The 56969-nt window shown below is 60.6% G+C and carries 52 protein-coding genes and 1 pseudogene (2 of these 53 cut by a window edge); 24 read left to right on the top strand and 29 right to left on the bottom strand.

Annotated features, from left to right (window positions below; translation table 11 throughout):
- Positions 1–620, bottom strand: the 5' end (the start) of a protein-coding gene (gene dadA / locus KGA97_RS02110) for a D-amino acid dehydrogenase (protein ID WP_008030556.1). The gene continues 685 nt to the left of window position 1, outside the view; 620 of the gene's 1305 nt are visible here — the first part of the coding sequence; it begins with the start codon at positions 618–620; its stop codon lies off the left edge, out of view.
- A gap of 156 nt (positions 621–776) precedes the next feature.
- Here dadA and KGA97_RS02105 point away from each other — a divergent pair, with 156 nt between their 5' ends.
- Positions 777–1265 carry an Lrp/AsnC ligand binding domain-containing protein gene (locus tag KGA97_RS02105; RefSeq protein WP_003177284.1) on the top strand — a complete coding sequence of 163 codons (489 nt, stop codon included), beginning with the start codon at positions 777–779 and terminating at the stop codon, positions 1263–1265.
- Between the two features lie 140 nt (positions 1266–1405).
- Here KGA97_RS02105 and KGA97_RS02100 read toward each other — a convergent pair whose 3' ends face one another.
- The gene (locus KGA97_RS02100) at positions 1406–1759 is read right to left on the bottom strand and encodes a YkgJ family cysteine cluster protein (protein ID WP_007947437.1); all 354 of its coding nucleotides are present in this window, start codon (positions 1757–1759) and stop codon (positions 1406–1408) included.
- Positions 1760–1906: 147 nt separating this feature from the next.
- On the opposite strand from KGA97_RS02100, the gene KGA97_RS02095 reads away from it, so the two are divergent.
- Complete coding sequence (locus KGA97_RS02095) at positions 1907–3199, top strand: NAD(P)/FAD-dependent oxidoreductase (protein WP_223480137.1); 1293 nt, start codon at positions 1907–1909, stop codon at positions 3197–3199.
- Between the two features lie 116 nt (positions 3200–3315).
- Here KGA97_RS02095 and KGA97_RS02090 read toward each other — a convergent pair whose 3' ends face one another.
- On the bottom strand, positions 3316–3561 hold the full coding sequence (locus KGA97_RS02090) for a DUF1127 domain-containing protein (RefSeq protein ID WP_223480136.1): 246 nt from the start codon (positions 3559–3561) through the stop codon (positions 3316–3318).
- A gap of 179 nt (positions 3562–3740) precedes the next feature.
- Between KGA97_RS02090 and KGA97_RS02085 the strand changes: the two genes are divergently transcribed.
- Both KGA97_RS02085 and KGA97_RS02080 read left to right on the top strand, forming a co-directional pair.
- Positions 3741–5174, top strand: a complete 1434-nt coding sequence (locus tag KGA97_RS02085; RefSeq protein WP_192228205.1) for a PLP-dependent aminotransferase family protein — start codon at positions 3741–3743, stop codon at positions 5172–5174.
- A gap of 60 nt (positions 5175–5234) precedes the next feature.
- On the top strand, positions 5235–6803 hold the full coding sequence (locus tag KGA97_RS02080; RefSeq protein WP_223480135.1) for a phospholipase D family protein: 1569 nt from the start codon (positions 5235–5237) through the stop codon (positions 6801–6803).
- A 108-nt stretch (positions 6804–6911) separates the two neighbouring features.
- Here KGA97_RS02080 and KGA97_RS02075 read toward each other — a convergent pair whose 3' ends face one another.
- Both KGA97_RS02075 and KGA97_RS02070 read right to left on the bottom strand, forming a co-directional pair.
- Positions 6912–8057: an MFS transporter gene (locus tag KGA97_RS02075; protein WP_223480134.1), complete on the bottom strand. Its 1146-nt coding sequence runs from the start codon at positions 8055–8057 to the stop codon at positions 6912–6914.
- Between the two features lie 191 nt (positions 8058–8248).
- Positions 8249–9742 (bottom strand): aldehyde dehydrogenase, encoded by a 1494-nt coding sequence (locus tag KGA97_RS02070; protein WP_008038003.1) that lies wholly within the window; start codon positions 9740–9742, stop codon positions 8249–8251.
- A 249-nt stretch (positions 9743–9991) separates the two neighbouring features.
- Between KGA97_RS02070 and KGA97_RS02065 the strand changes: the two genes are divergently transcribed.
- Positions 9992–10354 (top strand): cupin domain-containing protein, encoded by a 363-nt coding sequence (locus KGA97_RS02065; protein ID WP_008030568.1) that lies wholly within the window; start codon positions 9992–9994, stop codon positions 10352–10354.
- A gap of 196 nt (positions 10355–10550) precedes the next feature.
- Here the strand turns inward: KGA97_RS02065 and rpmG are convergent, their stop codons facing one another.
- Both rpmG and rpmB read right to left on the bottom strand, forming a co-directional pair.
- The gene (gene rpmG / locus KGA97_RS02060) at positions 10551–10706 is read right to left on the bottom strand and encodes a 50S ribosomal protein L33 (protein ID WP_007894709.1); all 156 of its coding nucleotides are present in this window, start codon (positions 10704–10706) and stop codon (positions 10551–10553) included.
- Positions 10707–10717: 11 nt separating this feature from the next.
- The gene (gene rpmB, locus KGA97_RS02055) at positions 10718–10951 is read right to left on the bottom strand and encodes a 50S ribosomal protein L28 (protein ID WP_003176907.1); all 234 of its coding nucleotides are present in this window, start codon (positions 10949–10951) and stop codon (positions 10718–10720) included.
- Between the two features lie 446 nt (positions 10952–11397).
- Here rpmB and KGA97_RS02050 point away from each other — a divergent pair, with 446 nt between their 5' ends.
- A complete protein-coding gene (locus KGA97_RS02050) occupies positions 11398–12984 on the top strand; it encodes an ABC transporter substrate-binding protein (RefSeq protein ID WP_223480133.1) in 1587 nt (528 codons plus the stop codon).
- 122 nt (positions 12985–13106) lie between these two features.
- Here the strand turns inward: KGA97_RS02050 and radC are convergent, their stop codons facing one another.
- On the bottom strand, positions 13107–13781 hold the full coding sequence (gene radC / locus KGA97_RS02045; protein ID WP_008030574.1) for a RadC family protein: 675 nt from the start codon (positions 13779–13781) through the stop codon (positions 13107–13109).
- 136 nt (positions 13782–13917) lie between these two features.
- Here radC and coaBC point away from each other — a divergent pair, with 136 nt between their 5' ends.
- The 4 genes and pseudogenes from coaBC (at position 13918) to argB (ending at position 18170) form a co-directional block, all read left to right on the top strand.
- Positions 13918–15126, top strand: coding sequence for a bifunctional phosphopantothenoylcysteine decarboxylase/phosphopantothenate--cysteine ligase CoaBC (coaBC, locus tag KGA97_RS02040; RefSeq protein ID WP_150631431.1), 1209 nt, complete (start codon positions 13918–13920; stop codon positions 15124–15126).
- Between the two features lie 5 nt (positions 15127–15131).
- Positions 15132–15587 (top strand): dUTP diphosphatase, encoded by a 456-nt coding sequence (dut, locus tag KGA97_RS02035; RefSeq protein ID WP_008030580.1) that lies wholly within the window; start codon positions 15132–15134, stop codon positions 15585–15587.
- A 283-nt stretch (positions 15588–15870) separates the two neighbouring features.
- Positions 15871–17247, top strand: a pseudogene (locus tag KGA97_RS02030) (phosphomannomutase/phosphoglucomutase); the annotation flags it as partial.
- Between the two features lie 17 nt (positions 17248–17264).
- Positions 17265–18170, top strand: coding sequence for an acetylglutamate kinase (gene argB, locus KGA97_RS02025; protein WP_008030582.1), 906 nt, complete (start codon positions 17265–17267; stop codon positions 18168–18170).
- 212 nt (positions 18171–18382) lie between these two features.
- Here the strand turns inward: argB and pyrE are convergent, their stop codons facing one another.
- A complete protein-coding gene (gene pyrE, locus KGA97_RS02020) occupies positions 18383–19027 on the bottom strand; it encodes an orotate phosphoribosyltransferase (RefSeq protein ID WP_008038033.1) in 645 nt (214 codons plus the stop codon).
- An 82-nt stretch (positions 19028–19109) separates the two neighbouring features.
- Between pyrE and KGA97_RS02015 the strand changes: the two genes are divergently transcribed.
- Positions 19110–19889, top strand: a complete 780-nt coding sequence (locus KGA97_RS02015; RefSeq protein ID WP_008030595.1) for an exodeoxyribonuclease III — start codon at positions 19110–19112, stop codon at positions 19887–19889.
- 173 nt (positions 19890–20062) lie between these two features.
- Here the strand turns inward: KGA97_RS02015 and KGA97_RS02010 are convergent, their stop codons facing one another.
- The gene (locus tag KGA97_RS02010) at positions 20063–20431 is read right to left on the bottom strand and encodes a DUF4870 domain-containing protein (protein ID WP_008038052.1); all 369 of its coding nucleotides are present in this window, start codon (positions 20429–20431) and stop codon (positions 20063–20065) included.
- A gap of 29 nt (positions 20432–20460) precedes the next feature.
- Complete coding sequence (gene rph, locus KGA97_RS02005; protein WP_008030600.1) at positions 20461–21183, bottom strand: ribonuclease PH; 723 nt, start codon at positions 21181–21183, stop codon at positions 20461–20463.
- A gap of 281 nt (positions 21184–21464) precedes the next feature.
- Here rph and KGA97_RS02000 point away from each other — a divergent pair, with 281 nt between their 5' ends.
- The 6 genes from KGA97_RS02000 to KGA97_RS01975 all read left to right on the top strand — a co-directional run bounded on the left by KGA97_RS02000 (position 21465) and on the right by KGA97_RS01975 (position 26772).
- Complete coding sequence (locus KGA97_RS02000) at positions 21465–22328, top strand: YicC/YloC family endoribonuclease (protein WP_008030602.1); 864 nt, start codon at positions 21465–21467, stop codon at positions 22326–22328.
- Positions 22329–22340: 12 nt separating this feature from the next.
- On the top strand, positions 22341–22961 hold the full coding sequence (gmk, locus tag KGA97_RS01995) for a guanylate kinase (protein ID WP_223480132.1): 621 nt from the start codon (positions 22341–22343) through the stop codon (positions 22959–22961).
- Between the two features lie 167 nt (positions 22962–23128).
- Complete coding sequence (gene rpoZ, locus KGA97_RS01990) at positions 23129–23392, top strand: DNA-directed RNA polymerase subunit omega (RefSeq protein WP_008030604.1); 264 nt, start codon at positions 23129–23131, stop codon at positions 23390–23392.
- Positions 23393–23449: 57 nt separating this feature from the next.
- Positions 23450–25555 (top strand): bifunctional GTP diphosphokinase/guanosine-3',5'-bis pyrophosphate 3'-pyrophosphohydrolase, encoded by a 2106-nt coding sequence (spoT, locus tag KGA97_RS01985; protein WP_008038056.1) that lies wholly within the window; start codon positions 23450–23452, stop codon positions 25553–25555.
- Positions 25556–25580: 25 nt separating this feature from the next.
- On the top strand, positions 25581–25961 hold the full coding sequence (locus KGA97_RS01980) for a RidA family protein (protein WP_003229509.1): 381 nt from the start codon (positions 25581–25583) through the stop codon (positions 25959–25961).
- Between the two features lie 70 nt (positions 25962–26031).
- Entirely contained in the window at positions 26032–26772 is a 741-nt protein-coding gene (locus tag KGA97_RS01975; RefSeq protein ID WP_192420540.1) for a hypothetical protein, read from the top strand.
- Positions 26773–26913: 141 nt separating this feature from the next.
- Here KGA97_RS01975 and KGA97_RS01970 read toward each other — a convergent pair whose 3' ends face one another.
- The gene (locus KGA97_RS01970) at positions 26914–27771 is read right to left on the bottom strand and encodes an SDR family oxidoreductase (RefSeq protein ID WP_223480131.1); all 858 of its coding nucleotides are present in this window, start codon (positions 27769–27771) and stop codon (positions 26914–26916) included.
- A 188-nt stretch (positions 27772–27959) separates the two neighbouring features.
- Here KGA97_RS01970 and exbB point away from each other — a divergent pair, with 188 nt between their 5' ends.
- From exbB to KGA97_RS01940, 6 genes are all read left to right on the top strand, one after another.
- Positions 27960–28928 carry a tonB-system energizer ExbB gene (gene exbB / locus KGA97_RS01965; protein ID WP_192420536.1) on the top strand — a complete coding sequence of 323 codons (969 nt, stop codon included), beginning with the start codon at positions 27960–27962 and terminating at the stop codon, positions 28926–28928.
- A gap of 6 nt (positions 28929–28934) precedes the next feature.
- On the top strand, positions 28935–29363 hold the full coding sequence (exbD, locus tag KGA97_RS01960) for a TonB system transport protein ExbD (protein WP_008030611.1): 429 nt from the start codon (positions 28935–28937) through the stop codon (positions 29361–29363).
- Entirely contained in the window at positions 29360–30106 is a 747-nt protein-coding gene (locus tag KGA97_RS01955) for an energy transducer TonB (protein WP_223480130.1), read from the top strand. Before exbD ends, KGA97_RS01955 begins: the two co-directional genes overlap by 4 nt.
- A 269-nt stretch (positions 30107–30375) precedes the next feature.
- The gene (locus KGA97_RS01950) at positions 30376–31305 is read left to right on the top strand and encodes a hydrogen peroxide-inducible genes activator (RefSeq protein ID WP_008030615.1); all 930 of its coding nucleotides are present in this window, start codon (positions 30376–30378) and stop codon (positions 31303–31305) included.
- Between the two features lie 9 nt (positions 31306–31314).
- Positions 31315–33390 (top strand): ATP-dependent DNA helicase RecG, encoded by a 2076-nt coding sequence (gene recG / locus KGA97_RS01945; RefSeq protein WP_008030616.1) that lies wholly within the window; start codon positions 31315–31317, stop codon positions 33388–33390.
- Between the two features lie 78 nt (positions 33391–33468).
- Positions 33469–34869, top strand: a complete 1401-nt coding sequence (locus KGA97_RS01940) for an aminoacyl-tRNA deacylase and HDOD domain-containing protein (protein ID WP_008030618.1) — start codon at positions 33469–33471, stop codon at positions 34867–34869.
- 108 nt (positions 34870–34977) lie between these two features.
- On the opposite strand, the gene KGA97_RS01935 is transcribed toward KGA97_RS01940, so the two are convergent.
- Positions 34978–35367, bottom strand: a complete 390-nt coding sequence (locus tag KGA97_RS01935; protein WP_008038063.1) for a hypothetical protein — start codon at positions 35365–35367, stop codon at positions 34978–34980.
- Between the two features lie 334 nt (positions 35368–35701).
- On the opposite strand from KGA97_RS01935, the gene KGA97_RS01930 reads away from it, so the two are divergent.
- Complete coding sequence (locus KGA97_RS01930; protein ID WP_223480129.1) at positions 35702–36085, top strand: DUF6124 family protein; 384 nt, start codon at positions 35702–35704, stop codon at positions 36083–36085.
- 191 nt (positions 36086–36276) lie between these two features.
- Here KGA97_RS01930 and KGA97_RS01925 read toward each other — a convergent pair whose 3' ends face one another.
- The 16 genes from KGA97_RS01925 to tssG form a co-directional block, all read right to left on the bottom strand.
- On the bottom strand, positions 36277–38892 hold the full coding sequence (locus KGA97_RS01925; protein WP_223480128.1) for a T6SS phospholipase effector Tle1-like catalytic domain-containing protein: 2616 nt from the start codon (positions 38890–38892) through the stop codon (positions 36277–36279).
- Entirely contained in the window at positions 38877–39470 is a 594-nt protein-coding gene (locus tag KGA97_RS01920; protein WP_411738415.1) for a DUF3304 domain-containing protein, read from the bottom strand. Before KGA97_RS01920 ends, KGA97_RS01925 begins: the two co-directional genes overlap by 16 nt.
- Positions 39471–39594: 124 nt before the next feature.
- Positions 39595–40047 (bottom strand): DUF3304 domain-containing protein, encoded by a 453-nt coding sequence (locus tag KGA97_RS01915; RefSeq protein WP_317848234.1) that lies wholly within the window; start codon positions 40045–40047, stop codon positions 39595–39597.
- A 110-nt stretch (positions 40048–40157) separates the two neighbouring features.
- Complete coding sequence (locus tag KGA97_RS01910) at positions 40158–40964, bottom strand: DUF4123 domain-containing protein (protein ID WP_223480126.1); 807 nt, start codon at positions 40962–40964, stop codon at positions 40158–40160.
- Between the two features lie 11 nt (positions 40965–40975).
- Entirely contained in the window at positions 40976–43042 is a 2067-nt protein-coding gene (gene tssI, locus KGA97_RS01905) for a type VI secretion system tip protein TssI/VgrG (protein ID WP_223480125.1), read from the bottom strand.
- 28 nt (positions 43043–43070) lie between these two features.
- A complete protein-coding gene (locus tag KGA97_RS01900) occupies positions 43071–44072 on the bottom strand; it encodes a serine/threonine-protein kinase (RefSeq protein ID WP_223434097.1) in 1002 nt (333 codons plus the stop codon).
- Entirely contained in the window at positions 44069–44797 is a 729-nt protein-coding gene (locus tag KGA97_RS01895) for a PP2C family protein-serine/threonine phosphatase (protein WP_008030650.1), read from the bottom strand. Before KGA97_RS01895 ends, KGA97_RS01900 begins: the two co-directional genes overlap by 4 nt.
- A complete protein-coding gene (gene tssM / locus KGA97_RS01890) occupies positions 44797–48336 on the bottom strand; it encodes a type VI secretion system membrane subunit TssM (RefSeq protein ID WP_008038087.1) in 3540 nt (1179 codons plus the stop codon). The genes KGA97_RS01895 and tssM overlap by 1 nt, the downstream gene beginning before the upstream one ends.
- Before the next feature lie 13 nt (positions 48337–48349).
- On the bottom strand, positions 48350–49225 hold the full coding sequence (gene icmH / locus KGA97_RS01885) for a type IVB secretion system protein IcmH/DotU (RefSeq protein WP_223480124.1): 876 nt from the start codon (positions 49223–49225) through the stop codon (positions 48350–48352).
- Between the two features lie 5 nt (positions 49226–49230).
- Positions 49231–50562: a type VI secretion system baseplate subunit TssK gene (tssK, locus tag KGA97_RS01880; protein ID WP_008030656.1), complete on the bottom strand. Its 1332-nt coding sequence runs from the start codon at positions 50560–50562 to the stop codon at positions 49231–49233.
- Between the two features lie 2 nt (positions 50563–50564).
- A complete protein-coding gene (tssJ, locus tag KGA97_RS01875; RefSeq protein ID WP_008030657.1) occupies positions 50565–51065 on the bottom strand; it encodes a type VI secretion system lipoprotein TssJ in 501 nt (166 codons plus the stop codon).
- A 5-nt stretch (positions 51066–51070) separates the two neighbouring features.
- The gene (gene tagH / locus KGA97_RS01870) at positions 51071–52267 is read right to left on the bottom strand and encodes a type VI secretion system-associated FHA domain protein TagH (RefSeq protein WP_008030658.1); all 1197 of its coding nucleotides are present in this window, start codon (positions 52265–52267) and stop codon (positions 51071–51073) included.
- Between the two features lie 17 nt (positions 52268–52284).
- Positions 52285–52425 carry a hypothetical protein gene (locus KGA97_RS01865; protein WP_008030659.1) on the bottom strand — a complete coding sequence of 47 codons (141 nt, stop codon included), beginning with the start codon at positions 52423–52425 and terminating at the stop codon, positions 52285–52287.
- A 93-nt stretch (positions 52426–52518) separates the two neighbouring features.
- Positions 52519–54036, bottom strand: coding sequence for a sigma-54 interaction domain-containing protein (locus KGA97_RS01860; RefSeq protein ID WP_192420516.1), 1518 nt, complete (start codon positions 54034–54036; stop codon positions 52519–52521).
- A 10-nt stretch (positions 54037–54046) separates the two neighbouring features.
- A complete protein-coding gene (gene tssH / locus KGA97_RS01855) occupies positions 54047–56689 on the bottom strand; it encodes a type VI secretion system ATPase TssH (RefSeq protein WP_223480123.1) in 2643 nt (880 codons plus the stop codon).
- Between the two features lie 13 nt (positions 56690–56702).
- A protein-coding gene (tssG, locus tag KGA97_RS01850; protein WP_223434099.1) for a type VI secretion system baseplate subunit TssG crosses the window boundary here: on the bottom strand, positions 56703–56969 show its final stretch. It continues 741 nt past the right edge of the window; only the last 267 of its 1008 coding nucleotides appear in the window; its start codon lies beyond the right edge, outside the window; it ends in the stop codon at positions 56703–56705.

The following is a 56969-nucleotide window of genomic DNA, read 5'->3' as shown; positions in this document are numbered from 1 at the left end:
AGGCGGCTGGTGAACATCTGGCAATCGCCGGTCTGGTCGTTCGGCAGGCGCAGGGCACCGGCAAGGATATCGGTCACGCTGGCCAGCGCCGGTTCAACGCGAGCAATGCCGGCACGGTCGAGCAGTTCGAACGGCACGCCGGACTCTTTCAGTACGGCGATGTCTTTCGCGGCGCCGTCGAGTTGAGCCTGGGTGCGGAACAATTGAGTAGTACCGAGGCTGCGGCCTTCGTAGGCAATGCCGGTTTCGGCGCGCAGTTCGTCGAGGCAGTCACGGCTGTACTCGGACAGACGGACCATGCGCTCCTTGTTCACCGCATAACGGCTGGCGGTACAGTTGCGCAGCATCTGCGCCATCCACAGGTATTGGTCGATGTCGGCAGTGGCCTTGATCGCCAGCGGTGCGTGGCGCTGCAACAGCCACTTGATGGCCTTGAGCGGCACACCCGGCGCGGCCCACGGCGAGGCATAACCCGGCGAAACCTGCCCGGCGTTGGCGAAACTGGTCTCCATGGCCGCAGCCGGCTGACGGTCCACCACCACCACTTCGAACCCGGCACGCGCCAGATAATAAGCACTGGTGGTACCGATGACGCCGCTACCCAAGACCATAACGCGCATTTTCATATCCCTCATCGCGGCGTGCCGCTGACGTTTGTAGAACAGACCGTAGATGTGGGCAGTTTAAAAAAGATTAGCCAGTGCATTTCACTATATAAGCACCTATATTTGGCGACAATTCTCGGCAAAAACGCTTTTCACGGAGGCGCATCCCCTATGCGTACCAACACTCAGACCAAACGTGAGCTGGACAAGATCGACCGCAACATCCTGCGGATCCTGCAAGCGGACGGGCGTATCTCCTTCACGGAGCTTGGGGAAAAGGTCGGGCTCTCGACCACGCCCTGCACCGAGCGGGTCCGGCGCCTGGAGCGCGAAGGGATCATCATGGGCTACAACGCCCGGCTGAACCCGCAGCACCTCAAGGGTAGTCTGCTGGTGTTCGTCGAGATCAGCCTCGACTACAAATCCGGCGATACTTTCGAAGAGTTCCGACGCGCGGTGCTGAAACTGCCCCACGTGCTGGAATGCCATTTGGTGTCAGGGGATTTCGACTACCTGGTGAAGGCGCGGATCTCGGAGATGGCTTCTTATCGCAAGCTGCTGGGCGACATCCTGCTCAAGCTGCCGCATGTGCGCGAATCCAAGAGTTATATCGTGATGGAAGAGGTGAAGGAGAGTTTGAGTCTGCCGATTCCGGATTGAGACTTTGTGGTGCCTGTTCAGCCCCCATCGCTAGCAGGCTAGCTCCCACAGTTGATCTTCAGCGGACACACATTCCGTGCATGACACAGATCCAGTGTGGGAGCTAGCCTGCTGGCGATTACAGGCGACTCGGTCTTCCCTCAGACGAGCACCTGCCGGGTGGAAGCCATGTACTCATGAATCTGCTTCTCCACCCGCGGATGAATCAGCTCCACCGGCCCCCGCCCATTCGGGCACGGCAATGTCTTGGTGGTGCCGAACAATCGGCAAATCAGCGGCCGCTCGTCGTACACCGTGCAGCCGTTGGGCCCCAAGTGCACGCAGTTGAGCTCATCCATCGCCGCATCCTGCTCGGCGCGGGTCTTGCGCGGCAGGCGGGACATTTCTTCCGGCGAGGTGGTCACCGGTCCGCAGCAGTCATGGCAGCCGGGCACGCACTCGAACGAGGGGATCTGCTGTCGTAACGTGCGGATTTTCTGACTGTTGCAGCTCATCGAAACGGTGGCCCAAAGCGGACTGAAGCGCGATTCTGACGCAAACGCGCCGATCCAGACAGCCACAACCGACCAGTGTTGCCCGCGCCGGAAGGTCCGGCTTATGCTCCGTCAAATTTTCTAAACACAAAAATCAGGATGATGCGCATGAATGCCCGTGCTCAGCACACCGCCTCTTATTACGCCGCCAGCAGCCTGCCGCAGCCCGATCATCCGGCGTTGAAAGGTGAGCTGGTAGCCGATGTGTGCGTGGTCGGCGGCGGGTTTTCCGGGCTGAACACCGCGCTTGAGCTGGCGGAGCGCGGCCTCAGCGTGGTGCTGCTCGAAGCGCACAAGATTGGCTGGGGCGCCAGCGGCCGTAATGGTGGGCAACTGATTCGTGGCGTCGGTCATGGGCTCGATCAGTTCGCCAACGTGATCGGCACGGACGGCGTGCGTCAGATGAAACTCATGGGCCTGGAAGCCGTGGAAATCGTCCGACAACGCGTCGAGCGTTTTCAGATCCCTTGCGACCTGACCTGGGGTTACTGCGATCTCGCCAACAAACCCCGCGACCTGGAAGGTTTCGCCGAAGACGCCGAAGAACTGCGCGACCTCGGCTACCGCTATGAAACCCGATTGCTGCAAGCGCATGAGATGCACAGCGTGGTGGGTTCCAATCGCTACGTCGGCGGCCTGATCGACATGGGTTCGGGCCATTTGCACCCACTGAATCTGGCATTGGGCGAAGCCGCCGCTGCGCAGCAACTGGGCGCCAGACTGTTTGAGCAATCGGCAGTGACCCGCATTGATTACGGCCCGGAGGTGAAGGTCCATACGGCTCAAGGATCGGTTCGCGCAAAAACCCTGGTGCTGGGCTGCAACGCCTACCTCAACCAACTCAACCCCGAACTCAGCGGCAAGGTGTTGCCCGCCGGCAGCTACATCATCGCCACCGAACCCTTGAGCGAAGAACAGGCGCATGAACTGCTGCCGCAGAACATGGCGGTGTGTGATCAAAGGGTGGCGCTGGATTACTACCGGCTCTCGGCGGATCGTCGCTTGCTGTTCGGTGGCGCCTGCCATTATTCAGGTCGCGACCCGAAGGACATCGCCGCGTACATGCGGCCGAAGATGCTTGAGGTGTTCCCGCAACTGGCCGGCGCGAGGATTGATTATCAGTGGGGCGGGATGATCGGCATTGGCGCTAATCGATTGCCGCAGATCGGTCGACTCAAGGACCAGCCGAACGTGTATTACGCCCAGGCTTATTCAGGTCACGGCGTGAATGCCACGCACCTGGCGGGCAAGCTGCTGGCCGAGGCGATCAGCGGACAGCAGGGTGGCGGGTTCGATCTGTTTGCCAAGGTGCCGCACATTACTTTCCCCGGCGGGAAGCATTTGCGTTCGCCGTTGTTGGCGTTGGGGATGTTGTGGCATCGGCTTAAAGAGTTGGTCTGAGGGATTTGTGGCGTCCGTGATGACGCCTTCGCGGGCAAGCCTCGCTCCTACAGTTGAACGCACATCCTGTAGGAGCGAGGCTTGCCCGCGAATGGATCGAATGAACACCACAAACCTCAGATCCGCCAGAAAGGCTTAAGCCCCTCCTCCCGCGCCTGTTCCCGGTTCAACCCGACATCCCGCAATTGCTCCGGCGTCAGTTCCAGCAACGCCTTGCGCGTGTGCAGACGATGCCAGAACAGACCCCAGCGACTCAGGCCCGACGGTGCGTTGCGCATCAACGCCTCGCGCGTACCGTTGATTTGCCCTGCCGCCAGTTCCTGACTGCGTAACGTCAGCCGCACATCGCTCAAGCCGTTCATTTTGATTGCTCCTGTTTACTTGGGTAGCCAGAGCTTTCATGATGCGCGGACGGCGAAAAGCATTACAGATTCAACCAGCCTGTATTAACTCCATACAGATTTGGCGTTTTAACCTCTGAATTACAATTTTTTGCCTGATCTGTACTGGTCAACCGAATCACTCACAGCGAGACTGCGCCATGACCCTTTACGTCAACCTCGCCGAATTGCTCGGCACGCGGATCGAACAGGGCTTCTATCGCCCCGGCGACCGGCTGCCGTCGGTGCGGGCATTGAGCGTCGAACACGGGGTCAGCCTGAGCACGGTGCAACAGGCCTATCGAGTGCTGGAAGACAGCGGACTGGCGATGCCGAAACCCAAGTCCGGCTACTTCGTCCCGGCTAGCCGCGACCTGCCGGAACTGCCGGCGATTGGCCGTCCGGCGCAACGTCCTGTGGATATTTCGCAGTGGGACCAGGTGCTGGAACTGATCCGCGCGGTGCCGCGCAAAGACGTGGTGCAACTGGGTCGCGGCATGCCGGACATCACCACGCCAACCATGAAACCGTTGCTGCGCAACCTCGCGCGCATCAGTCGGCGACAGGACATGCCCGGCCTGTATTACGACAACATCCACGGCACCCTCGAACTGCGTGAGCAAATCGCCCGCCTGATGCTCGACTCCGGCTGCCAACTGACGGCCAACGACCTGGTGATCACCACCGGCTGCCACGAAGCGCTGTCCACCAGCATTCGCTCCATCTGTGAGCCGGGCGACATCGTCGCGGTGGATTCGCCGAGCTTTCACGGCGCCATGCAGACGCTCAAGGGCTTGAACATGAAAGCCCTGGAAATCCCCACCGACCCGCTGACCGGAATCAGCCTCGATGCACTGGAACTGGCCCTGGAGCAATGGCCGATCAAGGCCATACAGTTGACCCCCAACTGCAACAACCCGCTGGGCTACATCATGCCGGAATCGCGCAAACGCGCGTTGTTGACGCTTGCACAGCGTTTCGACGTGGCGATTATCGAAGACGATGTGTATGGCGAACTGGCCTACAACTACCCGCGACCGCGCACGATCAAATCCTTCGACGAAGACGGCCGCGTCCTACTCTGCAGTTCCTTCTCCAAAACGCTGGCACCCGGCCTGCGCATCGGCTGGGTTGCACCGGGCCGCTATCTGGAGCGAGTGCTGCACATGAAATACATCAGCACCGGCAGCACAGCGCCGCAACCGCAGATTGCCATCGCCGAATTCCTCAAGGCCGGTCACTTCGAACCTCATTTGCGGCGGGTGCGCACACAATACCAGCGCAATCGCGACATCATGATCGATTGGGTCAGCCGCTATTTTCCCGCTGGCACCCGCGCCAGTCGGCCGCAAGGCAGTTTCATGCTCTGGGTCGAACTGCCCGATGGCTTCGACACCCTGAAACTGAACCGCGCCCTGCATGACCAAGGCGTACAGATTGCCGTCGGCAGCATCTTTTCGCCCTCGGGCAAATACCGCAATTGCCTGCGGATGAACTACGCTGCCAAGCCAACACCACAGATCGAAGACGCGGTGCGCAAGGTCGGCGCGGCGGCAATCAAACTGCTGGCGGAAAATGAGAACTTCACTGACTGACCTTTAGCCGAGATCCAGCGTCCATATGTCGACACCTGCCGCCAATCGGACCGATCCCACGTGAGAGTCAGACAGCCCCTACTCGCTCTGCTGCTACTCGCCTCGCTCCTGGGCGGTTGCGCCAGTCTCGATGTTCAACGCGAACCGAGCCAGGCGCTGCCCGCCAGCGACTCGGCATTCGGTCGATCAATCCAGGCCCAGGCCGCGCCCCACGAGGGCAAGTCCGGCTTTCGTCTGCTGTCCAATAGCGGCGAAGCGTTCATGGCCCGTGCCGAACTTATCCGCAACGCCCAAAGCAGCCTCGACTTGCAGTACTACATCGTCCATGACGGCATCAGCACACGGATGCTGGTGGACGAACTGCTCAAGGCTGCCGACCGTGGCGTACGCGTGAGAATCCTGCTCGACGACACCACCAGCGATGGCCTCGACTGGATCATCGCCACGCTGGCGGCGCACCCGCAGATCCAGATCCGCCTGTTCAACCCGCTGCACCTGGGCCGCAGCACCGGCGTGACGCGGACCATGGGGCGGCTGTTCAATCTGTCGCTGCAACACCGGCGCATGCACAACAAGCTGTGGCTGGCGGACAACAGCGCCGCCATCGTTGGCGGCCGTAACCTGGGGGACGAGTATTTCGATGCCGAGCCCAACCTGAATTTCACCGACATCGACATGCTCGGCGTCGGCCCGGTCGCCGAGCAGCTGGGCCACAGCTTCGACCAGTATTGGAACAGTGCGCTGAGCAAGCCGATCGATGAATTCCTGTCGAGCCGACCGACGCAAAAGGACCTGCAAAACACCCGCACGCGCCTGGAAGAATCACTGGAAGAGACGCGCAAACAGAATCACGCGCTGTATCAACAATTGATGACTTACACCACAAACCCGCGCATGGACATCTGGCGCCGGGAGTTGATCTGGGCCTGGAACCAGGCGTTGTGGGACGCACCGAGCAAGGTTTTGGCAGACGGCGAGCCCGATCCGCAATTGCTGCTGACCACGCAGTTGGCGCCTGAGCTGAACGGGGTCAGCAAAGAGCTGATCATGATCTCGGCTTACTTCGTACCGGGCCAGCCAGGGCTGGTTTACCTGACTGGCCGCGCCGATGCCGGGGTCTCTGTCAGCCTGCTGACCAACTCACTGGAAGCCACCGATGTACCGGCGGTGCACGGCGGTTATGCGCCCTATCGCCGGGCATTGCTGGAACATGGCGTGAAGTTGTACGAATTGCGTCGCCAGCCCGGCGAAGGCGGCGGCAGCGGACCGCATATTTTCTACAGCAAGTCGCACCAGGATTCCGATTCCAGCCTGCACAGCAAGGCGATGATCTTCGACCAGCAGAAATCCTTCATCGGCTCGTTCAACTTCGACCCGCGCTCGCTGCTGTGGAACACCGAGGTCGGGGTGCTGGTAGACAGCCCCGAACTCGCTGTCTATGTGCGCAAGGCGGCGCTGGAAGGTATGGCGCCGCCTCTGAGTTATGAGGTGAAACTGGAAAACAATCGGATCGTCTGGGTGACCGAAGACGACGGAAAAATGCACACATTGACCGATGAACCGGGAAGCTGGTGGCGCCATTTCAATGCATGGATGAGCACCGCCGTGGGCCTGGAGAAGATGCTCTAACCCACAATAAACACCCCCTGTAGGAGCGAGCCTGCTCGCGATGGTGTGTCAGCCACACAGGTTTGACTGACACACCATCGCGAGCAGGCTCGCTCCTACATTTCGGTTTCAGGCAGGTTCAGCCACCGTGCCGAACGCACCTTGGCGCGACAGCAAAATCACCAGCCCAAACGCACCCGCCGCCATCAACAGCGGCAACGCATGACCGCTGATCCACTGACTACCGGCGCCAGCCGCCAATGGTCCGACCAGGCAACCAATGCCCCACAACTGCGCAATATGCGCATTGGCCCGCACCAGCGCATCGTCGCGATAACGCTCGCCGATCAGGATCAGCGACAAGGTGAACAAGCCCCCGGCACTGGCGCCGAACAGCACCCACAATGGCCAGATCAGCAACGTGTCGATCAGCAACGGGATCGCCAGGCTCGAGAGCATCAGCACCACAGCGCAACCGGTGAACAACGTGCGTCGCGACAAGCGATCCGCCAGTGCGCCAATCGGCAATTGCAGCAAGGCATCGCCCACCACCACGGTGCTGACCATCGCCAACGCGATTTCCGTGGTAAAGCCCTGGCGCAGGCAATAGACCGGCAACAAGGTCAGGATCATCGCCTCGAACGCTGCGAACAGCGCCACGCCCCAGGCAATCGCCGGCAGGCCTCGGCAAAAGCCCCACAAGTCGCTGAAAGTCACGCTGCAGGCTTCGCTGGTCGGCGCACCGCTGCGGCCGAGCAACAGGAACGGTGCCGCCGTCAGCAAACCGACCCCGACCCAGAACCCGTAATCGTTCTCGGTGCCCAGAACACCCAACAACAAAGGCCCGGCCAGCTGACTCAGCGCATAGCTGCTGCCATACAGCGCCACCAGCCGACCGCGCCATTGCTCGACCACCAACTGGTTGATCCAGCTTTCACCCAATATGAAGACGAGGGTCAGGATCACCCCGATCATCAGCCGCAGCACCAGCCACACCGGATAACTCGGCAACAGCGCCAGCAAACCGATGGACGCCGCCCCGGCCCACAGGCACAAGCGCATCAGATTGGCCGTGCCGAGCCGCGCCGCCAGATGGCTGGAGATCTTCGCCCCCAGCAATACGCCAATCGCCGGCATCGCGGCCATTACGCCGATGGCAAACGAACCGTAACCCCAGCCTTCCAGGCGAAACGATACCAGCGGCATGCTGACACCCAGGGCCAGGCCGACACTCAAGACAGACGCCAACACGGCGAAATAAGTCGCCCAACGCATGTTCCACGCTCCTGTGGATATTATTTTTCGCAGACAACACAAAACAAATGTGGGAGCGAGCCTGCTCGCGATGACGGAGCAACATTCAACATTTTCGTCGACTGTTACACCGCTATCGCGAGCAGGCTCGCTCCCACAAGGGATCTGCGTCGATCGGGAGGCCTGCTCTGCAGCAGCCTCCCTTTAACGGCTTACAACTTGATCCAGGTCGCCTTCAGCTCGGTGTACTTGTCGAACGCATGCAACGACTTGTCACGGCCGTTGCCCGACTGCTTGAAGCCACCAAACGGTGCGGTCATGTCGCCACCATCGTACTGGTTGACCCACACGCTACCGGCACGCAATGCACGGGCGGTCAGATGCGCCTTCGAGATGTCCTTGGTCCACACGGCTGCGGCCAGGCCGTAAGGCGTGTCGTTGGCAATCGCGACGGCTTCTTCGGCGGTATCGAAAGCGATGACCGACAGCACCGGGCCAAAGATTTCTTCCTGGGCGATTTTCATCGCGTTGCTGACGCCGTCGAAAATCGTCGGCTCAACGTAGGTGCCGCCGGTTTCCTGCAGCGTGCGCTTGCCGCCAGCAACCAGTTTGGCGCCGTCGGTGTGGCCGGATTCGATGTAGGACAGCACGGTGTTCATCTGCTGAGTGTCCACCAGCGCGCCGACGTTGGTCGCCGGGTCCAGCGGGTTGCCCGGCTTCCAGGCTTTCAAGGCCTCGATTACCAGCGGCAGGAACTGGTCCTTGATCGAACGCTCGACCAGCAGACGCGAACCGGCGGTGCAGACTTCGCCCTGGTTGAAGGCGATGGCGCCCGCAGCCGCTTCCGCAGCTTCCTGCAGGTTCGGGGCATCGGCGAACACGATGTTCGGGCTCTTGCCGCCAGCTTCGAGCCAGACGCGCTTCATGTTCGATTCGCCCGAGTAGATCAGCAGTTGCTTGGCGATCTTGGTCGAACCGGTGAACACCAGCGTGTCGACATCGTTGTGCAGGGCCAAGGCCTTGCCGACAGTGTGACCGTAGCCCGGCAGCACGTTCAGTACGCCTTTCGGGATGCCGGCTTCAACGGCCAGCGCAGCAATGCGGATGGCGGTCAGCGGTGATTTTTCGGATGGTTTGAGGATCACCGAGTTACCGGTGGACAGCGCCGGGCCGAGTTTCCAGCAGGCCATCATCAGCGGGAAGTTCCACGGCACGATGGCGCCGACAACGCCGACCGGCTCGCGAGTGACAAGACCCAACTGATCGTGCGGGGTTGCGGCGACCTCGTCGTAGATCTTGTCGATAGCCTCACCGCTCCAGCTCAGGGCTTGCGCCGCACCGGGAACGTCGATGTACAGCGAATCGCTGATTGGCTTGCCCATGTCCAGGGTTTCAAGCAGGGCCAGCTCTTCGGCGTGCTGTTTCAGCAGGCCGGCGAAACGGATCATGGTGGCTTTGCGTTTGGTCGGGGCCAAACGCGACCAGGCGCCGGAATTGAACGTGGCGCGAGCGTTTTCAACAGCGCGCTGGGCGTCGGCGGCGTCACAGCTGGCAATCTTGCCCAGCAGACGGCCATCGACCGGGCTGATGCACTCGAAGGTCTCGCTGGAGACGGCATCGGTGTATTCGCCATTGATGTAGGCACGGCCTTCGATCTTCAGATCGCGAGCCCGTTGTTCCCAATCGGCACGAGTCAGGGTGGTCATTCGAGTGTCCTCCTCTTATTGAATACGAGCGCCCCGCGTTCTTCGCGGACGTCCCCAGGAATTCTGCCCAGCCAGCCTGCAATTCGGCCGAAGGCAACCGTCACCCTAAACCAGTGGCCGGGGTTGTTTCAATATATTTGACATAAGGTCGGTAAACGGCCTTGCGGTGTTCATTTTAATAAACATAGACTTTGGGCTTTCCGACCATCTTTCCAGCCACTCGCGCCGCAATCACGGGGGATAACAATAATGAGCATCCAGAATATCGTCGATTTTAGCCAAGCCACTACCGAGCCCGAGCGTTACAGGCCGGACCCGGCGAAAATCTTGAAGGGCGACCCCGAGCAAGTGGTTTACAACCACTACAACAGCCCGTGCGGCCAGTTGAATGCCGGTGTGTGGGAAGGCGCTGTCGGTCAATGGACGGTGAACTTCACCGAGCACGAATACTGCGAAATCGTTCAGGGTGTTTCAGTGCTGCGTGACCTCGACGGCAATGCCAAGACACTGCGCGTGGGTGATCGCTTCGTGATCCCGGCGGGCTTTCGTGGCACCTGGGAAGTGCTGGAGCCGTGCCGCAAGATTTATGTGGCGTTTGAACAGAAGGCCTGAGGACTTGCGTTGTTCGGGCCGGCCTCTTCGCGGGCAAGCCTCGCTCCTACAGTGGATTGCGTCCGCCCTGTAGGAGCGAGCGGTGCGACGATTCGACTTGCCCGCGAAGGCGCCCTGGCAGACAACACAAACCTCAGGCAACAAAAAAGGCCCGTATCTCGCGATACGGGCCTTTTTCGTAAGAGGGAAAAATCAATTACTTGATTTTGCCTTCTTTGTAGATCACGTGCTTGCGAACAACCGGATCAAATTTCTTGATCTCGATTTTGTCCGGAGTAGTGCGCTTGTTCTTGTCGGTAGTGTAGAAGTGACCAGTACCGGCGCTCGAAATCAAACGAATCAATTCACGCATGATTAGCTCCCTTAGATCTTGCCAGCGGCGCGGATTTCGGCCAGCACGACAGTGATGCCACGCTTGTCGATGATACGCATGCCTTTGGCAGATACGCGCAGACGCACGAAACGTTTCTCTTCTTCAACCCAGAAGCGGTGATGCTGCAGGTTCGGCAGGAAACGACGACGGGTTTTGTTGTTTGCGTGGGAAATGTTATTCCCAGTCACCGGACCCTTACCGGTAACTTGACATACTCTCGACATGCCTCAGCCCTCTAAAACCACATGCCCAACCCGGCATGGGTTGGCCGCTTAATCTCTCAGTCATTTGGCGCCAGGCGCCGCGTTTCTTTAGAGGTCTTACCGGCTACACCTACAGTGAAGGAACCGGGCCCCTAGAAAAGAGCGCTGCTTTATACCAGAAAGACTGAGGTGCAACAACATTCCGTGCGCACAGACTTGATAAAAACCCCATTTTTCAGGCTGCGAGCGCCTTGGGTAAAGGCTATCGTCGATAAAGACCGCTCGTCGCAGAAAATCGGCCAACCGGCCAATCCAGGGGTTTTCTCGGCCGGCATTCACCGAAAACGATCGCACATAGTCCCCTTAAAATGAAAAAGGGGATAGTCATTTACAAAAGAGCCCTCTAGGGTAAGCCTTTTCCAGACTGCACTTGCAGATGGGCCTTCGATCTGTAAAGGAATCCGACCATGCGCCTCGCTGCCCTACCGCTGTTGCTCGCCCCGCTTCTACTGAGCCCGCTGGCCCACGCCGCCGCCCTGAGCGTCTGCACCGAGGCCAGCCCGGAAGGGTTCGACGTGGTGCAATACAACTCGCTGACCACCACCAACGCTTCGGCCGACGTGCTGATGAACCGTTTGGTGGACTTCGATACCGCCAGCGGCAAAGTGGTCGCAGGCCTTGCGGACAGCTGGGAAGTCAGCCCGGATGGCCTGACCTACGTGTTCAAGTTGCACCCGCAGGTGAAATTCCACCGCACCGAATACTTCAGTCCGACCCGCGAACTGACCGCCGAAGACGTGAAATTCAGCTTCGAGCGCATGCTCGACCCGGCAAATCCGTGGCACAAAGTGGCGCAGAGCGGCTTCCCGCACGCGCAATCGATGCAATTGCCGGCACTGATCAAGAAGATCGACGCGCTGGACCCACTGACCGTGCGCTTCACCCTCGATCATCCGGAATCGACGTTCCTGCCGACCCTGAGCATGGGCTTCGCCTCGATCTACTCCGCCGAATACGCCGACCAGCTGCTGAAAGCCGGCACCCCGGAGAAGCTCAACAGCCAACCGATCGGCAGCGGCCCGTTCGTGTTCACACGTTTTCAGAAGGACGCCACGATTCGCTACAAGGCCAACCCGGACTACTTCCGTGGCAAGCCTTCGGTGGACCCGCTGATCTTCGCCATCACCCCGGACGCCAACGTGCGGTTGCAGAAACTGCGTCGAAACGAGTGCCAGATCGCCCTTTCGCCGAAACCGCTGGACGTACAAGCCGCGCTGAAAGAGCCGACACTGAAAGTCGAAAAGACTGACGCGTTCATGACCGCGTTCGTTGCCATCAACAGCCAGCATCCGCCGCTGGACAAGCCTGAAGTGCGCCAGGCGATCAACCTCGCGTTCGACAAGGCCAACTACGTCAAAGCCGTGTTCGAAGACACCGCCGAAGCCGCCAACGGCCCGTATCCGCCGAATACCTGGAGCTACGCCAAAGGCTTGCCGGGCTACGCGCATGACGTTGAAAAAGCCAAGGCATTGATGGCCAAGGCCGGCCTGAAAGACGGTTTCCAGACGACGATCTGGACCCGCCCGTCCGGAAGCCTGCTAAACCCCAACCCAAGCCTCGGCGCGCAACTGCTCCAGTCGGACCTGGCGGAAATCGGCATTCAGGCCGAGATTCGCGTGATTGAATGGGGCGAAGTGATCCGCCGCGCCAAGGCCGGCGAACACGACCTGCTGTTCATGGGCTGGGCTGGCGACAACGGCGACCCGGACAACTTCCTGACGCCGCAATTTTCCTGCGCGGCGGTCAAGTCCGGCACCAACTTCGCCCGTTACTGCAACCAGGACCTGGACAAGCTGATCAGTGCCGGCAAGACCACCTCCGAGCAAGGTGTACGCACCAAGCTCTATGAACAGGCTCAGGCGCAGATCCAGCAGCAGGCGCTGTGGCTGCCGCTGGCCCACCCGACCGCCTTCGCGCTGATGCGCAAGGAAGTCGAGGGGTATTCGGTGAGCCCGTTTGGCCGCCAGGATTACTCCAAGGTCAACCTGAAGTAACACCACAAACCCTTGTAGGAGCCGGCTTGCTGCGGGCGGCGTTCCGACGATGGCATCACCGCGGTCAATCAGCCACACCGCGTTGTCCGGATCGCCAGCAAGCCGGCTCCTACAAAGTCCCGTTACATCCACCCATACTCCGCCATCGACAGCGGATCACCGTCGCCGATGATGAAATGGTCAAGTATCCGCACATCGATCAAGTCCAGCGCCTCTTGCAGGCGCTTTGTCAGCTTTCGGTCGGCATGACTAGGGTCGGGATTGCCTGAGGGATGGTTGTGGCAAAGGATCAAAGCTGCGGCGTTGTGAGCCAAAGCGCGCTTGACCACCTGACGCGGATAAACGCTGGTGCAGTCGATAGAGCCGCGAAACAGTGATTCAAACGCCAGCACTCGATGTTTCGAATCGAGAAACAGACAACCAAATACTTCATGAGGCTCATGTCGCAGCATCGACTTGAGGTAATCACGCACCATCAGCGGATTCTCCAACACGGAGCTGTGGCGCAAGCGCTCAGCCAGATGCCGACGGGCCATTTCCAACACTGCCTGCAACTGCGCAAACTTTGCCGGCCCGAGCCCCAACTGTCCGCTGAATGCCTTTAGATCGGCCTCCAGCAAGGCGCGCAGGCTGCCAAATTGACTCAACAAATGTCGCGCCAGATCCACTGCGCTTTTACCCGACACGCCAGTCCGTAAAAAAATCGCCAACAGCTCTGCGTCCGAAAGGCTCGCCGAACCCAACTCCAGTAACCTCTCCCGCGGCCGCTCGGCCGCCGGCCAATCGCGAATACTCATAGCACCTCCCTGGTCTGTGGGCGCCGCTGTTCCGTAGCGGTCGCTGTGATATCGTAGCCCATCTTTTTTGTGGGCGATTTCACTCCTGGGGAGGGGGTATCGCTACGCAGTCATCAACGAAATGAAAGGCAGACCTATGCAGCGGCTGTATCGGAAACGCATCGTTCTGGGCGTCGGCGGCGGTATTGCTGCCTACAAGAGCGCCGATCTGGTTCGCCGCCTGATCGATCAGGGCGCCGAAGTGCGCGTGGTCATGACCCGTGGCGGTGCCGAGTTCATCACTCCGCTGACCATGCAGGCCCTGTCCGGGCACCCGGTTCACCTGGACCTGCTGGACCCGGCGGCCGAAGCGGCGATGGGCCACATCGAACTCGCCAAGTGGGCCGACATGGTGCTGATCGCTCCGGCGACCGCGGACCTGATCGCCCGTCTGGCCCAAGGCATCGCCGACGACCTGCTGACCACGCTGGTGCTGGCCACCGACGCCGTGGTCGCCGTCGCTCCGGCGATGAACCAGGCCATGTGGCGCGACCCGGCGACCCAGGCCAACCTGCAAACCCTCGAAAGCCGCGGCATCAAGGCCTTCGGCCCGGCCTCGGGCAGCCAGGCCTGTGGTGACGTTGGTCTGGGCCGCATGCTCGAAGCCGTCGAACTCGCCCAATGCGCGGCGGACTGCTTCCAGCGTCAGGCGCTGACCGGCAAACACGTACTGATCACCGCCGGCCCGACCCAGGAAAACATCGACCCGGTGCGCTACATCACCAACCACAGCTCTGGGAAAATGGGCTTTGCCCTGGCCGAAGCCGCCGTTGAAGCAGGCGCCCGCGTGACCCTGATCACCGGCCCGGTGCACCTGCCGACGCCGGATCGCGTCACCCGCATCGACGTGGTCAGCGCCCGCGACATGCTCGCCGCTTGCGAAGCCGCGATCCCTTGCGACCTGTTCATCGCCTCGGCAGCAGTCGCGGACTACCGCCCGGAAGTCGTCGCCCCACAGAAACTCAAGAAAGACCCTACGAACGGCGACGGCTTGCTACTACAAATGGTCCGCAACCCAGACATTCTGGCCACCATCGCCACGCGCCCCGACCGCCCATTCAGTGTCGGTTTCGCCGCTGAAACCGAACACCTGCTCGATTACGCTGCGCGCAAGTTGAAAGACAAGAACCTCGATTTGATCGTCGCCAACGACGTCGCCAACCCGAGCATTGGCTTCAACAGCGAAGAAAACGCCTGCAGCGTGATCGACCGTGAGCTCCACGCCACACTTTTCGCCCAGACCAGCAAGAGCAAGATTGCTCGCCAGCTGATCACTTTTATCGCCGAACGTCTGAACCAGGTTTAATTTACATGCACGCTTTGCAAGCCAAGATCCTCGACCCACGCATCGGTACTGAATTCCCGCTGCCGCAATACGCCACCCCAGGCTCCGCCGGCCTCGACCTGCGCGCCATGCTGGAAAAAGACATCGTGATCAAACCGGGTGAAACCGTGCTGATCCCGACCGGCCTGTCCGTCTACATTGGCGATCCTGGCCTGGCGGCGCTGATTCTGCCGCGCTCCGGCCTGGGCCATAAGCACGGCATCGTGCTGGGCAACCTGGTCGGCCTGATTGACTCCGATTACCAGGGTCCGTTGATGGTTTCGTGCTGGAACCGCGGCCAGACCGATTTCAACATGGTGGTTGGCGAGCGTTTGGCCCAGCTGGTTCTGGTGCCGGTGGTTCAAGCGCACTTCGAGATGGTCGAAGAGTTCGTTGAAACCGAGCGCGGTGCGGGCGGTTTCGGGCATTCCGGCAAGCATTGATTTCTGGTTTTCAGGCTGGGCGCCCTGCCCGGCCTGAAGGGTGCTCTGCATTTTCAGAATGAAAATTGCTTAGCCGTCATCTGGAAGGTTTAACACTGGAAAACAAGGCATTGGCTGGCCAAATCCTGGTTGGCGTTGGTGGCATGGCCTTTTCGCACCACGAACTCTCTGCGAAAAACGCCGTCATACCCTTCAGTTCGAGCCCGCCGAAGCGTTCTTCGCGCGCAGGTCCAGCCACTTTCGAGATGGAGCATTCCCACAGATGAGCAACCCAGCCCAAGTCGCACCCAAGTTCCCCGACAGCATTTTCCGCGCGTACGACATTCGCGGCACCGTCCCGGAATTCTTGAACGCTGAAACCGCTTACTGGCTCGGTCGCGCCATTGGCGCCCAAAGCCTGGCCCAGGACGAACCGAACGTCTCCGTTGGCCGCGACGGTCGCCTGTCTGGCCCGGAACTGGTCGAGCAGCTGATCAAAGGCCTGGCCGAGGCCGGTTGCCACGTCAGCGACGTCGGCCTGGTGCCAACCCCGGCGCTGTACTACGCCGCCAACGTATTGGCCGGCAAATCGGGCGTGATGCTGACCGGCAGCCACAACCCGTCGAACTACAACGGCTTCAAGATCGTCATCGCCGGCGACACCTTGGCCAACGAACAGATCCAGGCCCTGCACGATCGCCTCAAGTCCAACAACCTGAGCAGCGGCAAGGGCAGCATCACCAAGGTCGAAATCCTCGACCGCTACAACACCGAAATCGTCCAGGACATCAAACTGGCCCGCCGCCTCAAAGTCGTGGTCGACTGCGGCAACGGCGCGGCCGGCGTGATCGCCCCGCAACTGATCGAAGCGCTGAACTGCGAAGTCATCCCGCTGTTCTGCGAAGTCGACGGCAACTTCCCGAACCACCACCCGGATCCGGGCAAGCCTGAAAACCTTGTCGACCTGATCGCCAAGGTCAAGGCAACCAACGCCGACATCGGCCTGGCTTTCGATGGCGACGGCGACCGCGTTGGCGTAGTGACCAACACCGGCAGCATCGTCTACCCGGACCGCCTGCTGATGCTGTTCGCCCGCGACGTCGTGGCGCGCAACCCGGACGCGGAAATCATCTTCGACGTCAAATGCACCCGCCGCCTGACACCGCTGATCAAGGAATACGGCGGTCGTCCGCTAATGTGGAAGACCGGTCATTCGTTGATCAAAAAGAAAATGAAACAAACCGGCGCCCTGTTGGCCGGCGAAATGAGCGGGCACATTTTCTTCAAGGAACGCTGGTTCGGTTTCGACGATGGCATTTACAGCGCCGCACGGCTGCTGGAAATCCTCAGCAAGGAAAAATCCACCGCGGAAGAGCTGTTTGCGACCTTCCCGAATGATATTTCTACGCCGGAAATCAATATCCATGTGACCGAAGAGAGCAAATTCAGCATCATTGATGCATTGCACGACGCGAAGTGGGGCGAAGGCGCCGACCTGACCACCATCGACGGCGTGCGAGTCGACTATGCCAAAGGCTGGGGCCTGGTGCGCGCGTCCAACACCACACCGGTGCTGGTGCTGCGCTTCGAGGCCGATGACGAGGCTGAATTGCAACGCATCAAGGACGTTTTCAAAGTCCAGTTGAAGCGTGTTGCACCTGATCTCCAACTACCGTTCTGATTCACCCGGAGCCCTGAATGACCCTCGAACGCGAAGCCGCCGCCAACACCGCCAAGGTCCTGTCCGAAGCGCTGCCTTACATCCGCCGCTATGTCGGCAAGACGCTGGTGATCAAATACGGCGGCAACGCGATGGAAAGCGAGGAGCTGAAAACCGGCTTCGCCCGCGACATCGTGCTGATGAAAGCCGTCGGGATTAACCCGGTGGTGGTTCACGGCGGCGGCCCGCAAATCGGCGATCTGCTCAAGCGACTGTCGATCGAGAGCCACTTTGTCGATGGCATGCGCGTCACCGACGCGGCAACCATGGACGTGGTGGAAATGGTCCTGGGTGGCCAGGTCAACAAAGACATCGTCAACCTGATCAACCGTCATGGCGGCAGCGCCATCGGCCTGACCGGTAAAGACGCCGAGCTGATTCGCGCGAAGAAGCTGACCGTCACCCGCCAGACGCCGGAGATGACCCAACCGGAAATCATCGACATCGGTCACGTCGGTGAAGTGGTCGGCATCAATACCGACTTGCTGAACCTGCTGGTCAAAGGCGACTTCATCCCGGTGATCGCGCCAATCGGCGTCGGTGCCAACGGCGAGTCTTACAACATCAACGCCGACCTGGTGGCCGGCAAGGTGGCCGAAGCGCTGAAAGCCGAGAAGTTGATGCTGCTGACCAACATCGCCGGGTTGATGGACAAGTCGGGCCAGGTCCTGACCGGCCTGAGCACTCAGCAGGTCGACGACCTGATTGCCGACGGCACGATCTACGGCGGCATGCTGCCGAAGATCCGTTGCGCGCTCGAAGCGGTTCAGGGTGGCGTGGGCAGCTCGCTGATCATTGATGGTCGCGTGCCGAATGCGATCTTGCTGGAAATCTTCACCGATACCGGCGTGGGTACTTTGATCAGCAATCGCAAGCGTCACTAAGCGATCGCGCATACAAAAAGACCCCGCTCAGCCTAGCTGAGCGGGGTCTTTTTTTGTGCGGACGTGCGCCTGATAAATCGCGGCGCCGCCATCGCCGGCAAGCCGGCTCCTACAAAATCGGTGAGATCCCTGTAGGAGCTGGCTTGCCAGCGATGGTGGCATGCCTGACACACCGCGTTGCATTGATCGCCAGCAAGCCGGCTCCTACAGGGTCAGACGCCGAATTGCGCGCGGTAGGCTTCTACGGCTGGCAGGTGTTGCTTGAGCTGCGGATCGTCGGCGAGGAATTCCAGCACCTGATTCAGCGAAACAATACTGATCACCGGAATGCCGAAATCACGCTCCACTTCCTGGATCGCCGACAATTCACCATTGCCACGCTCCTGACGGTTCAGGGCGATGAGCACGCCTGCCGCCTTGGCGCCATCCTGGGAAGCGATGATCTGCATCACTTCGCGGATCGCGGTGCCAGCGGTGATCACGTCGTCGATGATCAGCACATCGCCGGTCAACGGCGCGCCGACCAGGCTGCCACCTTCGCCATGGGCCTTGGCCTCTTTGCGGTTGAAGCACCATGGCAAATCACGGTCGTGATGTTCAGCCAGGGCCACTGCGGTGGTCGCCGCCAAAGGGATGCCTTTGTAGGCCGGGCCAAACAGTACGTCGAAGGGAATGCCGCTCTCGACGATGGCCGCCGCGTAGAAACGACCCAGCTGCGCCAGGGCCGAACCCGAGTTGAACAGGCCGGCATTGAAGAAGTATGGACTGGTACGCCCGGACTTCAGGGTGAACTCACCGAAGCGCAAAACGCCGCGATCGATGGCAAAACGAATGAAATCGCGCTGATACGCTTGCATGAAAAAAACCCCAAATACCACGGATTTAGCTAATTAGGTTGACGCCGTGTATCATACACGCACGCGATTTTTGGGGCCATTTATGCGGATCATCAGTGTGAACGTCAATGGTATTCAGGCTGCAGTGGAGCGAGGTTTGCTCAGTTGGCTGCAAGCACAGAATGCCGACGTCATCTGCCTGCAGGACACCCGCGCCTCCGCCTTTGAACTGGACGATCCAGCCTTCCAACTGGATGGCTACTTCCTTTATGCCTGCGAAGCCGAAGTTCCCGCCCAGGGTGGCGTGGCTTTGTATTCGCGGTTGCAGCCGAAGGCAGTCATCAGCGGTCTCGGTTTCGAGACGGCCGACCGCTACGGGCGCTACCTGCAAGCCGATTTCGACAAGGTCAGCATCGCGACCTTGCTGCTCCCTTCGGGGCAGAACGGCGATGAAGACTTGAACCAGAAGTTCAAGCTAATGGACGACTTCGCCCGTTATCTGGATAAACAGCGACGCAAACGTCGCGAGTACATTTACTGTGGCTCGCTGTACGTGGCGCAACAGAAGCTGGATATCAAGAACTGGCGCGACAGCCAGCAATCCCCGGGTTTCCTGGCACCTGAGCGTGCCTGGATGGACGAGATTGTCGGCAACATGGGTTATGTCGATGCCCTGCGCGAAGTCAGCCGTGAAGGTGATCAGTACAGCTGGTGGCCGGACAATGAGCAGGCTGAGATGCTCAACCTGGGCTGGCGCTTCGATTACCAGATACTGACGCCGGGCCTGCGCCGCTTTGTACGTAGCGCTCGTTTGCCACGTCAGCCACGGTTTTCGCAGCATGCACCACTGATCGTGGACTACGACTGGACGCTGACCATCTAGACGTCGTTACACAGACACAAAAAAGCCGACAGCAGTGTCGGCTTTTTTGTGGGCGCTGATTTTGCTTTCTGTAGGAGCGAGGCTTGCCCGCGAAAGCGATTTAACAGCCGACATTTATGCCGGATGTGACGGCCTCTTCGCGGGCAAGCCTCGCTCCTACAGGGCGGTGTCGCCTATTTGATCAACCGCCAAGTGAACGGATACCGATACGGCACCCCCTCATTGGCCTTCACGCCAGCAATGATCGTCAACACCAACGCACCGATCGCCAGCAACCCGAACAGGAAGAACCCGATGATCAACACCATCAGCAGGAAGCAGATGGCCGAAGCGATGGCGACGGTGATCTGAAAGTTCAGCGCCTCCTTGCCCTGCGCATCGACAAACGGGTCCATCTCGCGCTTCATCTGCCAGAGAATCAGCGGGCCGATCAGCGTGCCGAACGGAATCCAGATCCCCAGCAAGGCGGACAGGTGACAAAACATCGCCCATTGCCGAACTTCTTTGCTCGGGACGGGAAGCAGCTCTTGCTCGTCACTCATGTTGTCCTCCTTGTCTGGAATGGTTCCGGTCAGTCAGCCAGTGCAGCCTTTTGCAGTTCGAAGATTTCGGTCATGCCTTTCTTCGCCAGTTCAAGCATAGCGGTCAACTCTTCAGGCTGGAACGGCGCGCCTTCGGCAGTGCCCTGAACTTCGATGAAGCCGCCAGTGCTGGTCATCACCACGTTCAGGTCGGTCTCGGCAGCCGAGTCTTCCAGGTAGTCGAGGTCGAGCACAGGCTCGCCCTGGTACATACCCACCGAAACAGCGGCGATCATTTGCTTGAGTGGGTCGCCGCCTTTCAGGCCGCCGCGCTTCTTGATCACTTTCAAGGCATCGACCAGCGCAACCATCGCGCCGGTGATGGACGCGGTGCGGGTGCCGCCGTCAGCCTGGATCACGTCGCAGTCGACGTACAGGGTGACGTCGCCCAGCTTGGACATGTCCAGCGAGGCGCGCAGCGAACGACCGATCAGACGCTGGATTTCCAGGGTGCGGCCGCCTTGCTTGCCGCGGCTCGCTTCACGCTGGTTACGCTCGCCGGTGGCGCGCGGCAGCATGCCGTATTCGGCGGTCAACCAGCCTTGGCCCTGACCTTTGAGGAAACGCGGCACGCCGTTTTCGACGCTGACGGTGCAGATGACTTTGGTATCACCGAACTCGACCAGTACGGATCCCTCGGCGTGTTTGGTGTAGTTGCGGGTAATGCGGATCGAGCGGAGCTGATCGGCAGCGCGACCACTTGGACGTTTCATAGGGAATACCTGTACGGGGGACGGAAAACTGCCGAGCATTATAGAGCCGCGCGCCAATACTGGGCACTTCTAAAAAATCCGCCCGACGATTGAAGGCTCTGGCCTGAGCTTGGAACAGCGCTTTACCGACGGCCTGCAGCCCTTTGTCACACCGTGTGTTTGGGCGCATCCGCCCCACTGCGCTACAATCCTGCGCCTTTGCTGCCTGTCGGCTTTAATTCACAGATAGCGGGTCCGCGAAACCTTTGGTAACGCATCGACCTGCATTGCGAGGTACCTCCATGGTGCACAGCATGACCGCCTTCGCCCGCGTCGAGAAAGCCGGCGTCCAAGGCACCCTGAGCTGGGAACTGCGCTCGGTCAACAGCCGCTACCTGGAACCGCACTTGCGTCTGCCGGAGTCGTTTCGCGATCTCGAAGGCGCGGTCCGCGAAGCGCTGCGCCAAGGCATCTCCCGAGGCAAACTCGAATGCACCCTGCGCTTCACCGAAGAGAACACCGATAAACCCCTGCAAGTGGATCGCGAGCGCGCCGCGCAATTGGTTGCGGCCGCCGAGACCATCGCCGGCCTGATCAAGAACCCGGCCGCGCTGAACCCGCTGGAAGTCCTGGCCTGGCCCGGCGTGCTGGTGGGCGATGCCACCGACCCGCAAGCCCTGAATGCCGAAGCGCTGGCGCTGTTCAACGAAGGCCTGAAGGAACTCAAGGCTGGCCGCGAGCGCGAAGGCGCGGAGCTGGCACGGCTGATCAACGATCGCCTGACGTCCATTGAAGAAGACGTGGTGACCCTGCGTGAACTGGTCCCGCAGATGCTCGCCACCCAGCGCCAGAAAGTCCTCGACCGCTTCGCCGACATGAAGGCGGAAATGGACCCGCAGCGTCTGGAGCAGGAAATGGTCATGCTCGCTCAGAAGAGCGACGTCGCCGAAGAACTGGATCGCCTGAGCACTCATATCATCGAAGTTCGCCGGGTACTCAAGTCCGGCGGCGCTGCCGGCCGGCGCCTCGACTTCCTGATGCAGGAGCTCAACCGCGAAGCCAACACACTGGGCTCCAAAGCCTTCGACCCGCGCAGCACTCAGGCGGCGGTCAACCTCAAGGTGTTGATCGAGCAGATGCGCGAACAAGTGCAGAATATTGAGTAAGGCAAACCCGACATGACCCACAGCACCGGCACCCTGTACATCATTTCCGCCCCTTCGGGCGCGGGCAAGAGCAGCCTGGTCAAGGCCCTGACCGACGCTGATGCGGAGATCCGCGTCTCGGTCTCCCACACCACTCGCGCCATGCGCCCCGGTGAAGTGGACGGCGTGAACTATCACTTCGTCGAACGCGGCGAGTTCGTGAAGATGATCGAGCACGGCGATTTCCTCGAGCGCGCCGAAGTATTCGGCAACCTCTACGGCACTTCGCAAAGCCACCTGCAGCAGACCCTGGACGAAGGCCACGACCTGATTCTGGAAATCGACTGGCAAGGCGCCGAGCAAGTGCGCAAGTTGATGCCCCAGGCCCGTTCGATCTTCATTCTGCCGCCGTCCCTGCAGGCCTTGCACCAGCGCCTGACCAATCGCGGCCAGGACAGCGACGAGATCATTGACGGCCGCATGCGTGAAGCCGTCAGCGAGATGAGCCACTACGTTGACTACGACTACCTGATCATCAACGACGATTTCGCCCATGCCCTGCGCGATTTGCAGGCGATTTTCCGTGCCAATCAGCTGCATCAGAAGCGTCAGCAGCTGCTCAACGGCAAACTTTTGGCTGAATTGCTCGGCTAAACAGCTCTTCCCAAAACCGCTGCAAGGGCTTTACATTGGCACTTGCAGCGCGTTGAAGGGCTTGGTCAAAAAATCAGCGCTTCCCTAATCGCTGGTGATTTTTTAAACTGTTGAGTCCGCTCGCCCAACCGGGCAGCGCGCATATTGCATTCGCTCCGAGGAATACCATGGCCCGCGTAACCGTTGAAGACTGCCTAGAACACGTGGAAAACCGCTTTGAGCTGGTCATGCTCTCTACCAAGCGTGCCCGTCAACTGGCCACCGGTGGCAAAGAGCCGCTGGTTCAGTGGGAAAACGACAAGCCTACCGTTGTAGCGCTGCGTGAAATCGCTGAAGGCCTGATGAGCTACGAGTTCATCGCCGAGCAAGAAATCGTCCAGGATGAACCGCTGTTCGCAGCGTTCGAGGACGAGTCCAACGAGGCCGTCTAAGCCTATGCCTGGTCGACGTAGCACGGCGCGGGGTCACAGCGAACGGCAGGAGTCATCATGCCGAGCATAGACGCCCTCGCCGATCGCTTATCGACCTACCTCGGCAAGGACCAGGTCAACCTGGTCCGCCGAGCGTACTTCTACGCCGAACAAGCCCACGACGGCCAACGCCGCCGCAGTGGCGAGGCGTACGTCACGCATCCTCTTGCGGTGGCGAATATTCTTGCCGACATGCACATGGACCATCAGAGTTTGATGGCTGCGATGCTGCATGACGTGATCGAAGACACCGGTATTGCCAAGGAAGCGCTGCAAGCGCAGTTCGGCGAAACCGTGGCCGAACTGGTCGATGGCGTCAGCAAGCTGACCCAGATGAACTTCGAGACCAAGGCCGAAGCCCAGGCCGAAAACTTCCAGAAAATGGCCATGGCCATGGCGCGCGACATTCGCGTGATCCTGGTCAAACTCGCCGACCGCCTGCACAACATGCGCACGCTGGAAGTCCTGTCCGGAGAGAAACGCCGGCGGATCGCCAAGGAAACCCTGGAAATCTATGCGCCCATCGCCAACCGGCTGGGAATGCACGCCATCCGCATAGAATTCGAAGACCTCGGCTTCAAGGCCATGCACCCGATGCGTTCCGCGCGGATCAACCAGGCGGTCAAACGCGCCCGGGGCAACCGCAAGGAAATCGTCAACAAGATCGAAGAATCCCTCGGTCACTGCCTGGCCATCGATGGGATTCAGGGCGAAGTCAGCGGTCGCCAGAAACACCTCTACGGCATCTACAAGAAAATGCGCGGCAAGCGTCGGGCCTTCAACGAGATCATGGACGTCTACGCGTTCCGGATCATCGTCGACAAGGTCGATACCTGCTACCGCGTACTGGGTGCTGTACACAATTTGTACAAACCGCTGCCGGGGCGCTTCAAGGATTACATCGCGATCCCCAAGGCCAACGGCTACCAGTCGTTGCACACCACGTTGTTCGGCATGCACGGTGTTCCGATCGAGATCCAGATCCGTACCCGTGAAATGGAAGAGATGGCCAACAACGGCATCGCCGCCCACTGGCTGTACAAATCCAGCGGCGACGAGCAGCCCAAAGGCACTCACGCCCGCGCCCGCCAGTGGGTCAAAGGCGTGCTGGAAATGCAGCAACGCGCCGGCAACTCGCTGGAATTCATCGAAAGCGTGAAGATCGACCTGTTCCCGGACGAGGTCTACGTGTTCACGCCCAAAGGCCGGATCATGGAGCTGCCCAAAGGCTCCACGGCGGTCGACTTCGCTTACGCGGTGCACACCGACGTGGGTAACAGCTGCATTGCCTGTCGGATCAATCGTCGTCTCGCGCCGCTGTCCGAACCGCTGCAAAGCGGCTCCACGGTCGAGATCGTCAGCGCCCCCGGCGCGCGGCCGAACCCGGCGTGGCTCAACTTCGTGGTCACCGGCAAGGCGCGGACCCATATCCGCCACGCGCTGAAACTGCAACGCCGCTCCGAATCCATCAGCCTCGGCGAACGCCTGCTGAACAAGGTCCTCAACGGTTTCGACAGCGCCCTGGACAAAGTCCCGGCCGAGCGCGTCAAGGCCATGCTCACCGAGTACCGCCTCGAACTGATCGAAGACCTGCTCGAAGACATCGGCCTGGGCAATCGCATGGCTTACGTCGTCGCCCGTCGCCTGCTCGGCGAAGGCGAACAACTGCCAAGCGCGGAAGGCCCGCTGGCGATTCGCGGCACCGAAGGTTTGGTGCTCAGTTACGCCAAGTGCTGCACGCCGATCCCGGGCGACCCGATTGTCGGTCACCTGTCGGCGGGCAAAGGCATGGTTGTGCACCTGGACAACTGCCGCAACATCAGCGAAATCCGCCACAATCCGGAAAAATGCATCCAGCTCTCGTGGGCCAAGGATGTCACCGGCGAATTCAACGTCGAGCTGCGCGTCGAGCTGGAACACCAGCGCGGCTTGATCGCACTGTTGGCCAGCAGCGTCAACGCGGCCGACGGCAATATCGAAAAAATCAGCATGGACGAACGCGATGGTCGCATCAGCGTGGTCCAACTGGTGGTCAGCGTGCACGACCGTGTGCATCTGGCCCGCGTGATCAAGAAACTGCGCGCACTGACCGGGGTGATCCGCATCACCCGCATGCGCGCCTAAGCCAACCTATTACAAGGAGTCATTCATGACCAAGACTGTTATCACCAGCGATAAGGCCCCGGCCGCCATCGGCACTTACTCCCAGGCGATCAAGGCTGGCAACACCGTTTACATGTCGGGTCAGATTCCTCTGGACCCAAAAACCATGGAACTGGTTGAAGGCTTCGAAGCCCAGACCGTCCAGGTGTTCGAGAACCTGAAAGCCGTGGCCGAAGCCGCTGGCGGTTCGTTCAAGGACATTGTCAAACTGAACATCTTCCTTACCGACCTGAGCCACTTCGCCAAGGTCAACGAGATCATGGGCAAGTACTTTGACCAGCCATACCCAGCCCGCGCCGCCATCGGCGTAGCCGCCCTGCCAAAGGGTTCGCAGGTTGAAATGGATGCCATTCTGGTCATCGAGTAATGCATTCGGCGCAGCCCGAAAGGCTGCGCCAATGCCGTATGTATAAAAAGCGTTTTGAAAGGATTCCACCATGCGCACTGCGCTTGCTGTCTCGCTGGTCGCCCTGTTCTTGGGCGGATGTGCCAGCAACCCTGCCGACCGCGACATCAGCGGCACCTGGATCAATCAGGTGGCGATCGATGCTGCGTCCAAAGGCGGCCCCCTGCGCGAAGCGCTCCAGGCTTATGGTCCGAACCTGGAATGGGACGTCAACACCAAGGCCGGTCAGGCCCGCTACACCAACGGTTTTGAGAACGTCGAAGGCAAGCTGCTGGGCGAAGCGTCCGGCGCCTGGAAAGTCGACTTCTACGGCAGTTCCGCCAGCGAGCTGAAGCGTGACGGCAAGCAATTGGCCCAAGTCGCCAGCGACAACGAACCCGCACAGGTCTTCGACCGCGCGCTGATCCCGGTGCCGGATGGCGCACCGATGGGTGCCAGCTTCGAACGCGCGCTGTATTCCGCCTACATGGGCGGCAACTGGAAAGTCGTCAGCGGTCCCGGTGAAGGCAGCTCCGTGCAGTTCCAGGCCGACGGCCAGGTAACCGGTTTGCCGGGTGCGGATCGCTACGCGCTGTGTCTGGCGGGCGATTGCGCGTCGATGAGCGGCGGCAACGACAACATGTGGCTGCAGCTCAAGGGCCAGGGCAACACCTGGATCTTTGCGCGCAAGGGCAAGGAACTGGAGATCCTCCAGGCTGTGAACACCGCGCAGGCAGACGAAATGCCGCAGTTCACGCCGGGTGATCGCAAGTGGTTGCTGGAAAAGCAGTAACCCGGCTCTAAAGCCAACGCAAAGCCCAATGTAGGAGCGAGGCTTGCCCGCGAAGACGTCGTAACATCCAACATCAACGTTGATTGTTACACCGTCTTCGCGGGCAAGCCTCGCTCCTACAGTATTGATGGGACCTGGAAATCAGCAGCGGCCTTCGAGGATAGCGGCGTACCCTTCACGATAGCTCGGGTACTTCGGCACCCAACCCAAGGCCTTCACCCGCGCATTGCTGCACTGCTTGCTGCCCGTGCGCCGCACACTCGCATCGTCAGCCCATTCAGTCACGCCCAAATATTCGCGCAACCAGTCCACCACTTCGGCCAGCGGTGCAGGCGCGTCGTCGACGCCGATATAAACGTCATCCAACGCCACACCGCGCCGATCCGCCTCAAGCAGAAACGCCATCAAGCCAGCCGCGTCATCCACGTGAATCCGATTGCCATACAACGGCGGATCAATCGCCACGCGATATCCGCGACGAACCTGCGTCAGCAGCCATTCGCGGCCCGGGCCGTAGATGCCGGTCAAACGCACGATGCTTGCCGGAATGCCACTGTTGAGTGCCACTTGTTCCGCCTCCAGCATCAGTCGACCTGAATAGCCGGCAGCGATGGTCGGCGACGTTTCGTCGACCCACTCGCCGTCCTGCTGGCCGTAAACGCTGCTACTGGAAACGAACAGCAGGCGATTGGGCACCTGCCCGTAGTCGTCCAGCCACTCGATCACATGCTGCAAGCCCTCGACATAAGCGGCGCGGTAACCGGCTTCATCGTGATCGGTGGCTGCCGCGCAATACACCAGGTAGTCCACCGCACCGACCGGCCAGGTTTGCGGGCAATCCTTGTTGAACAAGTCGCCGGCAACGCCAATCACCCCCTCGGGCAGGCGCGAGACGTCACGGCGCAGGCCATGGACCTCCCACCCGCAAGCGAGCAATTGTGTAGCCAGACGACTGCCGACATCACCGCAGCCGGCGATCAAAACAGAGGGCGCGGACATCAAAAAACTCCTATCGGAAAGCCACAGACTAGCGCCGGCAATGGACGAGCGGCTAGCAATGAAGGAAAAAAAGATACTCTATTACTTCTGTTAACAAGAATTACTTGCAATAATGCCTGCCACTTTTGTTCTCGGCCTTCGAGGCCTGGAAGAACATTTACCGTCTTTTCCTCTCAGGTCCGGCCAGCATGACACGCAATCAATTCCCCGCTTCGCCAACCAATCGACCTCGCGCCTGGAGCGCGGTGGCCGCCCTGTTGCTCAGCCTGATGCTGGCGCCAACCGCCGCCTTCGCTGACGCACAAGCCCCGGCCACCCCAGCCGCCGCCACTGCGCCCGCTCCCGCCGACCACTCTGCCGAACACGCCGCACCGGTTGCCACCGATCCGGCCCAGGCCGTAGACGCCGCCGGTGAAGACGCGCCGCAAGTCCTCGAAGCCGACAACAGCCTGGGCATGGCCCATGACCTGTCGCCGTGGGGCATGTACCAGAACGCCGACATCATCGTGAAAATCGTGATGATCGGCCTCGCCATCGCGTCGATCATCACCTGGACCATCTGGATCGCCAAGGGCTTCGAGCTGATGGGTGCCAAGCGTCGTCTGCGCACTGAAATCGTCCACCTGAAGAAGGCGGCAACCCTCAAGGAAGCCAGTGTAACGGCAGCCAAGCCCGGTACCCTCGCCAACCTGTTGGTGCACGATGCGCTGGAAGAGATGCACCTGTCGACCAACAGCCGCGAGAAAGAAGGCATCAAGGAACGCGTCGCCTTCCGTCTTGAGCGCCTGGTCGCAGCCTGCGGTCGCAACATGAGCAGCGGCACCGGCGTCCTCGCTACCATCGGTTCTACCGCGCCGTTCGTGGGCCTGTTCGGCACCGTGTGGGGCATCATGAACAGCTTCATCGGCATCGCCAAAACCCAGACCACCAACCTCGCCGTCGTGGCTCCCGGCATCGCCGAAGCCTTGCTGGCCACCGCGCTGGGCCTGGTTGCCGCGATTCCAGCCGTTGTGATCTACAACGTGTTCGCCCGCTCCATCGCCGGCTACAAGGCGCAAGTGTCCGACGCCTCGGCAGAAGTCCTGTTGCTGGTCAGCCGCGACCTCGACCACCAGCCTGAGCGCAGCTCGCAACCGCACATGGTGAAAGTGGGGTAATCGGCCATGGGCCTGCATTTGAAAGAAGGCGCAGACGACGATCTGGCCGAGAACCACGAAATCAACGTCACGCCGTTCATCGACGTGATGCTGGTGCTGTTGATCATCTTCATGGTGGCCGCTCCGTTGGCCACCGTGGACATCAAGGTCGACCTGCCTGCCTCCAGCGCCAAACCGGCGCCGCGGCCAGAGAAACCGGTGTTCCTCAGCGTCAAAGCTGACCAGCGCCTGTTCCTCGGCGAAGACGAAGTGAAAGCCGAAGCACTCGGCGCCACGCTCGACGCCAAGACCCAGGGCAAGAAAGACACGACGATCTTCTTCCAGGCCGATAAAGGCGTGGACTACGGCGACCTGATGAGCGTGATGGACAACCTGCGCGCTGCCGGCTACCTGAAGGTCGGTCTGGTCGGACTCGAGACGGCAGTGAAGAAATGATCACGACGCGCCATAAGCTGACGCGTTACGGCGGTAGCCTGGCCGTGGTGCTGGGCGTCCATGCGCTGGCCATTGCGCTGGCGCTGAACTGGACGTCGCGCCCACCTATCGAGCTGCCGCCGCAGGCGATGATGGTCGAGTTGGCGCCGGTTCCGGCACCGCCTCCTCCGGCACCGCCGAAGGTGATAACGCCGCCACAACCCCCTGCTCCGGTGGAAGAGCTGCCGATCCCGAAGCTGGCCGAAGTGCCTAAGGCAGAAATCACCGTACCGAGGCCGGTCAAACCCAAGCCCAAGCCTCAACCGCCCAAGCCTGTGGAGAAAAAGCCGGAGCCGCCGAAGGAAAAACCGTCCGAGGAAAAACCGAGCGAAGCGCAACCGACCCAGGCGCCGACGGAGAAATCCGCTCAACCGGCACCAGGCCCATCACCTGCGCAGCAAGCGGCCAAGGCCAGTTGGCAAGGCACCCTGCTGGCGCACTTGGCCAAGTACAAAAAGTACCCGGCCAGTGCACAGGCGCGGGGCAAGGAAGGTTTGAACCGTCTGCGCTTCGTGGTGGACGGCGAAGGTAACGTGTTGTCGTTCGAACTGGTGGGCCGCTCGGGCAATGCCGATCTGGACCGGGCCACCCTGGAAATGATCAAGCGTGCCCAACCGCTGCCCAAGCCACCGGCCGACATGCTGAACAACGGCTCCATCGAAATTGTTGCGCCGTTTGTTTACTCGCTGGAACGCCGCCGCTAAAGAGAACCCTGTAGGAGCGAAGCTTGCTCGCGAAAACGGTATGTCATTCACGAATGATTCGACTGACATACCGCTTTCGCGAGCAAGCTTCGCTCCTACAGATTCTGCGGCAGTAACAAGATATGCAAAAGGCACCCGAAAGGTGCCTTTTGCATATCCGCCAGCGGCAAACCGGCATTACCCGGTGTCACTCGACACACTCTCTCTGATAACGTGCGTCTATCGATTGCAGCCGGTATGCTTGGCCCGCAACTTCATGGACGCTCGCTATGACTCTTACAGAATTACGCTACATCGTTACCCTCGCCCAAGAGCAGCACTTTGGCCACGCGGCCGAGCGTTGCCACGTCAGCCAGCCGACCCTGTCGGTGGGCGTGAAAAAGCTTGAAGACGAACTCGGTGTGCTGATTTTCGAGCGCAGCAAGAGCGCCGTGCGCCTGACCCCGGTCGGCGAAGGCATCGTGGCCCAGGCACAAAAAGTCCTGGAACAGGCCCAAGGCATCCGCGAACTGGCCCAGGCCGGCAAGAACCAGCTGACCGCCCCGCTGAAAGTCGGCGCCATCTACACCGTCGGCCCGTACCTGTTTCCGCACCTGATTCCGCAACTGCACCGGGTCGCCCCGCAGATGCCGTTGTACATCGAAGAAAACTTCACCCACGTGCTGCGCGACAAACTGCGCAACGGCGAGCTCGACGCGATCATCATCGCCCTGCCGTTCAACGAAGCCGACGTCCTGACCCTGCAGCTCTACGACGAGCCGTTCTACGTCCTGATGCCGGCCCAGCACCCGTGGACACAAAAAGAATCCATCGACGCCGCCCTGCTCAACGACAAGAGTCTGCTGCTGCTCGGCGAAGGCCACTGCTTCCGCGATCAAGTGCTGGAAGCCTGCCCGACGCTGACCAAAGGCAACGACGGCGCCAAGCACACCACGGTGGAATCCAGCTCGCTGGAAACCATTCGCCACATGGTCGCCTCGGGGCTCGGGATTTCGATCCTGCCGCTGTCGGCCGTGGACAGCCATCACTACGCCCCCGGCGTGATCGAAGTGCGCCCACTGACCGCGCCGGTGCCGTTCCGCACCGTGGCCATCGCCTGGCGTGCGAGCTTCCCGCGTCCGAAAGCCATCGAGATCCTCGCTGACTCCATTCGCCTGTGCTCGGTGGCCAAGCCGCCCGCGCCGGTGGCTGCGGCTTAAGTTGCTGTCATGACCGAGTTGTCGCAAGTGTCGGTCACGGCACTCAAGGGTGTCGGCGAGGCCATGGCCGAGAAACTGGCCAAGGTCGGCCTGGAGAATCTCCAGGACGTGCTGTTTCACCTGCCGCTGCGTTATCAGGACCGCACTCGCGTAGTCCCGATCGGCCACCTGCGACCGGGGCAAGATGCCGTGATCGAAGGCACCGTCAGCGGCGCCGACGTGGTCATGGGCCGGCGCCGCAGCCTGGTCGTGCGCTTGCAGGACGGCACCGGCGGGCTCAGCCTGCGCTTCTACCATTTCAGCAACGCCCAGAAAGAAGGCCTCAAACGTGGCACGCGGATTCGCTGCTACGGCGAAGCGCGGCCCGGTGCGTCGGGACTGGAAATCTACCACCCGGAATACCGCGCCCTCACCGGCGACGAGCCGCCGCCGGTGGATGAAACCCTGACGCCGGTGTACCCGCTCACCGAAGGTTTGACCCAGCAGCGTTTGCGCCAGCTCTGCATGCAAACCCTGACGATGCTCGGCCCGACCAGCCTGCCGGATTGGTTGCCGAACGAACTGGCGCGGGACTATCAACTGGCGCCGCTGGCCGACGCGATTCGTTACCTGCATCACCCGCCGGCCGATGCCGATGTCGACGAACTCGCCCTCGGCCATCATTGGGCGCAGCACCGTCTGGCCTTTGAAGAACTGCTGACCCATCAACTGTCCCAGCAGCGTCTGCGCGAAAGCATGCGTTCCCTGCGCGCGCCGGCGATGCCAAAAGCCAGCCGATTGCCGGCCCAATACCTGGCCAATCTCGGTTTCAATCCAACCGGCGCCCAACAACGCGTCGGCAACGAAATCGCCTATGACCTCAGCCAGCACGAACCGATGCTGCGCTTGATTCAGGGCGACGTCGGCGCGGGCAAAACCGTGGTCGCCGCCCTTGCCGCGCTCCAGGCACTGGAAGCGGGTTATCAAGTGGCGTTGATGGCGCCGACCGAGATCCTCGCCGAGCAGCACTTCATCACCTTCAAGCGCTGGCTCGAACCGCTGGGCATTGAAGTCGCGTGGCTGGCCGGCAAGCTCAAAGGCAAGAACCGCGTGGCCGCGCTGGAGCAGATCGCCAGTGGCACACCGATGGTGGTCGGCACTCACGCACTGTTCCAGGACGAAGTGCAGTTCAAGAACCTCGCGCTGGTGATCATCGACGAACAACACCGTTTCGGCGTGCAACAGCGCCTGGCGCTGCGGCAGAAAGGCGTCGGCGGGCGCATGTGCCCGCATCAGCTGATCATGACTGCCACGCCGATCCCGCGAACGCTGGCGATGAGCGCCTACGCCGACCTCGACACCTCGATCCTCGACGAACTGCCGCCGGGCCGAACCCCGGTCAACACCGTGTTGGTCACCGACACCCGGCGCGTCGAAGTCATCGAGCGGGTGCGCGGTGCCTGCGCCGAAGGGCGTCAGGCCTATTGGGTGTGCACGCTGATCGAAGAGTCGGAAGAGCTGACCTGCCAAGCGGCGGAAACCACCTTTGAGGACCTCACCGCCGCCCTCGGCGAGTTGAAAGTCGGGTTGATTCACGGCCGCATGAAGCCTGTCGAGAAAGCCGCCGTGATGGCCGAATTCAAGGCCGGCAACCTGCAACTGCTGGTCGCCACCACCGTGATCGAAGTCGGCGTGGACGTTCCGAACGCCAGCCTGATGATCATCGAAAACCCCGAACGCCTCGGCCTCGCGCAGTTGCACCAATTGCGCGGCCGTGTCGGTCGAGGCAGCGCCGCCAGCCATTGCGTGCTGCTCTACCATCCGCCGCTGTCACAGATCGGCCGTCAGCGCCTGGGCATCATGCGCGAAACCAACGACGGTTTTGTCATCGCCGAAAAAGACCTCGAACTGCGCGGCCCCGGCGAAATGCTCGGCACACGCCAGACCGGCCTGCTTCAATTCAAGGTCGCCGACCTGATGCGCGACGCCGACCTGCTGCCCGCCGTGCGCGACGCCGCCCAGGCATTGCTGGAGCGTTGGCCGGATCACGTCAGCCCGCTGCTCGACCGCTGGCTGCGCCACGGGCAGCAATACGGCCAAGTGTGAGCACCGTCGCAGTTTCTGGACCCTGCCCTTAAACAAGCTGGTTATACTCCTGCAATTGTTTGAATACGGATACAGACCATGACTGAAGCTGCCCTCGTCCCCGAAACCCCGCACGCTCCGTCTGTTATTCGGCTGCTGCTCGCCAAACTGGGCATCGCCTACGAAGAAGTCCTCGACCACCACGGCCTGAACGCCTCGCGCAAAGTGCAAGCGGTGCTGCTCGACGACGCCGTGGGCGCGCTGATGGTGCTGTTTCCGCAAAGCCAATTGCTCGACCTCAACCGCCTCGCTGAACTGACCGGCCGCCGCCTCGCCGCCGTGTCGACCGAGCGCCTGGAAAAGATGCTCGGCAAACACAACCTGAGCCTGCTGCCCGGCCTGCCGGCGCTGACCAGCTCGCCCTGCCTGTACGAAGAAAGCCTGCTGCGCGAACCGAAGTTGCTGATCAACTCGGGCGAGCCGGGCGTGTTGCTGGAAATCACCAGCGAAGCCTTCAAGACCATGCTGACCAAGGCCAGCGCCGCCAACTTCGGCGAGAACGTGAGCAGCATCCGCCCGAACCTTGACCGCCCCGACGATGACCGCGAGGAAATCACCCAGGCCGTCCAGGCGTTCACCGCGCGACGCATCCAGCAACGCCTGGAAGCCACCATCGAGATTCCGCCACTGGCCGAGACCGCGCAGAAAATCATCAAACTGCGCGTCGACCCCAACGCCACCATCGACGACATCACCGGCGTGGTCGAAACCGACCCGGCCCTGGCCGCACAAGTCGTGAGCTGGGCGGCGTCGCCGTACTACGCCTCGCCGGGCAAGATTCGCTCCGTTGAAGACGCCATCGTCCGCGTGCTGGGTTTCGACCTGGTGATCAACCTGGCGCTGGGCCTGGCCCTGGGCAAAACCCTCAGCCTGCCCAAAGACCACCCGCAACACACCACGCCGTACTGGCAGCAATCGATCTACACCGCCGCCGTCATCGAAGGCCTGACCCGCGCCATGCCGCGCGCCCAGCGCCCGGAAGCCGGCCTGACCTACCTCGCCGGCCTGCTGCACAACTTCGGCTACTTGCTGCTGGCCCACGTGTTCCCGCCGCACTTCTCGCTGATCTGCCGCCACCTGGAGGTCAACCCGCACCTGTGCCACAGCTACGTCGAGCAACACCTGCTCGGCATCAGCCGCGAACAGATCGGCTCATGGCTGATGCGCTATTGGGACATGCCCGATGAGTTGGCCACCGCGCTGCGCTTCCAGCACGACCCGAGCTACGATGGCGCCTACGCCGAGTACCCGAACCTCGTGTGCCTGTCCGTGCGCCTGCTGCGTAGCCGCGGCATCGGCTCCGGCCCGGATGAAGATATCCCCGACGCCCTGCTGGAACGCGTCGGTTTGACTCGCGACAAAGCCAACGACGTCGTCAGCAAAGTGCTTGAGGCTGAAGTGCTGCTGCGTGAACTCGCCTCGCAATTCACTCAGGCCTAAAAGCTTCGTCGGAACGCCGCCCGGACCAAGCCTCGCTCCTACGGATCACCCAAATCTGTAGGAGCGAGGCTTGCCCGCGAAAAATCCACCTCGGTCTACCTGACCACCTCAAACCTTAGCGGCAGCCTTCGCCTTCCGCGGCTTCAAATACTTGGTCAACCCCTGAAACCAGATCACCAACGCCGGGTTGCCCTTGATCTGAATCGACTTGTCCTGAATCCCCGTCATAAACGCCAACTGCTTGTTCTTCGCCTGCATCGTGGCAAAGCCATACGCCGCATCTTTAAACGCAATCGCAAACGCCGGCTCGGCATACACGCCCGACTTACTGGTAATGCGCTGATCCTTCACAAAGAAATGCCGCGCCACTTTCCCGTCCAGGGTCTGTAGCTGGAACACCAACTCCTTGTCACCCAACTGCTGCTGAAACGCAGGATTAGTCCGACTGGCCTTACCCATCAACAAACCCAGCATCCACAGAAGAAAACGAAATTTCATGCGCACAGCCTCAAAAGGAAAATGAACGGCCGGCGCAGTGTAGCGGCTTCGAGCGAGAACGCCACTATTGCGCAGTGTTAGAAGAAGATGCCGTCGTTTTTGACGCTGATGACTACCAAGTCATTGACGAAACGCTGCTGTTTAAAAGCTGAGGTTTTTTGGTCTTTCTACGCTCGGGACTATCGGATATTTCCTTCAACACGTGGCGTTGCTCATGAACTAGGCATCCCTAATCTTCATCGATAACCTTTGCTCGTTGCCGCAAAATCAGCGACCGGATGTGCAAGTCCGAAACCGGAGAAAAACAATTCATTAACTCCAAGGATTTACACCCATGACCAATCCGACATCCAAATCGCCCGAACACGAAGCCACCTCCCCCTACGAATCCTTAGACTCCAAAAAACTCCACGAAGCCGCCGAGCGCGCCCTCGACCATCACTTCGGCACAACTGCGGATAAACCATCGAAATTCCGCAAGGGTGCGCTCTTCATCGTCGCTCCCGACCTCCACACCGAAACCCTCCTGGCCAATGCCTCCGAAGACCTGCTGTCCATCAGCGCCATCGCCGCCGACCTAGCCGACGGTGTAGAAGGCTCCCGCCGCTCAGTCGCCCTGGCCCTCAGCAGAATGGCGGACGGTGTGCATTTGTTGGTGGAGCGAGCGCTGGACCACATTGATTCGTCGACCCCGGAAGAGCATCGCGCCAAGGCGTAAGGCTGAACTGGTAACCAAGCAAACAAAAACGGCCCCGATTGATGTTGCCAACAATCGGGGCCGTGTTCTTTTCTGGCTCAGGAACCCGGACAAACCTTTGGTTCCTTCACTTCAAAACAGACTTTGTCAGGGTAACTGGGCGCCACGCAAAAAGGGCGGCTCATCCGGAGCCGCCCTTTATCGTTTTGCAGTTACACCTTCTTTTCAGATGACTTCAGATTGCTGGCCTGATCAGCCACCAAGTCGAGCCAGCCACCGGGCTTGTCCTCTTCGTTCGCCGCATTCGCCAGCATACCGGCCAATGCACCCACGTCTTTCTTGCGAGCAGCTTCGACTGCTTCAAGCGCCTGATGGGCTACCAGGATTTTCTGCAGCGCCGGGGTGTTTGCGGTTGCTTCGGTCAGTGGTTTCAGCGGTGGCAAGGCTGCGACTTTGGCAACCAAATCACCCGGCGCCTTCGTGAAGGTCCGTAGAGAGTCCAGGTTATCGAGCATTGGTATTGCAATACCGGTAAGCGGATCGAACGCGCTGATCTCAGGCAAACCAACCTTCCCGGTAAGAATAGGACGAGCCACGTTCATGAGAGGGAGTGCCAGCAACATTCGCGGATCACGCTTTTTAATGCTCAAGCCAATACTGGCCACCGCGATACCGATACCGATGACGCGACCCGCTGTGGCAACCAAAGACAGTTGCTTGTTGGACTCGTTATCGAAATGCACCAGACGTATGCGGAAGTAATCCGTAAAGGGTTCGCGGGGACCAATGCCGGATGTGTTCATAAACCATGCGCGAGAGTCGTGAACCTGATCATCGAACAGTGCAACCAGGTCTTCCTGGCCCTGCCGTACTTTGTTTGGTGCGCTGAACATCTCCTTGTAACGCGCCGTGCCATTGTCGTACAGGTAGTTGTACTCCTCGGCCTCATCCTCCTCGTTGATCGCGTAGACCGTGCCGCCAACCAACATATCAATGATCGTGCTGCCGATTTTCCAGTCATCCAAAATGCCCCACTCTTTGAGGTAGTCATGGCGGAATTCGGCAGCAGCACCCAATAGTTGTACTTGGTCCAGGGGCGGATCGAAGGCTTTTTCCAGACGAATGTTGTCGACCTTTTCCTGGCCTCCGACAATCTGAACATTCAGTTGATATTCTTTTTCCTGCGCCTCGGTATACGTCGGCAGCGGCTGCCCTTGAGCGGCGGCAGCGGACTCAGCGGAGCGACGTGCATAGATCGCTTTCCATGCATCCTGTTGAGCCACGGGCATGTCTTTGTCGACGTTCGCAAAGAAACCACGCTGCGCCAGGCCACCGGCATAACGGTCGATGCGCCAGCCTGTAAGTAGTGCCTGCTCTCGTTTGATCATTTCTTCGAGGGTGCCGACTTTGACTTGAGACTGCCACGCGTTGAAGCGCTTGATCAGCTCGTCTGAAACGTTGAATTCGATCTCCGTATCAGGGGCCATAACACGCCAGATTTCATGAACGTCGGGTTGACGTGCCGGCTCGGGGACTTGCAAAGGTGCGCCTGCTTTAAAAGCTTCCGCGTATAGATGATGAAGCGGAATCTGCGATACCAAATAATCTGTACCCGGTAGTGCCTTACCCTGATTACCAGGTGAGTAACCGCCACCTACATCGGAGTGCACACCGGGGTACAAAAATTCTTCGGTTCCACTTCGATAACTGGATGCTTGTGTATCATCTCGTTGGCCCGCTGAGTTTTTGGGCCTGCGCCGAATAGAGTCCAAGGGAAAGCTGGCACGCTGCTCATGCGCCGATACCAAATGAACGCAACGTTTTAAAAAGTGACAGTCATCTGGCAAAGCAGTGCTCATGCACTTTTCTATAGCTTCATCAGGTAGGCGCATTGTGTCATCAGCCCAACCCATGTGGCCGGCGGCAAAGGGCATGCTATCCGCCATACCCACTGCCGCAACCGTGTCGCAGATGCCCAGAAATTCTATAGAAATAGGCAGTCCGGCAAAGCGGTATTCAGTTTGGCCATCGCTACCAGTGCAACGCGTCAATGTTTGCAGCCAATTGGCGAATGTCCGGGCTTGCGCGGCACCACGCGAAAATCCATACACATACAATCGCATAGCGAGAATATGAGGTTTAACTTCGGCATCGACGCGTTTTTTCAGCGCGTCTTCCAGTTTCTGAATCTCAGGTCGCATTGCTGCTTCGCGTTTTTTTTCTCCATTGGCCAAGAGACCACCGGTGAGCGCAGTCACTAGTCCAGTAGACATGGCATCTATCAGTCCGCGCATTTCAGGTACGCTGAGACCAGTCGATTCCAGTGTCTGCTTCAACGCATCGAGTAATCGAGTGAGTCCCCAGTTGATTCGGTTCTCACCCCCACTCGCAAACATAAGCCCACCATCGCTAGGCGTGTATTCGAGTATGTCAGGGAAAACCGTGCCTACTCCGGGGCTGTAGTAACGGAAATATCCTTGCTCCTGAGCTGAACTGATTCCGCCAATACTGGCATGGAACATTCGAGCAATATTGCTACGCGAGGACGGTGTCGATGCACCATCTGCCTGGTCATTGTTGTTGGTACCATCGAATGCAATGGTGATATGCAGGGACTTGCTGCAAGGTGGGCCGCTTTGAATATTGCCTTTAGCCTGCAACAACTTTCGCTGCTGATTTCCAAACGCGGCTTCATCGCGTTTTTGCAATTTAATATTTTTCGTTAACTGGCCTGGTTCTCTTGGCAATCGTCGAGCCAATGGAAAGTTGGGCGCAGCAAATGCGCTAGCAGGTTTAGGAGCACCTCCTGAATTCAAAAACTCGGACATACGGAGGACTCCTTCGAATTGAAATAAGCTCTATCTGGATAATCGGGGTGTTCCGGTGTATAGCACGTAGTAGAAACACGAACTTTATCGCAAGGCAGGAAATGAACCTGCAGCGCACAAAATTTATCGTCATATTTAGGGATATCAACGATTGCTTTGTGATGAGTGTAGTTAGCGGCATGACGACTGTAATCGCCAGACTCGATTTGACCGTATTTATCCCGTTTTATAGCTGCACGCGGGGCCGGATCACTTTCCCACTCAATAATGGCTTTTAATCCTGGATTCCAGCTTCGAGGTAGCGTGGTACAACAGGTTTGTGAACTTAACCCTCCTTGATACGGGCCTATATTGGGCCCTCCCGCGCCATTCACGGTAAATCGGTTGATGTTGCTAGATGTATGGTTATAGCCCGAGACCGGGGTGCCTAGCATCTCAGACTGTGCTTGACATGCACCTAAGTTCAACACACCAAAAAACAACAAAAAAACATTGGCCAATCGGTGGTTGTTAGAGAACCTAATGTTGGGTACACATTGAGCAATCAAGCTATAACCTCGATAGAAAAAACTTAGCATCAACGCCGTGAAAAATTGCAGACTGCTTTCCTTACTTATACACCTAGACATATATTTGGCCGCTCCATATTCATCGGACAATTAATTAAACATCCGGAAAACCGGGATTGATGCTTGTGCAGGGTCAAAGAATCAGACATGAAGTCAGCTCCTTAACCTGAAAATATGCTTTATCGGGATAGTTCGGATTTGAAGGCGTGTAGCAAGTTGTCGAAACCCGCACCTGATCACACGGTAAAAAATGAACCTGCAACGCGCAGACGCTTTCGCCGTATTGGGGAATATCAACAACCGCCCTGTGATACGAATACTTTTGTCTTTGTTCAGCCATGCGCTTCCTCCATGCGTCGGAGTAAGGACGCTCGCTCCAGGTACTGGAAGAACCGGGTTCAGGATCCTTCTGCCACTCGACGATTGCCTTCAGGCCCGGTGCCCAATGGCGAGGAAGCGCTCCACAGCAGACCTCACTGCCACCACCGTGGTGAGGCCCGATATTCGGACCACCAGCGCCATTCACAGTAAATCGGTTTATCGATGCGGACGTATGGTTGTAACCCGTCACCGGTGCCGCTAGCATTTTCGATGGAGCACTGCTGCAACCACTCAACATCACCACACTCCCTAACACCCACCCACGAACCAGCCAGGAAGAACTCATCCCCCCCAGCCCACGAGCAAGCCCCTCCATCAAATCAACGCCTTCGGCGGCTCATCAATCACAAACGGCGAGTTCTCCACCAGCCACTGTTCAATAAACGGTTCCCGCTCTTCCGGTTCCTTCAACCCCTTCTGATTCGCCGCGATCTGGCTGCGATACAAATGACGAATAAGGCTCTCATTACGACTCAAGCCGTAGTTCTGCGGCACGGCGCAGCGGTCGACGCGGTAGGCGTCGGCTTCGGTCCAGGCGAGCAGATTGGCGACTTGTGGGTGGTCGAACATGACGGGGCCGTTGGCCGGTGTGGGGGCGTGGCGGACGTAGTTGCCGGGCAGGCTTTGTGGGTGTTGGTCGCGGTCGAGCCAGTGCCAGGAGATGACGGCGGCGTGGAAGGCGTTGCTTTGTACCGGGGTCAGGGTTTCGGCGACGGGCAGCAGCATGCGCGGGTCGTAGTAGCGCAGCACGCCTTCGGAGCGGCCCTGGTTCCATTTTGCCTGGGTGTAGCCGCGCAGGTGTTCGGCCAGCGCATCGAACGCCCAAGGGCTGAACAGGGCGACGACGTGTTTGTTGCAGTCGACGGCGCTGATGAAGGTTTTCAGCCAGGCGCGTTGGGCCGTGTCGACGCGCAGCAGCAGCGGGCCGAAATCGGCGATGGCGACTTCCGGGGTGTTTTCAAACAGCTTGGCCAGTTTTGGCCCGTCGGGCTGCTCCGCCAGTTCTTGCAGCAGCGGGTAGTCGAGACTGGTGGCGTCGATCAACAGGTCGAGGTGCGACTGTTTCAGTTGCAGGGCGTTGACCCATAACTCATCCAGCCAGTGCACGTTGCTTGTGTACATGAAGTCGTCCTTTATCGTGCGGCCAAGGCCTGGGCGTTACGTTTGGCCCGGGCCAGGCATTCCTTGCAAACCGGGGGCGGCGCCATCGGTGCGTTGCCGAGAGCCTGAGGCGGCACTGCGCCGGCGATGTCCTTGTCCGCTGCGCCCGGCAGTATCGGCGGTTTGATGCCGATTCCGGTCCCCGAGCCCGCCGATCCACCGGCATTGATCTTCACGATCGGTCCGACCACGGTCACGCCGCCGGCATCCAGTTTGATGAAGCTGCCACCGCCCTTGATGGTCAGTTCCGAGCCGGCCTCGATGACGATTTTCGCCCCAGCCTTCAGATGAATCTCTTTCCCGGCGCTGGTCAGTTGAGCGGTGCCGAGCTTCACATGCTGGTTCTGCCCAACCGTCAGGTGATCATCCACCCGCGTTTCAACCTTGCGATCAGCAATCGTGGTGCGATGTTCTTCAGCCTTCAGCTCGGTGTAGGTGTTCTTCACCACCGTGTCGTGCCGCTCATTGCCGACGCGAATCTTCTGGTCGTGCTCGATGTTTTCATCCCAATCCCGCTGGGCATGAATGAAGATCTGCTCGGCGCCTTTCTTGTCTTCAATCCGCAATTCATTGAACCCGCCACCACCCGGTGAGCTGAGGGTTTTGAACACGCTGCGCGTCTTGTTCGCCGGCAGGTCGTAGGGAACCTGGTTTTCCTTGTGGTACAGGCAACCAGTCACCAACGGTTGATCGGGATCGCCTTCGAGGAAGGTGACGAGGACTTCCATGCCGATGCGCGGGATGACGATGGCGCCGTAGCGGTCGCCGGCCCAGCTTGAGGAGACGCGCATCCAGCAGCTGGTTTTGTCGTCGGCCTGGCCTTCGCGGTCCCAGTGAAATTGCACTTTGATGCGGCCGTACTGGTCGCAGTGGATTTCTTCGCCGGCGGGGCCGGTGACTTTGGCGGTCTGGCTGCCGAGTACTCGCGGTTTCGGGTGTTGCAGTGCCGGGCGGTAGAACACGGCCCATGGGGTGGCGAGGAAGCGGTTGCGATAGCCCTGGTGGAAGTCGTCTTTGTTGTCGGTGGTGTCGCTGGTCACGGACTCTTCGAGGACTTGCGGCTGTTTGCCTTCGTGGACGATTTCGGTGAGCAGCCAGAGGTCGTTCCACTCGGTGCGTGGGTGGTCGGACATTTCCAGAAAGTGGCCGCTGATCAGTCGGGTCTGGTCGCCGTGGCCTTCGGCTTGCTGGTAGTCGGCGCGGTGGCGTTCGAGGATGCGCTGGCTGAGGAATTTGCCGCGCGCGCGGTCGAGGAAGCGGCCGGGGTAGTCGTAGTCTTCCAGGTCCGGCTCGTCGCTCTGAACATCGGGCTTGTAGGCAGCTTCGAGTTGCAGTCGTGGTTTTTCGAAATCGTAGTCGCGGCGCGTGGTGCGGCTGGTGCGGGTTTCCAGGCGCAGTTTGAAGCCTTTGATCACCGGTTCGTCGGCGACCATGCCGCTGCCTTGCACGTACGCGGTTGGCTGGCCGAGTTTGGGGAATACGGTCTGGTCGTCGCCGAACACCAGCAGGTGAGCTTTGGCGCTGTGCTGGAAGTGGTAGTGAATGCCTTCCTCTTCGCACAGGCGCTGGACGAAGTGCAGGTCGGTTTCGTCGTACTGCACGCAGTAGTCGCGGTCCGGGCATGGCTGGCTGAGCTGGAAGTTGTAGGCGTTGCCCTTGATGCCGTGTTCTTCGAGGATCAGCGCGATGATTTTTGGCGCGGACATCTGCTGGTAGATGCGCTGGTTGGTGCGGTGATGCAGGTATTGCAGGTGCGGCACCAGGGAGACTTTGTAGCGGGTCAGGCGCTTGCCGGCATCGCCTTGGGCGACGCGGTAGATCTGGCCGTGGATGCCGCTGCCCTGCGGATCGAACGCCAGGAATGCCTGTTTGTGCAGGAGTTTTTCCAGGTCCAGATCGGGGTTTTCACTGACCAGTTCCAGGTCAAAGCGATACGGCTGGCTGATGCCTTCGGTGCCGGTGAACGACAGCACTTGCAGGTCGCCGACGTAGTCTTCGACAGTCAGGCTGAAGTGCGTTTCGTTAGCTGGGTTGAACATTGCTTGCTCCCTGTTCGGTAGTCATCCGTTACGCCCGAAGTCGCAGACGTTGCAGCAAAGACGAAGTGGCGCCCATGGCGTCACGCAGTTGTGCGGCGGTGATCGTTCGATCGGCCGCATCGAATGCCAGCGCCGTTCGCAGGGCTGGCCAGCAGTGTTTCGGTAGATTTTTCGGGGCGTGCAGCTCGCGCTCCAGGTGTTCGTCACGGGCCTGGGTCGAGGGCAAGCGGCGGAACGGGTGTTTGCCGCCTGCCAATTCGTAAAGCACGCAGGCCACGCCGTAGACGTCGGCGCTGGCGGACAGCGGCTGGCCTTCGAGCAGTTCCGGTGCGGCGTAGCCTGGGGTCCAGGCGTTGAAGCGGTCGCGGCTCAAGTGTGGCAGGCCTGGAAGGATACCCTCCTCGGCCTGGCCCAGACCGAAGTCGAACAGGCGCACGCCTTCTTCGCTGAGCATCACGTTGCTCGGCTTCATGTCGCCGTGCAGCACGCCGCGCGCGTGGGCGTAGGCCAGTGCGTCGAGCAGCGGCAGCGCGATGTCGCGCAGTTCGTTCCACGGCAGGCCGAGCGGTCGCTCGCAGAGCAGTTTGTCCAGGGTCAGCCCACGCATGAGTTCCATGGTGATGAAGGCACGCTGGCAATCGGTGTCCACTTCAAAGGTGTGCGGGCGCAGCACGTTGTTGTGGCGCAGGCGTCGGGTCAGGGCGAACTCGCTGTAGAGCAAGGCGCTGGCGTCCGGCGATTCGGCAAATTCTTCGCTGAGGATTTTCAGCGCGATGTAAGGGTCGGGATCGCCGAACTGTTCGCTCAGCAAGTCCCGTGCACGGTAAACCGCGCCCATGCCGCCGGCACCGAGCAGGCGCTCGATGCGGTAACGCCCTGCCAGCACGTCCGGCAGTTCACCGACGCTGGCCCGTGTCGGCGCCAACGCGGGCTCAGCTTGATGCGACTTGGCAAACGCAAAGTAAGTCAGGTTATTGGCTTGCTCTTCGCTCATCAGCAGGTCGTCGAGCGGCGGCATGAGTTGGGTCATTGGCGGATCACCACGGCCGTCAGGTTGTCCCGGGCCGAGCCACGCAGCGCGCCATCGAACAGACGCTCAAGCGCGACATGCGGCGCGGTCAGGCTCAGGGCGCTACCCAAGGCATCGCTGCTCAGCCCGTTGTACAAACCATCGCTGCACAACAGAAACGCATCACCGGGGTAAACCTCGAGTTCGAGCACGTCCAGCGTCAGCTGCTCGGCCGCCCCGACCGCACGGGTCAAGGCATGCGCGGCGGGATGCGCGCTGGCGTCTTCGACGCTCATCTGTTGCTCGTCGATGAGTTGCTGTTGCAGCGAATGGTCCTTGGACAGCTGATACAAACGCTGGCCGCGCCACAGGTAACAACGGCTGTCGCCAGCCCAGATGCAGGCCGCGCGATTGCCTTCCACCAGCAGCGCCACGACGGTGCTGCCCATGATGCTGTCGTGGCGCCCGGCGGTGACGGTCAACTCCTGACCCAAGCGGCGGTTCAGCCAGTGCAGGCACTGGCGAATGCCTTTGAGTCGTTCGTCGAAGTCATCCTGCGCCGGCAATTCCGCCAGGCTGGCGACGATCAACTGGCTGGCAACGTCGCCGCCCTGATGACCGCCCATGCCGTCCGCGACCACCCACAGCCCCTGCTGCGGGCAGTCGAGAAAAGCATCTTCGTTGCGCGCCCGAACCTTGCCGGCATCGGTGCGCGCAGCGCTGCGCCAGGAACTGGCAACCAGCATCAGAGCTGCACCGGCATGCGGAAGGTGCGCAGCACGCCCATGTCGAACGGGTTCGGCGTGCGCTGGCTGGTCAGCAAGTAGTTGGCGCGCAGGCCACCGACGTCCGCCTTCAGCACCAGCACGTCACGACCGCTGAGGTACTCAGTCTGCATCAGGTCGAACAGGCGGAACAGCGACCACGGGCCGGAGTTCTTCTCAATGCCTATCGGGCGGCCCGCCATCTTGTCCATCACCAGGCTGGTGCGCCCGTCTTCAGCGTCAGTCGGCCATTTGAACGACACCGGCACAATCGGGCCGTGACGGTACTCGATGGTCTTGTCGCCGAACTTGAACTCGGAACGGCTGACAGCCGGGTCGAGGGTGTACGGCTCCAGTTTGAACTGCACTTGCGGTTCCGCCGGGTTGATCGAGAAGAAGCTCTGGCGGATCACTTGGGCCGCGGCCATCTGGTCGAGGTAGACCTTGGAGATCGGCATGCTGTGACCGTCAATGCTGCGCAGACGGTAGTTGCCCGGATCGCCACTCACGAACGGACGCATGTAGGTATCAAAGAAGCGATCGGCAATGCCCTGCGCCTTGAAGAACTCGCGGAAGTCGCTGATCGCCACGTCGCTGGTGCTGTGGGCGCTGAACGGGTAGCGCTTGTTGATCGCCTTGCCGTAGAAGCTGTACAGCTCGCTTTGATAACGCTGGTTCAGGTACTGGTAGGAATCGTTGAGCACTAGACGCCAGGTGTCTTCGGCCAGCACGTTGAACCACACGCTGACCGGGCGCGGCAGACGGTTCGAGGCATTGCGCAGGTTGCTCAGCGCATCACGCTGGCCGCTCATGCGGGTCTTGGCCATTTCGAACGCGGCCTGCTCCGGCGCACTGGCGCGGGCGAGGCTCGACAGCTGCATTTGCAGGTCGTTGAGCGCCGTCAGCGCCGGAGTCAAATCAGCGGCCGGGCCGTTGTTGTCATCCAGCAAACGGTGCAGCGGTTCGAAGCGGCGTTGCAGGGATTTCTTCGCGGTGTCCGGCAGGTTTTTGATCGCGGCCATGTCCGAGGCTTTGTCCGCGGCGGCAGACGCCAGTTTGCCCAGCTTGCCCAACTTGCCTTTCTGCTCGCCCAGTGCTGCAGCGGCATCAGCCGCTTGATCAACCGCCTCGGCTTCTGCCGGGAACCGGGTGTTCTCGCGCACTTCCACCAGCAGTTGCAGCACCGGCGAGTTGGCCGAGGTCAGGCCCGCCAGTTGCTCGGCGCCCTCACTGAAATCGCTTATCGGAGGCAGTGCAACCTGGCCCACGGCTTCGCTCCAGAAGTTGGCGTAGTCGCGGAAATACAGCTGCTCCAGTTCGACCATCAGGCGACGCAAGTCCATGCCGCTGATGCCCGAACCTTCGCCCAGCACCCAGTTGTCACGCAGGATGTCGGTGACCAGCGCACTGCCCTGCACCGAGAAATACTGCTGATAACCCTGCTGGGTGTAGAAGCCCGGGATCACGTAATCGGTGCCGACAAACAGCGCGCCTTGCGGGCCCAGGTGTTGGCTCAAACGGTATTCCGGCAGGTCTCGGGCCTGCTCGCGCAGCATCCGGTAAACCACGTTGGCCAGCGACTCGCTGCGCAGTACCTGACGCGCCTGAGCCACCAGTTGATCGTTCAGCGGGTAGATAAACGGAAGCTTGAGCAAGCGCTCGAAGTGCGTGTTCAGGCCGTTCTGCACCGCCGTGTTGCCGGCGTAACGCAGGGACCAGTCAGTCGCGACCCAATCCTTGAGCCACACCGCATCGCGGCGATCTTTCATGTTCAGCATCAGGTACGCGCGCAAGCTGTTGAGCAGGCGTTCGCGGTCCTTCATGTTGGCGCGGATCTGCCCTTCCAGCAGGGTCGCGACCTTCGGCAGCAATTGCTTTTCGAGCTCGCGCTCGTAAGCCGCCTTGACCACCGGGTTGACGTCTTCGCCCTGATACAGACCGCCACGCTCGTGGTAACCCACATCGCCCTTTTTCGGGAACACCTGGGTCGCTGCGTAGCTGGTGTCGAGGGTCTTCAGTACCGCCATCGAATCATCACGTGCGGTCAAGGCCGAGCGCTGTTGCGTCCAGGTTTGTGCCAGGTTGCGCAGGTTTTCCAGGCGCTCATAGTTGGCCGAGAAACCGCTCGCCCACAGCAGGCCGAACAGGCCCAACGCCGCCAACGCACCGACGTACAACGCACGCTGGCCCCAATGGATGCGGCTGCGTTCGCGCTTGTCCAGACCGGCCAGATCGGCCTCAGGGAAAATCACCCGGCTGAGCAAATGGTGAATGAACCGCGAACGGCCGCTGCGCAGGGTTGGCAATACGCCGGAATTGATCCCCAGATTGGCGCCGATGCCGGCGGTGGTCTGGTCCATTTCCTGGGTCAGGTGCGGTGCGCTGGTCAGGTAGAAACCGCGCAACTGGCTGACACGCTGATAACGGTTGCCGGTGAACGCCATGTCGACGAACAGGCACAGGCGCTCGCCGATCTGCCCCAGTTGATGCGGGAAGTCGAGGATGCGGCCACGGCGCTGGGTGTCGCGCTCCTGGTGCATGCGCATGATCACTTGGCTGTTCAGGCGACGCAGCAGCTCTTCGAACTCGGCGCGCAGCACGGTGACGTCGGTGCCGCTCTGCTCTTTGCGGAAGCTGGTGCCGAGCACCTGATCGCTTTCTTCGCGGGTCAGCTGGTCGAAGAACTCGTCGAAACCGAGCAACTGGTCAGCCTTGCTGAGGACCAGATAGATCGGCACATCGACGTGCAGTTTCTGATGCACGTCTTGCAGGCGCGCACGCACCTGACGCGCCAGCGTCTCCAGATCCTGCTCGTTAGCGCCCAGCAGCAATTCCACGGGAATGGTCACCAGCACGCCGTTCAACGGACGGTTGCGACGACGCTTGCGCAGCAGGTCGAGCAAAGTGCTCCAGGCGCTGCCATCGACTTCGGCATCCGCCTGGGTCAGGTAACGACCGGCGGTGTCGATCAGCACACCGTGGTCGGCGAAATACCAGTCGCAATGACGAGTGCCGAGGGTATCGCGGGTCAGTTTGCGGTCGATCTTGTTGATCGGAAACTCAAGGCCCGAGAAGTCCAGCAGGCTGGTCTTTCCGCTGCCCTGCGGGCCGATCAGCAAGTACCACGGCAAATCACTGCGCCAGCGTTCGCTGCGGCCGCGATAGAGGCTCGAGGTCTTCAGGGTTTTCAGGGCGTCCTTGAAACGCTCCTTCAACTCCTTCTGCTCTTCGTCGATCAACTCTTCACGGCGGATACGATCCTGACCATCCTCAGTCTCTTCGACCGCTTTTTTGCGCACACCGGCGCGCCAGCTGACGAAGACCATGGTCAGGCCCCAGATCAGGAACAGCACACTGATGGTCAGCAGGCGGGAGGTCGAACCTTCCCAGAACTTGTAGTCATCGACGGCCAACAGCGGCCCGACAAACCAGACCAGCAGCGCGACGAACAGCACCAGCAGCAAGGTCCAGACCCAGGTCTGGCGCACGAACGCGCCGACTTTCTTGAAAAACTTTTTCATCACACGTCCCTGTTTACGGCTGCGACAGCGGCTGGGCCGCGGCGGAATCCAGCGGCTGATAAGGTTGCAGAACGGTGTCGCGCTGCTCGCCCAAGACCCAGGCGAACCCCGAATACATCACCACCAGGCAGACCACGGTGAACAGCACCACCATCCACGCCGGCACGATGCGCACCAGGCTGCGACGCTGGTCGTTCAAGCCTTCCCAATGCGGCGACAGTTCACGCGGCACGTCGCCGCGCAGCTGACGAATCTGCCGATACAAGGCGTCGCGGATGCCTTCGAGTTCGAGCATGCCGCGCGCTTGCACGCGGTACTTGCCTTCGAAACCGAGGGACAGGCACAGGTACATCAGCTCCAGCATTGGCAGGTGCTTGACCGGGTTTTTCGACAGGCGATCCAGCAACTGGAAGAACTTCTCGCCACCGAAGGTTTCGTTGTGGAAGCTGCTGAGCAGGCTCATCTGCGACCACTCGCTTTCGTTGCCCCACGGCGTGGTCACGACGGCTTCATCGACCACGGTGCAGAGCACGTAACGCGCAGCCATCACCTGGCTGCTTTCGGCGCCGTTGTGCAGCGCGCGCACTTCAAACAGTTTCAGCCCGGCGGTCAGGCGCTCGTTGAGCGCGTACATGTCTTCGCGGCTTTCGCTGTGCTTGAGGCGAACCACTTCCGACAACAGGTCGGAACCGGCGGCCACCAGCGAATTGAGGCTGATGTTGAAGGTCTCTGCCGGGCGCAGGCGCGCGGCGTAGATCATCCGCTCTTCGAGTTGTTCGAAACGCGGCGGTGCAGCGAAGTCGGTCAGCGGACTTTGCGCCGGGCCGTGGCCCTGGCGGTCGAGCAAGACGGTTTTATCGTCCTGATGGTGTTCCATGTCCTTGATCATGTCGGTCAGTTCCTGATGGCCCAGAATTTCAATTCAAGCTCGGCGAATTCGCCGGACACGTGGAACGCGAAGCCGCCGGAGCGCTCCAGTTGTGCCAGGTCTTCGGAACTGAGTTCGAGAATGAAATAGGTTTTGTTGGAGTGGAACGCGATCTGCCGTGGGGCCACCGGCAACGGTTTGACCTTGATGCCCGGCAGGTGAAGGTTGACCAGTTGGCGGATGCGCTCCACCGGGCCGACCTTGAGGTGCGCCGGCAAGCGGTGGCGCAGTTCTTCGGAATCGCAGTTGGCACTGGCCGCGAGCACGAACGACGCCGAGCCCAGCAGTTTGTGGTCGTGCAACGGCGAGACGATGATCCCGTACTGACGTGCTTGCAGCACCAGTTCGATGGCGTGCTGTTCGAGCACCATCGACAGCACCTGACGAATCGCTTCCATCAGTTTGCGAAAGCTCGCGCCCTGATCGCTGTGCTGGTAACGGCTGTCCAGACGCGGGCGTTTGCTATCGCTGGAGAAGGTCGCCAGATCACCGAGCATGGTCAGCAGCGTGCGGTACAACTCTTCCGGGTGAACCTGTTCCAGACCGAGGTAGTGACGCAGCAGTAGCTCGGTGCGGTTGATCAGTTGCAGCATCATGAAGTCGCCGACTTCCGCGCCACCGACCTTGCCGTTGGAGCGAATGCGCTCGGCGATGGTGTCGCCCCGGTGACCGAGCATGCTGATCACTTCTTTCAGGCACGACAGCAAGTAGCTGGAGGAATGCGCCTGAATGTAGGTCGGCACGAAATCCGGATCGAGGCTGATCACGCCGTCGGGCGTGGTGTCGAGCACGTCGCAGATCTTCAGCTTCACGTAGGCCTGATCGCTCTGCTGCTCGCCGAGCAACAGTTTGAAGTCCGGGCGGCCGCAGCTGACCTGGCTGGCGGAATCGTCGCCGGCGTTGGAGTCGGCCACTTCCGCTTCGTACGCGGTGTAGCGCGCCAGCACGTCGGATTGCTCCGGGCGGCGCGACTCGATGTGGTTACCGGTGACCAGCGGCAGCGCCAGGTAAATCGGCGTGTTGCCGGTGTTCGGCGGCACGTCCAGCGCCAGTGGCTCGGTGTTGCCGCCGAGTTCGAACAGGCTGCCGTCCGGCAGAATCCCCGAGGCCTGGCTGATCACCAGTTTGCCCATGTTGAGGAACTGCAAATCGATGTCGAGATTGAGGAAACCCCAGGTGTAACTGCCCAGCAACTGGGTGCGGGTTTTCATCTGGTGGTCGTAGTAGCGATCGTTGTGCTGGAAGTGCTGCGGACGCAGCAGCATGCCTTCCTGCCAAATGACTTTATGGGAATTCATGATCAGTCATCCGCCTTGGCGAGCTTTTCGTTGCTGTTGCGAATACCGGCCTGGTCGAGGGTCAGGTCAGCCTCGGTGACTTCCAGCGGGGTGACTTGCACCGTGTAGCGCCATTTGGTTTCCGGCAGGTCGCGGTAGGCCGCGAGGATCCCGACGTAACGGCTGCCCTCCTCCACGCTGAGTTTCAGCTCGATGGTTTCGCCCGGGCGCAGTTCGAGTTCTTCGCTGGCCACCAGGTCTGGGGCCAGGGATTCCTTGGCGCGCTCGTACAGGCTGAAGAAGTCGGCGTTCTCGAATGTCACCGGGTGCTTGAGCTCGAACAGACGCACGACAACCGGCGACGGGCGCCCGTTGAGGTCCGGGTTCAGCTGATCGCTGCCGGTGAGCTTCAGGTTGACCTTGGTCACTTTGGAATACGGCGACAGCGACGAACAACCGGCCAGCAGCACCAGCACCGCGAACGCAGTCAGCATCTTGAAAAAAGCGGTCGAGCAGCGAGACATGCGCATCATCCTTGGTGGTCGGTGTGAAGGGTGGAAATCAGGCGGATCTGTTCTTCGTAGGCCTGAGCGAAGTCGCGGGCCAGCAGGCGCTCGCTCCAGTCATCGTCCTGACGCAGGGCCTGGTGATAACGACCGTACGCTCTCCAGCGGCTGCCGGAAGTGGCCAGCAACGGCTTGTTGTCGCGCTCGAAACGCAGGGTCAGTTGCTGCGGCGAGAAGTGCTCCAGGGTGCCGCGAACGGCGGCGCGGCTGGCGGTCAGCAAGGCCACCTGATGCGCCTGCAAATCGCGGAACGCGCGGGAGATCGACTGCTCGGCCGGCAACTGGCCCGGCTTGTTCGGCTGCAACAGAATGCCCAGCGCTTCACCGGCATCGACGGCGAATTTCAGCGGGTTTTTGTTCGTACCTTGCACGGTGGTCTGGGCCAGACGCAGTTCGTTTTTCAGTTCGCTGCGGGTGCGCAGGCTCTGCTGCAAACCGCCGACGCTTTGCTTGAGCAGGCGTGCCGCGTTCAGCGCCAGGGCTTCGCGGGCGTCGTGGTCGAGGCCTTTGAGGTCCACGCCCAGCGCTGCACCGAAGTGCTCCCAGAAACCTTCGCTCTGGCGCTCAGGCGCTTTTGCGACAGGGCTTGGTGCGGGTTCGGCGGGGGCGTTGATCAACTCCGGCACCATCAGGCTTTCCATGTCGATGCGCGCATAGTCGGCGCGCTGACGGGTGTCCTCGATGGTGGTGCTCGGGGTGATCAGCTCTTCGATTTCCGAGTACACGCGCTCTTGCTGATCAAGGGCGTTCAGCGGATCGAGGTCAAGGAACGCGTCATCCGGGATGATGCTGCCCGCTGCTTGTGGGCGACCGACTTCGACGTCGAAGGTCGCCGGGTCACGCACCAGCCGCGCACGGATCTCGAAATCACCCAGCACGTAGGTGCTGCCATGCTCGATGCGCATCGGTTCGCCCTTGCGCAGGCGTGCGCCGCTCCCGCCATCCTGGACACCGTTGCTGCTGGTGTCGGTCAGGAAGAACGTCCCTTCGCGAAAGCTGATGTCCACATGGTGATTGGACAGGTGACGCTTGCGGTCCGGGATGATCCAGTCGCAATCCTCGCCCCGGCCAATCACGCCGCCGGCCTGCTTGAAGGTCTTCTGGCACAGCTCCGTGGGCACGAACTGCTTGGTGTTCAGCATTTCGAAAACCAATTCCATGGTGATACTCCTTGCGGTCACTTGCCGCGATTGACCGCCTGCGGATCACCCAATGGGCGATAGGTGTTGTCGTTGAATTTGTAATTGCCGCTGCAGCCGCCAAGGCCGCATAGAACGACGAGGGTCAGCAGGACGGCTTGCCAGTGACGAACAGACATCAGAGGGTCTCCAGGGGTAGACAAAGCACAAAGCGCCGGCCCGTTCGGGCGGCGCTATCAGAAGCGAATGAGGTGAAATCGACGGTCATTTGCCTAGCCATCGAAGTCACCGAGATTGATGTTCAGGCGCCCGAGGCGGTACAGCAGCGTGCGACGCGGCAGCCCAAGTTCGCGGGCCGCGAGGGTCTGGTTGCCGTCGTTTTTGCGCAGACAATCGAGCAGCAGGCTGCGTTCGACCTGCTCCAGGCGTTCACGCAGGTTCAGGCTGTTGTCTTCCGGCACGGCTTCCATGCGCAGGGAGAAATGCTCGGCCAGCAACTCGCCGCCCTCGCACAGCAACACCGCGCGCTCGACCAGGCCTTTGAGTTCGCGCACGTTGCCGGGGAACGCATAACCGGACAGGTGATCCAGCGCCGCGTCGGACCAACGCACCGCATCGCGCTGCAAGAACGAGCAGGCCTTGTCGGCGAAGTGCCGGGCGAGATCAAGGATGTCGCCTTCACGTTGACGCAGGGCCGGCAGTTCAATCGGGAATTGCGCGAGGCGGTAGTACAAGTCCTCGCGGAATTTGCCTTCACTCACCAGCACCGACAAATCCCGGTGCGTCGCGGCGATGATGCGCACGTCGATCTTGTGGGTGTCGTTGGAGCCCAGCGGGCGGATCTCGCCCTCCTGCAACACGCGCAGCAACTTGGCTTGCAGCGACAGCGGCATGTCGCCGATTTCATCGAGCAACAAGGTGCCGCCATTGGCCGCGTCGAACAGCCCGGCGCGGTCGCGATCCGCGCCGGTGAAGGCGCCTTTGCGGTAGCCGAACAGTTCGCTTTCCAGCAGGTTCTCGGGGAACGCCGCGCAGTTCTGCACGATGAACGCCTGGGAACGGCGCGGGCCGCAGTCGTGAATGGCGCGTGCGACCACTTCCTTGCCGGTGCCGGTCTCGCCGCGCAGCAGCACGGTGTACGGGCTGTGCAGGACTTTGCTGATCAGCGAATAGGTTTCGCGCATGGCCTTGCTCTTGCCGATCAAGCCGTAACCACTGGCGCTCGGGACGCTGGCCTTCAATGGCCGTGCATCACCGACTGGCTGACGCAGACGTTGCAGCAGATGCAGTTGGCCGAGCACAAACGAACCCAGTTGCCCGAGGGAATCGGCAAAGCCTTGCAGGTCCATGTGCCGGCGACTGGCGCACAGCAGCAAACCTTCGACCGCTTTCTGCTGGTTGACCAGCGGCACGCACAGCAGCGACTGCCACGGCGTGGCCTGCGGCGGCAGGAAGCTGGTTTCGTGCAGGCTGCCGCTCAGTTCGCCGAGGCTCACCACGCGGTTCTGGCACAGGGCGAATTGCAGCAGTTGTTCACCGTTGTAATCCGCCGGCAGGCTCGCCGACTCGCGTGGTTGCAGAATGCCGTTCAGGCATTCGGCGTTCATCCCCAGGCACGTGTGGGTCGCGTCCAGCAGGTACAACTGTGTCAGCTCGCAGCCGCTGAGTTCCGCCACCCCGCGCACGAAGTCACCCAGCAGCGCAGCGCCGTCCGCCGCGCGCGACAGGCTGGCGAACTGCGCCAGCAACGCTTCGGCATACACCAGCGGTTGCGGCACTTGAGTGAACATCACACCCACCTCAGGCGAACTCGCAGGTCACGCTGGCGCCGCCGTCGAGCGTCGCGTGGACGCGCTTGAGGCTTTCACCGGTGGCCATCGCGTCGAGCAAGCGGTCGGCCACTAGCGGCAGTACGTGCAGGTCCAGCAAGTGGTCGATCAGACGCGCGCCGCTGTCGCTTTGGGTGCAGCGTTCGGCCAAGTGATCGACGAGGTCTTGCGAGTAGCTGAAATCCAGCTGACGACGGTTCAGGCGTTCGCCCAGACGACCGAGTTTGATTTCGATCAGCTCGCGCAGCACCGGGCCGCCGACCGGGTAGTAAGGCACCACGCGCATCCGCGCCAGCAGCGCCGGTTTGAAGTGTTTGCTGAGCACCGGGCGAATGGTTTCTTCCAGCACTTCGGCGGTTGGACGTGCGCCGTTTTCGCAAAGGTCGCTGATGCGGTCACTGCCCAGGTTCGAAGTCATGAGGATCAGCGTGTTACGGAAGTCGATCTCGCGACCTTCGCCGTCGTTGGCCACGCCTTTGTCGAAGATTTGGTAGAACAGGTTGAGCACGTCCGGGTCAGCCTTTTCGACTTCATCGAGCAGCACAACGGAGTACGGCTTCTGCCGCACGGCTTCGGTGAGCATGCCGCCCTCGCCGTAGCCGACGTAGCCCGGCGGCGCACCGATAAGGCGCGACACGGTGTGCTTCTCCTGGAACTCGGACATGTTGATGGTGGTGATGAAACGATCACCGCCGTACAGCAAATCGGCGAGGGCCAGCGCGGTTTCGGTCTTGCCGACACCGCTCGGGCCGACCAGCAGGAACACGCCCACCGGTGCATCCGGTTTGTTCAGGCCGGCAGCGGTGGCGCGCATCGAGCGGTCCAGTGCGTGAACGGCTTGTTCCTGACCACGGATGCGGGTACGCAGGTCGGTGGCGAAACTGGCGACCTTGGCATTGTGCTCACGGGCCAGTTGCGCCAATGGCACACCGGTCCAGGCGCTGATGACTTCGGCGACCAGACGTGGGCAGACTTCGAAACTGACCAGGCGTTCTTTGACCTGAGCATCGGTCAGGGCTTTGTGAGTTTCGTTGAGCGCGGTTTCGAGGGACGCGACGTCATTCATCGTTTCGAGGGTTTCGATCACGGTGCCTTCGGCGTCTTCTTCAACCGTGACGGTCGGCTCGACGGCAGCAGCCTCGCGAGCCTTGGCCAGTTGCTGGCGCAGATCCAACAGGCGCTCGGCCAGTTCTTTCTGCTCGGTCCACAGCGTTTCGAGAGCGACCATTTCGTCTTCGGCGGCAGCCAGGCGATCTTCCAAGGCATCCAGCGCTTCGTGATCAATCAACAAACCGGCCTCGGCATCACGACGCAGCGCCTGACGCTGACGGCCCCCTTCAGCCAGCTCGCCACGCAGACGCTCAAGGCTTTCCGGTGCGGCGGCGAGGCTGATGCGAACGCGGGCGCAGGCGGTGTCGAGCACATCGACGGCCTTGTCCGGCAGTTGACGGCCGGCGAGGTAACGGGCGGACAATTCCGCCGCCGCCACCACCGCGTCGTCGCGCAGGTAGATGCCGTGGCTCTTCTCGTAGACCTGCGCCAAACCACGGAGGATGGTCACCGCTTCGCTGACGGTCGGTTCGTGCAGTTGCACCGGCTGGAAACGACGGGCCAGGGCCGGGTCTTTTTCGAAGTACTTCTTGTACTCCGCCCACGTGGTGGCGGCGATGGTGCGCAACTCGCCACGGGCCAAGGCTGGTTTGAGCAGGTTGGCCGCATCGGAACCACCGGCATTGCCGCCCGCGCCGATCAACGTGTGGGCTTCGTCAATGAACAGGATGATCGGCTTCGGCGAGGCTTTGACTTCGTCGATCACGCCTTTGAGGCGACGCTCGAATTCACCTTTGACGCTGGCGCCGGCCTGCAACAGGCCCATGTCCAGCGACAGCAGCTCGACGCCTTTCAACACTTGCGGCACTTCACCGGCGGCAATGCGCGAGGCCAGGCCTTCGACAATCGCGGTTTTACCAACACCAGCTTCGCCGACCACAATCGGGTTGTTTTTGCGGCGACGGGCGAGGATGTCGACCATCTGCCGGATCGCGCCATCGCGGCACAGCACCGGGTCGAGTTTGCCGTCGCGGGCCTGTTGGGTCAGGTTGTGGGTGAAGCGCTGCAGCAGTGATTCGCCCGGTACGGCAGGCTTACCGGTGGCCGGTTGCTCTTTCTGCGACAGGGCAAATTCTTTCAGGCGCTCAATGTTCAGCTTGGCCAGCAACGACTGGTAGCGGCTGCCGGCGTAGCGCATCGGGTTGCGCAGCAGCGCGAGGATCAACGCGGCTTGCTCGACCTGGCTCTGGCCCAGTTCAAGGTTGGCCACCAGCAACGCGTCTTGCAGCCACTGCACCAGTTCCGGGGCGAACACCGGATTGCGCGAGGCGCTGTGCTCGACCCGCGATTGCAGCGCGGCGCTCAGCTCGCCGGCATCCACTTCGGCGTCTTGCAACGCGCGTGCGAGCAGGCCTTGCGGGCGCTCCAGCAGGCCCAGCAGCAAGTCTTCGACGAGGATCTTGCTGCCGCCACGGGCGACGCAACGCTCGGCAGAACTTTCCAGATCACGACGGGTTTCGGCGTCCAGCGCCTGGATAAGTTGTTGCAGGTCTACGTTGATCATTGGTCATCTGTCCTTAATGAATTTTGCTGCCCAGGGTCACCACGCCGTCCGCTTTTTCGCGGCCCAGCCAACTGGTCCATCCCAGGCGACAGGCGTTCTGCTCACCGATGCGCAGTTCGCGGATTTCTTCCTGGCGCAACACCAGGCGAATGTCGTAGTCGAGCGGGTCACGCAGGGTGAACCGCACCAGCGCGCACAACGGCTGGTAGCCGAAACCGATTGGCAGGAACTCGTGAAAGCGTTGCCAGTCGAGTTCGCGGATGTGAATGCGGAATTTGCC

Source organism: Pseudomonas sp. BF-B-15 (assembly GCF_019946675.1).
GTDB lineage: Bacteria > Pseudomonadota > Gammaproteobacteria > Pseudomonadales > Pseudomonadaceae > Aquipseudomonas > Aquipseudomonas migulae.
This window is presented reverse-complemented; position numbering and strand designations above follow the sequence as displayed.

Excerpts from the sequence above, each read along its gene's own strand:
- dut (WP_008030580.1), top strand. The coding sequence starts at position 15,132 with ATGCACGCTTTGCAAGCCAAGATCCTCGACCCACGCATCGGTACTGAA.
- KGA97_RS01895 (WP_008030650.1), bottom strand. The coding sequence starts at position 44,797 with ATGCTGGTTGCCAGTTCCTGGCGCAGCGCTGCGCGCACCGATGCCGGC.
- KGA97_RS01930 (WP_223480129.1), top strand. The coding sequence starts at position 35,702 with ATGACCAATCCGACATCCAAATCGCCCGAACACGAAGCCACCTCCCCC.
- KGA97_RS01940 (WP_008030618.1), top strand. The coding sequence starts at position 33,469 with ATGACTGAAGCTGCCCTCGTCCCCGAAACCCCGCACGCTCCGTCTGTT.
- rpmB (WP_003176907.1), bottom strand. The coding sequence starts at position 10,951 with ATGTCGAGAGTATGTCAAGTTACCGGTAAGGGTCCGGTGACTGGGAAT.
- tssH (WP_223480123.1), bottom strand. The coding sequence starts at position 56,689 with ATGATCAACGTAGACCTGCAACAACTTATCCAGGCGCTGGACGCCGAA.
- exbD (WP_008030611.1), top strand. The coding sequence starts at position 28,935 with ATGGGCCTGCATTTGAAAGAAGGCGCAGACGACGATCTGGCCGAGAAC.
- KGA97_RS02065 (WP_008030568.1), top strand. The coding sequence starts at position 9,992 with ATGAGCATCCAGAATATCGTCGATTTTAGCCAAGCCACTACCGAGCCC.
- KGA97_RS01970 (WP_223480131.1), bottom strand. The coding sequence starts at position 27,771 with ATGTCCGCGCCCTCTGTTTTGATCGCCGGCTGCGGTGATGTCGGCAGT.
- KGA97_RS01860 (WP_192420516.1), bottom strand. The coding sequence starts at position 54,036 with ATGTTCACTCAAGTGCCGCAACCGCTGGTGTATGCCGAAGCGTTGCTG.
- tagH (WP_008030658.1), bottom strand. The coding sequence starts at position 52,267 with ATGGAATTGGTTTTCGAAATGCTGAACACCAAGCAGTTCGTGCCCACG.
- KGA97_RS01935 (WP_008038063.1), bottom strand. The coding sequence starts at position 35,367 with ATGAAATTTCGTTTTCTTCTGTGGATGCTGGGTTTGTTGATGGGTAAG.
- KGA97_RS01955 (WP_223480130.1), top strand. The coding sequence starts at position 29,360 with ATGATCACGACGCGCCATAAGCTGACGCGTTACGGCGGTAGCCTGGCC.
- KGA97_RS02010 (WP_008038052.1), bottom strand. The coding sequence starts at position 20,431 with ATGAGTGACGAGCAAGAGCTGCTTCCCGTCCCGAGCAAAGAAGTTCGG.
- rph (WP_008030600.1), bottom strand. The coding sequence starts at position 21,183 with ATGAAACGTCCAAGTGGTCGCGCTGCCGATCAGCTCCGCTCGATCCGC.
- gmk (WP_223480132.1), top strand. The coding sequence starts at position 22,341 with ATGACCCACAGCACCGGCACCCTGTACATCATTTCCGCCCCTTCGGGC.
- spoT (WP_008038056.1), top strand. The coding sequence starts at position 23,450 with ATGCCGAGCATAGACGCCCTCGCCGATCGCTTATCGACCTACCTCGGC.
- argB (WP_008030582.1), top strand. The coding sequence starts at position 17,265 with ATGACCCTCGAACGCGAAGCCGCCGCCAACACCGCCAAGGTCCTGTCC.
- KGA97_RS01980 (WP_003229509.1), top strand. The coding sequence starts at position 25,581 with ATGACCAAGACTGTTATCACCAGCGATAAGGCCCCGGCCGCCATCGGC.
- KGA97_RS01915 (WP_317848234.1), bottom strand. The coding sequence starts at position 40,047 with ATGCTAGCGGCACCGGTGACGGGTTACAACCATACGTCCGCATCGATA.
- KGA97_RS01975 (WP_192420540.1), top strand. The coding sequence starts at position 26,032 with ATGCGCACTGCGCTTGCTGTCTCGCTGGTCGCCCTGTTCTTGGGCGGA.
- KGA97_RS02070 (WP_008038003.1), bottom strand. The coding sequence starts at position 9,742 with ATGACCACCCTGACTCGTGCCGATTGGGAACAACGGGCTCGCGATCTG.
- KGA97_RS02100 (WP_007947437.1), bottom strand. The coding sequence starts at position 1,759 with ATGAGCTGCAACAGTCAGAAAATCCGCACGTTACGACAGCAGATCCCC.
- pyrE (WP_008038033.1), bottom strand. The coding sequence starts at position 19,027 with ATGCAAGCGTATCAGCGCGATTTCATTCGTTTTGCCATCGATCGCGGC.
- KGA97_RS01865 (WP_008030659.1), bottom strand. The coding sequence starts at position 52,425 with ATGTCTGTTCGTCACTGGCAAGCCGTCCTGCTGACCCTCGTCGTTCTA.
- coaBC (WP_150631431.1), top strand. The coding sequence starts at position 13,918 with ATGCAGCGGCTGTATCGGAAACGCATCGTTCTGGGCGTCGGCGGCGGT.
- tssI (WP_223480125.1), bottom strand. The coding sequence starts at position 43,042 with ATGTTCAACCCAGCTAACGAAACGCACTTCAGCCTGACTGTCGAAGAC.
- KGA97_RS02015 (WP_008030595.1), top strand. The coding sequence starts at position 19,110 with ATGCGGATCATCAGTGTGAACGTCAATGGTATTCAGGCTGCAGTGGAG.
- rpmG (WP_007894709.1), bottom strand. The coding sequence starts at position 10,706 with ATGCGTGAATTGATTCGTTTGATTTCGAGCGCCGGTACTGGTCACTTC.
- KGA97_RS02095 (WP_223480137.1), top strand. The coding sequence starts at position 1,907 with ATGAATGCCCGTGCTCAGCACACCGCCTCTTATTACGCCGCCAGCAGC.
- icmH (WP_223480124.1), bottom strand. The coding sequence starts at position 49,225 with ATGATCAAGGACATGGAACACCATCAGGACGATAAAACCGTCTTGCTC.
- KGA97_RS01920 (WP_411738415.1), bottom strand. The coding sequence starts at position 39,470 with ATGCTAAGTTTTTTCTATCGAGGTTATAGCTTGATTGCTCAATGTGTA.
- KGA97_RS02090 (WP_223480136.1), bottom strand. The coding sequence starts at position 3,561 with ATGAACGGCTTGAGCGATGTGCGGCTGACGTTACGCAGTCAGGAACTG.
- KGA97_RS02105 (WP_003177284.1), top strand. The coding sequence starts at position 777 with ATGCGTACCAACACTCAGACCAAACGTGAGCTGGACAAGATCGACCGC.
- KGA97_RS01910 (WP_223480126.1), bottom strand. The coding sequence starts at position 40,964 with ATGTACACAAGCAACGTGCACTGGCTGGATGAGTTATGGGTCAACGCC.
- rpoZ (WP_008030604.1), top strand. The coding sequence starts at position 23,129 with ATGGCCCGCGTAACCGTTGAAGACTGCCTAGAACACGTGGAAAACCGC.
- KGA97_RS02000 (WP_008030602.1), top strand. The coding sequence starts at position 21,465 with ATGGTGCACAGCATGACCGCCTTCGCCCGCGTCGAGAAAGCCGGCGTC.
- exbB (WP_192420536.1), top strand. The coding sequence starts at position 27,960 with ATGACACGCAATCAATTCCCCGCTTCGCCAACCAATCGACCTCGCGCC.
- KGA97_RS01950 (WP_008030615.1), top strand. The coding sequence starts at position 30,376 with ATGACTCTTACAGAATTACGCTACATCGTTACCCTCGCCCAAGAGCAG.
- tssK (WP_008030656.1), bottom strand. The coding sequence starts at position 50,562 with ATGAATTCCCATAAAGTCATTTGGCAGGAAGGCATGCTGCTGCGTCCG.
- recG (WP_008030616.1), top strand. The coding sequence starts at position 31,315 with ATGACCGAGTTGTCGCAAGTGTCGGTCACGGCACTCAAGGGTGTCGGC.
- tssJ (WP_008030657.1), bottom strand. The coding sequence starts at position 51,065 with ATGTCTCGCTGCTCGACCGCTTTTTTCAAGATGCTGACTGCGTTCGCG.
- KGA97_RS01925 (WP_223480128.1), bottom strand. The coding sequence starts at position 38,892 with ATGTCCGAGTTTTTGAATTCAGGAGGTGCTCCTAAACCTGCTAGCGCA.
- KGA97_RS02085 (WP_192228205.1), top strand. The coding sequence starts at position 3,741 with ATGACCCTTTACGTCAACCTCGCCGAATTGCTCGGCACGCGGATCGAA.
- KGA97_RS02075 (WP_223480134.1), bottom strand. The coding sequence starts at position 8,057 with ATGCGTTGGGCGACTTATTTCGCCGTGTTGGCGTCTGTCTTGAGTGTC.
- radC (WP_008030574.1), bottom strand. The coding sequence starts at position 13,781 with ATGAGTATTCGCGATTGGCCGGCGGCCGAGCGGCCGCGGGAGAGGTTA.
- tssM (WP_008038087.1), bottom strand. The coding sequence starts at position 48,336 with ATGAAAAAGTTTTTCAAGAAAGTCGGCGCGTTCGTGCGCCAGACCTGG.
- KGA97_RS01900 (WP_223434097.1), bottom strand. The coding sequence starts at position 44,072 with ATGACCCAACTCATGCCGCCGCTCGACGACCTGCTGATGAGCGAAGAG.
- KGA97_RS02050 (WP_223480133.1), top strand. The coding sequence starts at position 11,398 with ATGCGCCTCGCTGCCCTACCGCTGTTGCTCGCCCCGCTTCTACTGAGC.